The organism is Pseudomonas sp. 58 R 3 (assembly GCF_900006605.1).
In the GTDB taxonomy this organism is placed as follows: Bacteria; Pseudomonadota; Gammaproteobacteria; order Pseudomonadales; family Pseudomonadaceae; genus Aquipseudomonas; species Aquipseudomonas salomonii.
In genome coordinates, this window is the sequence record NZ_CVTT01000040.1 from 1 (window position 1) to 57,671 (window position 57,671).

Genomic DNA, 57,671 nt, shown 5'->3' on the forward strand with positions numbered 1-57,671 from the left:
TGTCCAGTCCTGACATAGGTTTACACCTATTTCAGCCTCAAAACGCCCGATGCACCGCATCGGGCGTTTTGTATTTCAGCGATAGATGTGGCCGCTCACTGTTATAGATATGCACGGATTGATCCACCATTCGCGCGGCTTCAGCCGCATCTTTGGGCCGATGCAAGAGAAACTCGGTTTTCAAAATCCCGTTCACTCGTTCGGCCAAAGCATTTTGGTAGCAGTCGTAACCATCGGTCATAGAACACCGGATACCGTGCTTTACATGCAGCCGCTGATAAAGCTCGGAGCAGTATTGGATGCCTCGATCTGAGTGATGAACAAGGTTTTGCTCTGTTTTTCTGCACTTGAGGGCTTTACTGAATGCCTGAATCACAGACTCCGTGTGCAAGCTTTCGTGAACATGATGCCCCACGATCTTCCGAGAGTAGGCGTCAGTCACCAAGCTCAGATAGGCCACGCCCGTTTGAGTGGGCAAGTAGGTGATATCGGCTACCCAAACTTGTTCTGGCGCCGTAGCAACTACCTGTGATGGCCCTTCTTTGAGCAGGTTGGGGTGCCTGTGAAAGCGATGATGACTGTTTGTCGTTTTGTGATAGGCCCGCTTTCGAGGAACCAACTCTCTGCGATCCCGCAAAATGTCGAAAAGGCAGTCTCGACCAACCTTTACCGGGGCTTCGGGCTCGCTATGCATGAGGTTATGAAGCTTTCGGGTTCCAAGCCTAGGTTGTCTGAGGCGCTTTTCGTGCACGAACCCCATAACCTTCTGAGCCTGGAGGGCTCGAGCATTACATGCTCGAATGCGTTTGTAATATGCCTGGCGGGATATCCCGATGAACTGGCAAGCCCGGCTGATACTCAGGTCTTGGACTTTCCTTTGGGAGAGGGCTTGCCGGATCGCTTTTTTACGACAGAGACACCAAAGTCATTCTTGAGTACATCAACAACGGCTTCGAAAAACTGAGCTTTCTGATTGGCTTGAGCGAGTTGCTCTTCAAGCTCTTTGATTCGCTGTTCGGGCGTCAGCGGCTTGTCGGGCTCATCCATGGAACGGGATCTCTTGGTACGAATGGACGCGCTTTGACTCCAGTTCTGTCGACCATGCCTGCGTAGCCAGTTCAACACCGTAGATTTGCCCTGGATGCCGTAGCGCTCTTGAGCCTCTTTATAACTCAACTCGCCTTTTTCGACCTGATCGACGACTGACAATTTAAAGGTCAGCGAGTAGTCACGCTGACTGCGCCTTTTTCCTGAATTCATTACGCCTTCCTGAGATTGGGTCAGAAGGTGTAAACCTTATTCAGGACGGGACAGCCGCACGAAAAAGGGCGCCCTCAAGGGCGCCCTTTTTTATTGGCGACTCGCAATCAACCCAGCTCGATAATCTCGTAATCATGGGTGATGGCCACACCGGCGGCGCCGAGCATGATCGATGCCGAGCAATACTTCTCGGCCGACAGCTCGATGGCACGCTTGACCTGAGCTTCCTTCAACGCCCGGCCCTTGACCACAAAATGCATGTGGATCCTGGTAAACACCTTGGGGTCTTCAGTGGCGCGCTCGGCTTCCAGGAAGGCTTCGCAGCTTTCGACGGCCTGGCGGGACTTCTTCAAGATGCTGACCACATCGAAATTGCTGCAACCGCCGACACCGAGCAGGAGCATTTCCATCGGGCGTACACCCAGGTTACGGCCACCGGCGTCCGGAGGGCCATCCATAACCACTACATGGCCACTGCCCGACTCACCGAGAAACATGGCCTCGCCCGCCCATTGGATGCGTGCCTTCATCGCCCAGACTCCACTGCTAAAAAAGGGTCGCCAGCTTAGCACAGGGTCTTGAAACCGCAGCGCCCAGCATGAAAACGATCAATGAAAACGTTTGCCCGCTAAATTCCTTAATCGAGGCAGAATGTGTCTGTTAAGCTGGCGCCAATTCAATGGCGTATTGCCATCCTTTTTGCAGCGTGTATCAATGCCATTACCGCTGGATAAAAATAATTCCAACCACACCGTGCAGTCTTTTCGGGATACAACCATGGTTGCTCTTGCTCCCACACCCAAGATCAAGAACCTCGACAAATTGTTGATGCACTGCCAGCGCCGGCGTTACCCGGTTAAGCACAACATCATTTGCGCGGGCGAACGCTCCGAAACACTGTTCTTCATTATCAAGGGTTCGGTCACCATCCTGATCGAAGATGAAGACGGCCGCGAAATGATCATCGCGTACCTCAATACCGGGGATTTCTTCGGTGAGCTGGGGCTGTTTGAACAAGCGGGCAAAGAGCAGGAGCGCAGTGCCTGGGTGCGGGCCAAGGTGGAATGCGAAGTTGCCGAGATCAGCTATGCCAAGTTTCGCGAACTGGCCCAGCATGATCCCGACATCCTCTACGCCTTGAGCGGGCAGATTGCCCAACGCCTGCGCGACACCACGCGCAAAGTGGGTGACCTGGCGTTCTTTGATGTCACCGGCCGCGTGGCCCGCTGCTTGCTGGAACTGTGCAAACAGCCCGACGCCATGACTCACCCGGACGGCATGCAGATCAAGGTCACGCGCCAGGAGATCGGACGCATCGTCGGGTGCTCGCGGGAAATGGTCGGTCGTGTGCTCAAGGACCTGGAAGAACGCAACCTGGTACACGTCAAAGGCAAGACGATGGTGGTGTTCGGTACGCGTTAAGCGGGCAGGAATCCGGCCAGCATCTGACGGTACAACGCGTCCAATCGGGTGATGGCATCCGGTGCGGGAAAGGCTTCGTGTAGCGCGATATGGCTGTCGGCACGCACCCGCTGGTCGAGGCCGCAGGCTCGATTGAAGCGATTGACCGCCGCAATCAATTCCTCACGGTCGTTATCCAGCAACAATGCACCGTGCACCAATCCCACCGGGCGGCCGCCGCTTTGCCGCCAACGCTGGGCAGTACCAACCATCTTTCGGCCGTTAAGGTTGACGTTGTAGCGACCGTCGCAGAAGGCGCCGTCGATTTCGCCAACAGAAGCGTCACCGCCCAACTCAATCAGCAAATCACAGATCGGCTGGCACAAACGCTGATAGCCGGTTTCGATGCGGCCCTGATCGCCCTCGCTACGCGGTGGCGCGTAAACCAGTGCGATATTGACCGTGGCGGCCGACTGCGGCACCGGCTCTCCGCCGGTTTCGCGCAGCAACACCGGCCAACCGGCAGCAGCCGAAACTTGGCTGGCAGCGTCAAAAGCCGGCAAGCGGCTCAAACGGCGCGGCATCACCAAAGCCTGATCATTTGGCTGCCAGAACAGTAGCCCGAATGCCTGTTCACCGGCGCAAACGGCCGCCAGCAAGTCTTGCTCGGCGGCAAGCCCTGCTTCAACTGTCATCGACACCGGCTCAATCATCGAACACCTGTCATCTGAACAAACACCAAACCAGATGTGGGAGCTGGCTTCCACATTTTTACCGTATTTCAAGTCAGTCGAGGGTCGAACCGCTCACCGCCACACCACGCTCCGGGAAGAACAGGCGCTGCAATTCCGCCCCTGGGTTCTCGGCGCGCATAAAGGTCTCACCCACCAGAAATGAAAACACACCGCTGATTTCCATCAGCTCTACGTCGGCGCGGTTGACGATGCCGCTCTCGGTAATCACCAAGCGGTCACGTGGAATACGCGGCAACAGGTCCAGGGTATTTTCCAGGCTGACTTCAAAGGTGTGCAGGTTACGGTTGTTAACCCCCACCAGCGGTGTGTCGAGGGTTTTCAGCGCACGCTCCAGCTCATCACCGTCGTGTACTTCCACCAGTACGTCAAGGCCGACGCTTTTGGCCACGGCCGCCAGTTCGGCCATCTTCACGTCATCCAGCGCGGAGACGATCAGCAGCACGCAATCGGCGCCCAAGGCACGGGCCTCGACGATCTGGTACGGGTCAACCATGAAATCCTTGCGGATCACCGGCAACTTGCACGCCGCGCGGGCTTGTTGCAGGAACAGGTCGGAACCCTGGAAGAAGTCGATATCGGTCAATACGGACAGGCAAGTTGCGCCGCCCTTCTCATAGCTCTTGGCAATGTCTTCAGGAATGAAAACTTCGCGAATCACGCCCTTGCTGGGCGAAGCTTTCTTGATCTCGGCAATGACGGCAGGCTGCTTTTCCTTAGCCTGCTTGATCAGCGCATTGGCAAAGCCGCGCGGCGCGTCGGCAATTTTCGCCTGGGCCTCAAGCTCAGCCAGGCTCACACGGGCGCGGCGCTCGGCGACTTCTTCAGCCTTGCGCGCGAGGATTTTTTCCAGAACGGTCGGGACACTCATCCTTCATTCTCCATTTTGAACACAGCAGTAAAGGCTCCCAGCTCTTCGAGCTTTTCGCGAGCCAGACCGGTGTGCAGCGCATCGTGGGCCAAAGCGACACCTTCCTTAAGGCTATAGGCATGGTCCGCCGCGTAAAGTGCCGCGCCAGCATTCAGAACAATCATTTCTGCGGCTTTTTGACCGTTTTCCGTCTTGCGGCGCCCCAAGGCATCACGGATCAACTCCAGCGAGGCCGCCGGGCTTTCCACCGCCAAGCCATGCAAGCTTTGGCTTTTCATGCCGAGGTCTTCGGGCTCGACCCAATATTCGGTGACCTGGTCATTCTTCAGCTCCGCCACGAAGGTCGGCGCTGCCAGGCTGAATTCGTCCAGGCCATCTTTGGAATGCACCACCAGCACGTGCTTGCTGCCCAGACGCTGCAGCACTTCAGCCAACGGCCGGCACAGCGCCTGGCTGAACACACCAACCACCTGATGTTTCACCCCAGCCGGATTCGTAAGCGGGCCGAGCATGTTGAACAGGGTGCGCAGGCCAAGATCCTTACGCGGGCCGGCGGCGTGTTTCATGGCGCCATGGTGGGACTGGGCAAACATGAAGCCAATGCCCACGCTGTCGATGCACCGCGCCACTTGCACCGGCGTCAGGTTCAGATAAATCCCGGCCGCCTCCAGCAAGTCGGCGCTGCCGCTTTTACCCGACACCGCGCGGTTACCGTGTTTGGCCACCGTGCAACCGGCTGCCGCCACCACAAAGGAGGAAGCCGTCGACACGTTGAAAATATTCGCACCGTCGCCACCGGTACCGACCACATCGACCACGCCGTCGAGGGTCTTGAGCTCAACCTTGTCGGCCAGCTCACGCATCACCGACACCGCGCCGACGATTTCGTCGATGCTCTCGCTCTTCATACGCATCGCCATCATGAACGCGCCGATCTGTGCGTCAGTGCATTGGCCGGTCATGATCTCGCGCATCACATCGCTCATTTCAGCGGTGCTCAGGTCCAGATGGCCGACGATACGGCCCAGGGCAGTCTTGATATCCATGGAAAGTCCTTAGCGCGTGCCGCCGCTCTGCTTGAGAAAGTTAGCGAACAGCTCGTAGCCCTGCTCGGTCAGGATTGATTCGGGGTGAAATTGCACCCCTTCGATATTCAGTGTTTTGTGGCGCAGGCCCATGATCTCGTCGACCGAGCCGTCTTCCAGCTGGGTCCAGGCGGTCAGTTCCAGGCACTCGGGCAGGGTTTCACGCTTGACCACCAACGAGTGGTAGCGGGTGACCGTCACCGGCAGGTTAAGGCCATGGAAAACGCCGAGGTCTTTATGGAACACCGGGCTGGTCTTGCCGTGCATCACCTGGCGTGCACGCACCACGTCGCCCCCAAACGCCTGGCCGATGGACTGGTGACCCAGGCACACGCCCAGGATCGGCAATTTACCGGCGAAATACTGGATGGCTTCCAGCGAGATGCCCGCTTCAGTCGGCGTGCAGGGGCCAGGCGAAACCACGATGCGCTCCGGGTTCAGAGCGGCGATTTCGGCGACCGTCAGCTCGTCGTTGCGCACCACCTTGACCTCGGCACCCAGCTCGCCCAGGTACTGCACAACGTTGTAGGTAAAGGAATCGTAGTTATCAATCATCAGCAACATGTGGGTTCAAACCTCTTGAATTCACTGATTTCGAATGACCGCCTTCCAAGAGCGTGTCCCGCTGCCAGACGCACGTTCCGGTTGCCAGGGTGAGCCGGCAAGGGGCGTCAAACAAAGGGTGAAGAAGGCAAATCGGTACAGGTCCGGCCGGGCCGGCAGAGAAAAATGTCAGGCGCGCCAACGCCAACGGGCGTGTGCCTTGACTACTCGCATCAAGAGTTTGCTGATGATCAACACGGGGAGGGTCTCATTCATACGTTCAGGCACAGTAACGTAGCCTCGCCAGCGGTGCAATATGGCGCAGCGATTCCGGGGGTCACCACCGAGTATTTGTAAGAAAAAACTGTTTTCTTCGAAGAAAACCCTCACTACATTGCTAGTGTTTCGCTTCCGACACAAAAACAACTAAATGGAATTTCGCATGCTCAGACCACCGTTTTTTGCGCCCATTGCCGGCTGCCTCCTGTCACTGGCCTGCGCGCAGGCGTTTGCAGCACCTTCACCTTACTCAACCATGGTCGTGTTCGGCGACAGCCTGGCCGACGCCGGCCAGTTCCCCGATGGCTCGGCCGGCGCCACCTTGCGCTTTACCAACCGCACCGGTCCGACATTCCAGGGCGATTACGGCCTGGTGTCATCCACGCTGTTGGGGGCCAGGCTGGGCGTGGCACCCAACGACCTGAATGCCTCCACCTCGCCGGTACGCGCCGCCCAAGGTTTGCCCGATGGCAATAACTGGGCGGTCGGCGGCTACCGTACCGACAATATCCTGGACTCCATCACTTCGGTCTCCAAGGCGGCGATCCCGCCCGGCAACGCCGGGGGTGGCACCGTACTGCGCAGCCGTCAGGGTTATCTGCCGGCAAACGGCGGGCGGGCCGACCCGAACGCGTTGTATTTTCTGTCTGGCGGCGGCAATGACTTCCTGCAAGGGCGCGTCCTCAGCCCAGGCCAGGCCGTGGCCGCCGGCGGGCGCCTGGCGGACAGCGCCCAGGCCCTGCAACAGGCCGGCGCACGCTACATCATGGTGTGGATGCTGCCCGACCTGGGCCTGACGCCCGCCATCAACGGCACGCCCGCGCAAGGCGCCAGCTCGGCCCTGAGCAGCATTTTCAACCAGGCACTGGTGCAGCGCCTGTCGCAAATCGACGCCCAGGTCATCCCGCTGAACATCCCGTTACTGCTCAATGAATCCTTCGCCAACCCTGGGCGCTTTGGCCTGGCCACCGGGCAAAACCTCACCGGCACCTGCTTCAGCGGCAACGGCTGCACCGCCAACCCGGTTTATGGCATTGGCGGCGCCACCCCGGACCCGACCAAGCTGATCTATAACGACTCGGTTCACCCCACCATCGCCGGGCAACAATTGATCGCCGACTACGCCTACTCGCTGCTCGCCGCGCCGTGGGAAGTGACCTTACTGCCGGAGATGGCCCAAGGCACCTTGCGCGCCCATCAGGATGAGCTGCGCAACCAGTGGCAAGCCGACAATCGCAACTGGCAGGCCGTCGGCCAATGGCGCGCGATTGTCGCCGGTGGAGGTCAGCATTTGGACTTTGATGATCAACGCAGTTCGGCCAGCGGCGACGGCAGCGGCTACAACGTGAACCTCGGCGGCAGCTATCGCCTCGACGAAAACTGGCGCGTCGGCGTGGCCGCCGGCTTGTATCGCCAGACACTCGAAGTCGGCGCCCGCGACTCGGACTACACGCTCAACAGCTACATGGGCACCGCTTTCGCCCAATATCAGCAAAACCACTGGTGGGCCGATGCGGCGTTGACCGGCGGCAAGCTGGACTTCGACAGCCTCAAGCGCAAGTTCGCCCTGGGCGTCAGCGAAGGCTCCGAAAAAGGCGACACCGACGGCTGGCTCTGGGCCTTGAGCGGCCGCCTGGGCTATGACATTGCCGGCGCCGGCAGCGATTGGCATTTGTCACCGTTCATCAGCGCCGACTATTCGCGGGTCGAAGTCGATGGCTATTCGGAAAAGGACAACCGCTCCACCGCGCTGACCTTCGATGACCAGCAACGCGACTCCAAACGCCTGGGCGTCGGCCTGCAGGGCAGCTACCGGATTACGCCGCAAACCCAAGTGTTTGGCGAAGTGGCCCACGAGCATGAGTTCGAAAACGACACCCAGAAGGTAAAGATGTCGCTCAACAGCGTGCCAGGCATCGACTTCAAGCTGGACGGCTATACGCCGCGCAGCAATTCGGACCGATTGAGTCTGGGCGTCAGCCACAAGCTGACTCAGGAGCTGGCGCTACGGGCGGCGTATAACGTGAGGAAGGATGACAGCTTTACCCAGCAAGGGGTCAATGTGGGGGTGAGTCTGGATTTCTAAGCGGATCTGAAACGCCCCACAAAACAACTGTGGGAGCGGGCTTGCTCGTGAATGCGGTCTATCAGTTACACATTCAGTGACTGACACTCCGCATTCGCGAGCAAGCCCGCTCCCACATTTTGATTTACATCTAATCTCAAGCTTGCGGCGTTTGCTCGGCCAACGCCACGGCCCGGAACATCGCGCGGCGTTTGTTCAGGGTTTCTTCCCATTCCAGGGCCGGCACCGAGTCGGCCACAATCCCGCCTCCCGCCTGCACATGCAGCTCGCCGTCCTTGATCACGGCGGTGCGGATCGCGATCGCGGTGTCCATATTGCCGTTCCAGGCGAAATACCCCACGGCGCCGCCATACACACCGCGTTTAACCGGCTCCAGTTCGTCGATGATCTCCATCGCGCGAATCTTCGGCGCGCCCGACAAGGTGCCCGCCGGCAGAATCGCCCGCAGTGCGTCCATCGCGGTTAACCCGGCTTTCAGCTCGCCGGTGACGTTGGACACAATGTGCATCACGTTGGAATATCGCTCGATGACCATCTTCTCGGTGAGCTTCACCGAACCGATTTCCGACACCCGCCCAGTGTCGTTGCGGCCCAGGTCGATCAGCATCAAGTGTTCGGCAATTTCCTTGTCGTCGCTCAGCAGGTCTTCTTCCAGCGCCAGGTCGGCTTCTTCGGTTGCGCCACGCGGGCGCGTGCCGGCGATCGGGCGCACGGTGATCAGGTTGTCTTCGACCCGCACCAGCACTTCCGGCGAACTGCCCACCACGTGGAAGTCGCCGAAGTTGAAGAAGTACATGTACGGCGTCGGGTTGAAGCACCGCAGCGCGCGGTACAGATCGATCGGCGCGGCCTTGAAGTCGATGGACATGCGTTGCGACGGCACCACCTGCATGCAGTCACCGGCAAGGATGTACTCCTTGATGGTGTCGACTGCGCGCTCGTAGTCATCCTGGGTAAAGCTTGAACGAAAGATCGGGTCGGCAGCTGGCGGACGGCTGAGGTCCAGGCCACGACGTGGGTTGATCGGCTGACGCAGTTTTTCCAGCAATGCCTCAAGGCTGGCCTGGCCTTGCTCGAAGGCATCCGCCTGGGCCGGGTCGGCGAGAACTATCGCGTGCATCTTGCCGGCGAGGTTGTCGAACACCACCACCGCGTCGGAGACCATCAGCAGAATGTCCGGCACGCCCAGCGGGTCCGGGTTCGGGCATTTGCCCAGGCGTTTTTCCACGTAGCGCACGCAGTCGTAGCCGAAATACCCCACCAGGCCACCGTTAAAACGCGGCAGGCCGGGAATGGTCGGCACGTTGTAGCGCGCCTTGAAGGTTTCGACGAACGCCAGCGGGTCTTCCACGTCATGGCTTTCGATCTCGACGCCATCATGGGTAATGCTCACATGATGGTCATGCACACGCAGCACGGTGCGGCACGGCAAGCCAATGATCGAGTAACGGCCCCACTTTTCGCCGCCCTGCACCGATTCGAGCAGGTAGGAATTGGGCCTGTCGGCCAGTTTGAGGTAGATCGACAGTGGCGTATCGAAGTCGGCCAGGGTTTCGCAGGCCAAGGGGATACGGTTATAGCCGGCAGCGGCCAAACGCAGGAATTCTTCGCGGATCATGAGGTGCCTCGTGGCTTGAGGGTCAAACGGTCAGGTGTGCAAACGTGCCGCAGCGCGGCCAGGATCAGTCAGGCGCGCCAACGCCAGCGGGCCAGGGCCTTGATGACTTTCATCCAGAGTTTGCGAGTGACCACCACGATGGAATTTCCAGAAGGGGTTGATTCGATGTCGGGCAACGTTATCTCAGCGCCCGCTCCCAAGCAACCGGGGATTAGCAGTCGCAGATCATCAATCACCAGCGCCGGCGATTCCTCGGCGATCGGTCGGCCGTGATTGTAGCCGTAGCTCAGCGCCACACACTGCACGCCAGCAGCTTTGGCGGCCAGCACATCACTGCGCGAATCGCCGACAAACAACGATTGCGAGGCCGGAATATTGGCCATTTTCATCACAAAGAACAGCGCCGCCGGGTCAGGCTTTTTCTGCGGCAAGGTGTCGCCGCCGATGATCCAGCGGAAATACCGGCCGATTTTCATCTGGTCCAACAGCGGCGCGACAAAACGCTCCGGCTTGTTGGTGATCAGTGCCATCTCCACGCCTTGCTTGTGCAGCCACTTGAGCGTGTCACGCACGCCGGGGTAAACCACGGTCAGTTCATGACTGCTTTCATAGGCAACATTGAACAGTTCCAGGGCGTGCTCGGCCTCGACCTCATCCACACCTTGGGCATCGATGTGGTTGGCCAGGGCCCGGCGCACCAGCATCTGCGCGCCATTGCCGACCCACTCACGCACCGACTCGATGCCCGCAGGCTTGCGCCCCAGCTTGAGCAGCATCTCGTCCACCGCCGCCGCCAGGTCTGGCACCGAATCGATCAACGTACCGTCCAGATCGAACATCACCAGCCGTGGCAGTTTGCCGGGGAACAGCTGCTCAAAACCGCTCATGGACGCGCCAGCGCCAGTTCGGCCCGCATCTTGTCGATGACTTCCTGGTAGTTGGGAGCGTTGAAGATCGCCGAGCCGGCCACAAAGGTGTCAGCGCCGGCGGCGGCGATTTCGCGGATATTGTTGACGTTGACCCCACCGTCGATTTCCAGGCGGATATCACGGCCCGACGCATCGATCAGCGCACGGGCTTCGCGCAGCTTGTTCAGCGTACCGGGAATGAACTTCTGCCCGCCGAAGCCTGGGTTGACGCTCATCAGCAAGACCATGTCGACCTTGTCCATCACGTACTCCAGCACGCTCAACGGCGTGGCCGGGTTGAACACCAGGCCGGCCTTGCAACCGCCTTCGCGGATCAGCTGCAGGGTGCGGTCGACGTGCAGCGTGGCTTCCGGGTGGAAGGTGATGTAGGTGGCGCCGGCCTCGATGAAGTCACCGACGATGCGATCCACCGGGCTGACCATCAGGTGCGCATCGATCGGCGCAGTGATGCCGTACTTGCGCAGCGCCGCGCAGACCATCGGGCCGATGGTCAGGTTGGGCACATAGTGGTTGTCCATGACATCGAAGTGCACGAAGTCGGCACCGGCGGCCAATACCTTGTCCACTTCCTCACCCAGGCGGGCGAAGTCGGCGGAGAGAATCGATGGAGCGATAACGAAGGGCTGCATGACGCACCTTTTTGAGCTAAATCACGATGGCGCGCATTGTATACCTCATGCTTTACCCAGCACACCGTGACCTAACTCAATGGTCAGTAAGCCGCCCGGTAGATTTTCTCGATATCCGCCGCGCTGAGCTTGCGCGGGTTGTTGCGCATCAGGCGCTCGATACCCGCCGCTTCCGTCGCCATGGCGGGGATCGCGTCTTCCGGCACACCAAAGCTGCGCAGCCCTGCCGGGATTTCCACGGCGGCACACAGCCGCGTCATCGCCTCGACCGCCTGGTCGGCGGCGTCGCTGAGGCTGAGCCCGGCGGTATTCACGCCCATGGCTTGGGCAATGTCCTGCATGCGCTCCACGCAGGCCAGTTTGTTCCAGTGCATCACGTAAGGCAGCAAGAGCGCATTGCTCACGCCGTGAGCAATATTGAATCGCCCGCCCAGCGGGTACGCCAAGGCATGCACTGCGCCGACGCCGGCATTGCCGAAGGCCATGCCGGCCATCAGGCTGGCGGTGGCCATATCATCGCGCGCCTGCAGGTTGGCCGGGTTGGCGTAGGCCTTGGGCAGCGCATTGGCAATCAGCTTGATCGCGCCGATGGCCAGCGCGTCGGTGATCGGCGAGGCATTCAGCGACAGGTAGGACTCGATGGCATGCACCAGCGCATCCACGCCACTGGCGGCGGTGACACTGCGCGGGCAGGTCAGGGTCATTTGCGGGCTGATCAGCGCAACATCCGGCAATAAGTAATCGCTGACGATGCCTTTTTTCAGTTGTGCGGCCTTGTCGGAGAGAATCGCCACATTGGTCACCTCCGAACCGGTGCCGGCCGTGGTCGGGATCGCTATCAGCGGCGGGCCTTTGCGCGGCACCTGGTCGACGCCGAACAAGTCCGCCAGCGCGCCGTGGTAACCGGCATAGGCCGCAACACTCTTGGCAATGTCGATGGCACTGCCGCCGCCCACGCCGATCAGGCCGTCATGCCCGCCCTCGCGGTACACGCGCATGCAGTCCTCGACGATGGCGATTTCCGGGTCGGGCAGCACGCGATCGAAAATCTCATAAGTGCGCTCACCCAGGTGTGCAAGCGCCAGCGCCACGGTGCCGGACTTGACCAGCGCGGCATCGGTGACGATCAGCGGGTTATCCACATCCAGGCGCGTGAGCTCGGCGGCCAGTTGTTCGATCGCGCCAGCGCCGGTCAGCAGTTTGTGGGCGATCTTGAATGAGGAAGTACTCATGTGCGCGGCCTCTTATTAATGATGGGCTGGCACAAGAATAGCCGGGTATTTCAGGTTGCCCAGCATTCACGCACTGAATGGGCACAGATCCAGTGTGGGAGCGGGCTTGCTCGCTCCCACAGGTTTGATCTCCACTTGGCTTTAGACTTGCGCGGTGCGCAGTTTCTCGCTGCGGCCTCGCAGCCACTCAAGGGTCAGTAACAGCAGCACCGAGAACGCAATCAGCAAGGTTGCCGCTGCAGCAATCGTCGGGCTTAAATTTTCGCGGATGCCGCTGAACATCTGGCGCGGCAAAGTCGCTTGCTCGGGGCCGGCGAGAAACAGCGTCACGACCACTTCATCGAAAGACGTCGAGAAGGCAAACAGCGCCCCGGAGATCACCCCCGGCGCGATCAACGGCAAGGTGACACGGCGAAACGCGGTCAACGGCGAGGCGCCCAGGCTGGCCGCCGCCCGCACCAGGTTGTGGTTGAAGCCCTGCAATGTTGCCGACACGGTGATGATCACAAACGGCACACCCAGCACGGCATGCACCACAATCAGCGAGAGGAAGCTGTTGCCCAACCCTAGTGGCGCAAAGAACAGATAGCTGGCCACGCCAATGATCACCACAGGCACCACCATCGGCGAAATCACCAGGGCCATGACCAACGCCTTGCCGGGGAAGTTGCCGCGCGTCAGGCCAATCGCCGCCAGCGTCCCGAACACCATCGCCAGCACCGTGGCCGCCGGGGCCACAATGATGCTGTTCTTCAATGCACGCATCCACTCGGCGGAGGCGAAGAAGTCTTGATACCAGTGCAACGAGAAGCCTTGCAGCGGGTACACCAGAAAACTGCCGCTGTTGAACGACAGCGGGATAATCACCAGCACCGGCAAGATCAGGAACAGCAGGATCAAGCCACACAGGATCCGCAAGCTGTAGAACCACACGCGCTCCACGGGTGACATATAAGGGCTCAGCATCGCCAACTCTCCTCAGCTCAGGCGCAGGCGACTGGCGCCGACCAGACGGTTGTAGATCAGGTACAGCACGACGGTCGCCAGCAGCAGCAAGCCGCCCAACGCCGTGGCCATCCCCCAATTGATGCTGGTGTTGGTGTAGAACGCGACGAAGTAGCTGACCATCTGGTCGTTCGGGCTGCCGAGCAGCGCCGGGGTGATGTAGTAACCAATCGCCAGGATAAACACCAGCAGGCAACCGGCGCCGACGCCGGCGTAGGTCTGCGGGAAGTACACGCGCCAAAAACTGGCAAACGGGTGGCACCCCAGGGAAATCGCCGCGCGCATATACGTGGGCGAGATGCCTTTCATCACGCTGTAGATCGGCAAAATCATGAACGGCAACAGAATGTGCACCATCGAGATGTAAACGCCGGTGCGGTTAAACACCAGCTCCATGGGTTTATCGATCAGGCCCATGCCCATCAATGCGCTGTTGATCAGCCCACCGGACTGCAGCAATACAATCCATGCCGCCACCCTTACCAGGATTGAGGTCCAGAACGGCAGCAATACCAGAATCATCAACAGGTTACTTTTGCGTGCCGGCAGGTTGGCCAGCAAGTAGGCCAACGGATAGGCCAGCAGCAGGCAGATGAAGGTAATCACCAAGCCCATCCAGAACGTGCGGGCAAAGATGTCCAGGTAGATGGCCTGGTCGGGTGTGGCCGGGGCCACTTCGCCAAGGTCATTGATACGGTGATCGACGGCCGCCAGCAGGTAGTACGGCGTGAGGCTGCTGGTATTACGCCGGATCGCCTGCCAGTACGCCGGGTCGCCCCAGCGTTCATCGAGGCTTTCCAGCGCGTCCTTATAAGAGCCGGGCGCTTCGGCAAACGGCAGCGCCCGCGCGGTTTTGGTCAACAGGCTGCGGTAGCCGGCCAGCTCCATGTTCAAGCGTTTGGACAAGTCGCCCAGGGTCTGGTTTTTACGTGCTTCACCCAGGTCTTCGCTGAGCGCCTGATACACCGGTTCACCCGGCAGGCCGCGACCGTCCCAGGCCTTGACCGCCACCACGGTACGCGGCAAACCGCCCACCACTTCCGGGTTGCCGACGCTTTTGTAGAGCAGCGCAACAATCGGCACCAGAAACACCAGCAGCAAAAACAGCACCAGCGGCGCAATCAAGGCCTGGGCCTTCCAGCGATTGAGCCGCTCGGCACGCGCCAGGCGCTGCTTGAGGGTGGGGCTGGGAATGGCGATAACCATGGCAAACTCCGGAACTTAAAAATGAATGCGCTCTGCCCAACACAACAGGTCCCAAATGGGAGCGGGGTTGTGTGGCAGCGGGCTTGCTCGCGAATGCGGTGTGACAGTCAGCACATGAAGAGACTGATCCACCGTATTCGCGAGCAAGCCCGCTCCCACACTTACCGGTTCGCACAAGGATTTAGCGGTGTGGCTGGTTACTTGGCCGCCCAGGAATTGAAGCGCTGCTCGAGCTGCTCGCCGTTATCCGCCCAGAAGCTCACATCGATTTGCACCTGGTTGGCGATGTTCTCCGGCGTGGTCGGCATGTCTTTCAGCACATCCTTGGCCAACAACGGTACGGCCTGGGTATTGGCCGGGCCGTAGGCGATGTTTTCCGAGTAGATCTTCTGCTGTTGCGGCTGCACCGAGAAAGCGATGAACTTCTTCGCTGCTTCGGCGCGATCCTTGGCCAGGCCTTTAGGGATGGCCCAGGCGTCAAAGTCGTAGATGCCGCCGTTCCACACCACTTTCAGGTTGCTTTCTTTTTGCACGGCAGCAATGCGGCCGTTGTAGGCCGAACTCATGACCACATCACCCGAGGCCAGGTACTGCGGCGGTTGTGCGCCGGCTTCCCACCACTGGATCGACGGTTTGAGTTCGTCGAGTTTCTTGAACGCGCGATCCTGGCCGTCTTTGCCAGCCAGCACTTTGTACACGTCTTTGGGGGCCACGCCGTCCGCCATCAAAGCGAATTCCAGGGTGTACTTGGCGCCTTTGCGCAAGCCGCGCTTGCCTGGGAATTTCTTGGTATCCCAGAAATCCGCCCAACTGGTCGGTGCAGTGGTCAGCTTGTCGGCGTTGTACGCAAGCACAGTGGACCACACAAAGAAGCCCACACCGCAGGGCTGAATCGCGCCTTTGACATAATCGGCGCTGTTGCCGAACAGTTTCGGGTCGAGCGGTTCGAACATGTCTTCGTCACAGCCACGGGACAGTTCCGGCGACTCCACTTCCACCAAGTCCCACGACACGCTCTTGGTATCGACCATGGCTTTGACCTTGGCCATTTCGCCGTTGTACTCACCGGCAACGATCTTGCCATTGCCCGCGCTTTCCCACGGTGCGTAAAAGGCTTTGACCTGAGCCGCCTTGTTCGCGCCGCCGAAGGATACGACCGTCAGGTCCGGGCCTGCCATGACCTGTGTCGCGCCCATCAAGCCGATGGCCAGGGCGGAATATTTAAGGGATCTCAACATTGTTGTTCTCTCCACGTGCAGGGTTGGTGAAGCCATGGGGCGATTAATTCGCCTCTAGAAGTGGGTCGAGTGCGCGAACGTGCTCGACTTGCCAGCCAATCGGTACCACGTCGCCGACCGCAAGCGCTGTGTCCAGCTCAGCGATCGGTTGTTTCACAAAAAAATCGGCCTTGCCGCAGACTTCCAGGCGCACACGCACGTGGTCGCCCAGGTAGATAAATTCCGCCACCCGCCCAGAGAAGCGGTTGACGCAGGATTCACTGGAGCCATTGAGGCTGACGCGCTCCGGGCGTACTGACAGGGTCACCGGGCCGCCGAGCTGGCCGACATTCACTGCCAGTGCCTCAACCTTTTCACCGCGCGCCAACTCCACCACACAGCGCTCGCCGGTGTGGCTGTGCAGGCGGCCATTGAGTCGGTTGTTCTCGCCGATGAAGTTGGCAACGAAGGTGTTTTTTGGCTCTTCGTACAGGGTGCGCGGCGCGGCGATCTGCTGGATCTCGCCCTGATGGAATACCGCCACGCGGTCGGACATGGTCAAGGCTTCGCCCTGGTCGTGGGTCACGTACACCACGGTCACGCCGAGACGCTGGTGCAGGTGCTTGATCTCCATCTGCATGTGTTCGCGCAGTTGTTTATCGAGAGCGCCGAGGGGCTCGTCCATCAACACCAGTTGCGGTTCGAACACCAGCGCCCGGGCCAAGGCCACGCGCTGTTGCTGGCCGCCGGAGAGTTGCGCCGGGTAACGCTGGGCGAAGGCATCCAGCTGGACCATGCTCAGCACGCGTTTGACCCGCTCGCTGATATCGGTCTTGCTCAAGCCGCGCACCGACAAGGGGAATGCCAGGTTCTCTGCCACCGTCATGTGCGGGAACAGCGCGTAGTTCTGGAACACCATGCCGATGTCGCGCTTGTGCGGCGGCACATTGTTGATAGCGCGTCCGGCGAGCAAAATTTCCCCGGCGGTCGGCGTCTCGAAACCGGCGAGCATCATCAGGCTGGTGGTCTTGCCCGAACCGGACGGCCCGAGCAGGGTGAGGAACTCGCCCTTGCGAATCTCCAGGTTGAGGTCTTTGACGATCAGGTTCTCGCCGTCGTAGCTCTTCTGCACGCCACGAAAGCTGACCAGCACATCATTTGAATCCACCTCGCTCATACCCGCACCTTTTGTTTTGGACTGCTGTGGCACAAAGCGTAGTCCAGGCGCGAGCCCCCGGAAATCGGGAGCCAGGAGAGAATCACATCAGCAGGATGGAAGGTTGGGGGTAGGGATTGCCCTACACCGATGGCGGGCAGAGAACAGTGCGGCGGCAATCGTCAGCGTCTGCCGGCAAAGCCTATGTCGTAAACAGATACGCGCACCTGGAGGAGCCCGGCTTGATCGTTCCCTCGCTCCGCGTGGGAATGCAGCCCAGGACGCTCTACGTCCTAAAGCGTGACGCAGAGCGTCACAAGAGGCGTTACCACGCGGAGCGTGGGAACGATCGAGGGGGTTACAAGAGTTTGTGTTCCATGGCGTACTTCACCAATTCAGCCAGTGACGTGATATTGAGCTTTTGCATCAACCGCGCCTTGTGAGTGCTGATGGTCTTGCTGCTCAGCGCCAGTTGCTGGGCGATGTCATTGACGTTGGCGCCCTGGGCCAGGCGCTCGAACACCGAGAACTCGCGCTCCGACAGTAATGAATGCAACGGCCGCGTATCGGTGAGGCCGACCTCAAAGACCATGCGGTCCGCCAGGTCCGGGTCGATGTAACGCCCGCCCGCCGCCACCTTGCGAATCGCCGTCAGTAACAGCGCCGGGTCACTGTCCTTGGTGGCATACCCCGCCGCCCCGACTTTCAGGGCGCGGGCAGCCATTTGCGCTTCATCGTGCATCGACAGCACCAGAATCGCGGGCGGGTTACTCAATGCACGGATGCGCGCAATCGCTTCCAGGCCATTCACGCCCGGCATCGAGATATCCAGCAACACCACCTCGCAGGCGATATGGCGCAAGGTCTCCAGCAACTGCTCGCCATTGCTGGCCTCGCCGACCACCTGCAGGTCTTTGGCCAGGCCAATCAATTGCTTGATGCCTTCACGAACAATGGTGTGGTCTTCGGCTACCAATACGCGAATCACAGGGGCTTGCTCCTATCGTTATGCATCCAACGGCACCGTGACACTCAACGTGGTGCCCTCCCCCAGCTCGCTGTGCAGGCTCAATTGCCCGCCCATCATCAGCACCCGCTCACGCATGCCGACTACGCCAAAGGACACCGGGCGGCCTGGGTTCTCGACGAAACCGACGCCGTCATCACTGATGGTCAGCCGCAAGTCGGCGCTTTCCACCGTCAGGGTCAGTTCGACAGTATGCGCCTGGGCATGACGCATCACATTGGTCAGCGCCTCCTGCAGGATACGGAACAGGCCAATAGCCTTGGCATCGCTGAGGGCCGGCAGGTTATCCGGGACTTGTACCAGGCAGGGAATGTGCGTGCGCGCTTCGAAGCGGCGGGCTTGCCATTCAATCGCCGAGGCGATGCCGGCGTCGAGAATCGGTGGGCGTAGCGCGGTCGCCACATCCCGGACAAGCTGGAACAACTGGGCGATCAGGCGTTTCATGCTGTTCAGGCGCTCGGTCAAGCCCGGGTCCAATTGCGCATAGGCCAGTTCGCACATCGACGTCTCCAGCTTGAGCACCGTGAGCATCTGACCCAACTCGTCATGCACTTCACGGGCGATACGCGCCTTTTCCTCTTCGCGCACGGTTTCCAGGTGGGCAGACAGCTCGCGCAACTGTGTTTCGCTTTGCTGCAAGGCGGCCACGTAACGACGGCGCTCGGTGACGTCGTTGAGATAAACCACCAGGTATTCGCCCTCGGCAAAGCGCAGGAAGCTCAACGACACATCCGCCGGCAGGATGCTGCCGTCAGCGCGCACGCAATCGGCGGCGAAGGTCTGCGGGCCCTCTTCGCTGGCACGCGCACGCTTCCACACGTCAAGCCAGCGGTCCATATTCAAGGTCGGGTCAAAATCGATCAGCGGTCGCTCGATCAGCGCGCCGGCGGCGTAGCCCAGCATGGTCTCGGCGGCGCGGTTGGCGTAACGCACGTGGCTGTCCCAATTGACCCAAAGAATGCCGACCGTACTTTGATCGATGGAGAACTGCGTCAGCTGCAACGCTTCGGCACCGGCCGCACGCGCGGCGCTTTCTTCCCGGGCGGCCAGTAAGCTGTGTTCCAGCACTCGCTGGTGACGGCGCTGCCAAACCACCACGGCGAGGCTGGCGAGCAGGAACATCGTCAAGAGCAGGCTGAGGTTTTGCCACAGGCCCGGCGACTCCGTCAGCCGTGGGTATTGGGGTTGCAGCCAGCGGCTATGCAATTGGTCGAGGTCGCGGGCGGGTATCGCGCGCAAGGCACTTTGCATGATGCTCGCCAGTTCCGGCCACTCACGGCGCGTGGCCACACGCAGCAATTGCGGCAGGCCGATATCGCCGACCACCGCCAGCCCGGCAAACTCCGCCTCGCCGGACAATCGGCTCAATTGCGCCTCATCCACCACGGCATAACGCGCCTGCTGGCTCACCAACAATTGCAGGGCCTGGCGCTCCAGGGGCACGCCTTGCAGGTTGAGGTTGGGGTAATTGCTGCGCAGGTAATCGGCGACAGCGCTGGGCATGCGCACGGCGACGCGGGACAGCTCGTCAAGCTTTTCCAGCTCCACCGCGCCGCCGCCCTCGCGAATGCCGACGATATGCTGAGGCACGCGCATATAAGGGTCGCTGAATAACCACAGACGCAAGCCGGCCGGGGTTTGCTGCAGGCCCGGGGCGATATCCACCTCGCCATCGCGCACGGCAGCTTCCAGTTGCTCCTGGCTGGGGAAATTGCGCCAGGTCAGGTCGATATTCAGTGCTTTGGCCAGCCATTGCATCAATTCGACATTCGCCCCGGACAAGCGCTGCAGGCGCCGGTCGTATTGGGCGTACGGTGCTTGCAATACCACGCCCACGCGCAACTGTGGGTGCTGCGCCAGCCACTCACGCTGCTGAGCATCGAGCTGCGCCTGCGGCGCGACAGGCGCAGGCGCGGCATTCGCCATCAAGGCAAAGCACACACAGCCGATAACCAGCAGACAGCGAAAACCCATGATCCACGTCTCACATCACTGACAAACACTGACCAACCCATTAGGCTGCTGGAATCACTTCCGGCCGGGAATTAACGATGCCCTTTACCCACCGTTCGGCACTGCCAGCATTGTGCCTATCGCTGCTATTTACCAGCGCCTTTTCTGTTCAAGCCGCCGACACGCCTGCGCCCACCGCCGAAAAACCGGCTGAACGCCAACCGCTGCCCGAGCGCAGCCAGGAAGAAGCCAGCGCCCTGGAGCGTCAACTGCCGGCACAGGAACAGCAACAATTGCAGGCCGGCAGCGATTCATTCCTGGCCCTGTGGAAACCGGCCAACAGCGCCGAGCCTGAAGGTGTGGTGATTATTGTGCCGGGCGCCGGAGAAAGCGCCGATTGGCCACAAGCAATCGCGCCGCTGCGCCGCAAGTTACCCGATGCCGACTGGGGCACCCTGAGCCTGTCGTTGCCGGATGTGAACCTCGACACCTTGCCGCCTCGGGTCATGGAGTCGCCCAAAACAGCGGTCGACACCAGCAGCAAAGACGGCAGCACGGCCGCCAAACCGATCGAACAAGCCGCCAGCGCCGAAGCCGAAGGCACTGACCCGGCGGTGGTGCCGGGGGCTGATGAACAGGACAAGACCGACGCCAAGCGCATCTTTGATCGCATCGACGCCGCCGTTGCCTTTGCCCAAACCCAAAGCGCGCGCAGCGTGGTGCTGCTCGGCCACGGCACCGGCGCCTGGTGGGCCGCGCGCTACCTGAGCGAGAAACAGCCGTCCCAAGTGCAGAAGTTGGTGATGGTGGCCGGCAAGACGCCGGCGGCCAGGCAGCCGGACCTGCAAAAACTGGCGCCGGCGCTGAAAGTGCCGACGGCGGATGTGTATTACCAGGACGGCGCCCAAGAGCGCAAAAACGCCCGGGAACGTATGCAGGCCGCCAAGCGGGGGAAGAATGATGGCTATAAACAGGTGTCGCTCAAGACTCTGCCGGGCAACAGTGCAGCTGAGCAAGAGCAGCTGTATCGGCGGGTTCGTGGGTGGCTGAGCCCGGAGCCGGGCTCAAACTGATCCAGCCAGCTCCCACACTGATTGGGTTGTCACTTCCAAAAATTGAGGTGGCTACCTGAAATCCCGCCGTTCGCGAATCAACGCATAAGCATTATGCAGCTCGCGGGTACGTTCGGTGGCCTCACGCACTTGCGCCAGGCTTGCTCCCGTGCCGGCGATCTTGTCCGGGTGATGGCGGCTGAGCAGGCGGCGATAGGCGCGCTTGATCGCCGCCGGTTCGCTGGTGGAGGTCACCCCCAGAATCCGCAGCGCCTCCTGATACGCCCCGCCACGATTGGCCAATGGCTTGCGTTCGGGGGCGTAATCAGACGCCAGCGCCTGCAGTTGTTGCGGCGTCCACCCCAGCCATTTGCCCCACAGGTCAATCAGGTCGCGTTCGGCGTCATCGGCCCTGCCGTCCGCCCACGCCATGCGCCAGCATGCACGCAACACACCTTCTGCCGCATGGGGTTGGGTTTTGAGTACGCGCAGGTAATTGCGCACCCGGTCGGATCCCGACTTGCCACGATTGAACGCGGTAATCGCCCGACGCTGGGCCGGTTCGCTCATGTCCAGTGAGCGCATTTCCTGACGCGCTTGCTGGATATGCCCAGCCATCACCCGGCCATTACTCTTGGCCAGGCGCCCCAACAACACAAACAGCAATTCGTCGTTGCGCAATGCCGGGCGCCCGCCCAGGCGCTCGCGCAATTGCGCCCAACTGTGCAACTGCAGACGGCGATCCAGTGCCTGTCCCAGTAACGCGCCCAACAAGGCCCCCGGAATACTGGCAATGGCAAAGCCAGCCCCGGCACCGATCAGTGTCCCTGGCCACAACATCTTATTGCCCCGCAGTCAGCAAGGTTTCAACCTGCGCCAGACGCTCCAGCGTGCCGACATCAATCCAGCGTCCTGTCATGTGCTCTCCCGTTACCAGACCTTTGGCCATGGCCTCCCGCAACAGCGGCGCCAGTTTGAAGGCACCAGCGCTGCAGCCCGCGAACAACTGCGGGTCGAGCACTGATATGCCACTGAAGGTCAGGTTATCGGCACCGGGCGCGGCATCATGAAGCAGACCGTTGTCCAAATAAAAGTCGCCTCCCGTTGGCGCATGGGCAGGCATGTCGACCATGACCAAGTGGGCAAGCCCTTCCAGCGCCTTGTTGTGCAGACTGGCAAAATCGAAGTCCGTCCAGATATCGCCGTTGACCAACAGGAAAGGCTCGTCGCCCAGCAGCGGCAAAGCCTTGAAAATCCCGCCGCCGGTTTCCAGTGGCTCGCCCTCGGCTGAATACTGAATGCGCAAGCCAAACTGCGCACCATCACCCAGATAGCTTTCAATCTGCTGGCCGAGCCAGGCATGGTTGATCACGATATCGGTGAAGCCGGCCCTGGCCAGCGCCTCCAGGTGATACTCGATCAAACGCTTGCCGCCCGCCTCCACCAGCGGTTTGGGCGTGTGCAACGTGAGCGGACGCATCCGCTCACCTTTGCCGGCGGCCAGGATCATGGCCTTCATACGCGCACCTCGGTCGGTTCACGCAGGCTGGCGAGCAACTCACCCAACTCGTCCAGCTCAGGCCGGTCGGCCAATACCGCTTCTATATAAGCAAAGAAACGCGGCACATCGGCCAGGTAACGTGGCTTGCCGTCGCGATGGCAGATGCGCGCAAAAATGCCGATGACTTTGAGGTGGCGCTGCACACCCATCAGGTCGCTGGCCCGCAGGAACTCCTCGAAATCGGTCTGCACCGGGATGCCCAACGCGCCGGCACGCGCCCAGTAGCCGCGCTGCCACTCGCGCACGCGGGCCTTGGGCCAGCTGAGAAACGCATCCTTGAACAGACACGTGATGTCATAGGTAACCGGGCCGTAGACCGCGTCCTGGAAATCCAGCACGCCGGGGTTCGGCTCGCTGATCATCAGGTTGCGCGGCATATAGTCGCGATGCACCAGCACTTTGGGCTGGGCCAGGGCACTGTCGATCAGGTGATCGCTGACGCGCTGCCATAAGGCCTGCTGCCGGGTGTCGAATTCGATACCCAAATGCCGGCGCACGTACCACTGCGGAAACAATTCCAGCTCACGACGCAACAAGGCGACGTCATAGCTGGGCAGCGGTGCGTCCATCGGCAATTGCTGAAAAGCCAGCAATGCGTCGATGGCATCGGCGAACAATTCGTCGGCGTTTTGTTCGTCAATCACGTCCAGATAGGTTTTTCTGCCCAGGTCATTAAGCAAAAGAAAGCCGCGCGGCAAATCTTCTGCATAAATTTTTGGCACATTTATTCCCGATTTCGCGAGTAAATCAGCGATATCGACGAAAGGTTTGCAGTTTTCCTGGGGCGGTGGAGCGTCCATGACGACGAACGTGCGACCACCGCCCTCCCAGCGGAAATAACGCCTGAAACTCGCGTCGCTGCTGGCCGCGGTCAATGTGGCCGGAGGTACGACACCCCAGTCCTGAGCGTTGAAAAGGATCGGCAACTGCTCATCCAGCCAAACTTTCAGCTGTTGTAAACGTAGATCTTGCTCGGGCATTACAAGGGTCTCCGACGGCGCTAGCCGTCAAGCGGGTCATGCTTTATTATCACGCATCTTTTTCAGACCATCGAGAGGCGTGCGGCCCAAACCGCGGGCAGATGGCACGCAGGAAGCCCGGACTAATAAGATGGCATTGAAATCCCCCGCGTTTCGTAGAAAATTTCCGTTGCTGGTAACCGGCAGTCTGCTGGCCATGCAACCTTTCGCCACCTCATTCGTGGTCGCCGCGGAACAGTATGACTGCTCAGTCTCTGCTTCGGGTGCCTGGGATTGCGCGCCAAAAACCGCCGCAGCCCCATTACCACCGCGCCCGGTGCACGACGGTGCAGCCGTCAGCGCCGCTGGCAGCACGGCGCAAGCCGATGCTGGCGGCAGCGCTGCGGCCGAGCCGAAGACCACCCTGGTCACCGAGTCCAAGGGCCGTGGCCTGCGTTCGCGCAGTGCCGACTACAGCCACCTGGACTGGGTGCCTCGCGACAAGCTGACCGCAGCCCAACTGGCTGAGACCGGCCCGTATTGCTCCGGCGCGTATATCGAGCCGACCCGTCCTGGCATGAACGACAAGACGGACAAAAGCGATTCGCCGACCTTCATCGGTGCCAAGGTGTCTCGTTACGAGCAGGAACAGCAGGTTGCGACCCTGGCCGGTGACGTCGTCATGCGCCAGGGCAGCATGCAGCTGGAGGCTCAGGAAGCCAACCTGTACCAGGCCGAGAACCGTGGCGAGCTGAACGGCGATGTGCGTCTGCGCGACAACGGCGCCCTGATCGTCGGCGACCACGCCGAGGTGCAGCTCGATACCGGTGCGGCCCAGATCGACAACGCCGAATACGTGCTGCACAAGTCGCGCGTTCGCGGTAACGCGCTGTACGCCAAACGTGCCGAAAACGCGATCATCCGTCTCAAGGACGGTACGTACACCACCTGCGAGCCGGACAGCAACGCCTGGCAGCTCAAGGGCAACAACATCACGTTGAACCCGGCCACCGGTTTCGGTACGGCCACCAACGCGACGTTGCGGATCAAGAACATCCCGATCCTCTACACCCCGTACATCTACTTCCCGATCGACGACCGTCGTCAATCCGGCTTCCTGCCGCCAAGCTTCAGCACCGGCAGCGAAACCGGCTTCACACTGGTCACGCCGTACTACTTCAACCTGGCGCCAAACTACGACGCCACGTTGTACCCGCAATACATGACCAAACGCGGCATGATGGTTGAGGGCGAATTCCGCTACCTCACCAAGTCCAGCGAAGGTCAGTTCGGCGGCGCGTACCTGAACGACGACAGCGACGAGCGCAAGAATCAGACTGATTACGAAAAAACCCGTTACATGCTCAACTGGCAGCACAAAGGCGGGCTGGATTCGCGAGTATCGACCCAGGTCGACTACACCAACATCAGCGACCCTTACTTCTTCCAGGACCTGAAGACTTATCAGGAAGGCATCCAGCCTCGAGATTTTGTCAACCAACAGGGTTCCGTGACCTATCGCGGCGACTCCTATCAGGCGCGCCTGAACCTGCAGGCTTACCAGCTCGCGACGATTTCCCAGATCACCCCCTACAACCGGTTGCCGCAGATCACCTTCAACGGGATGCTGCCGTACCATCCAGGTGGTGTGAACTTCACCTATGAAACCGAAGCTGTTCGGTTTGATCGTGACCTGGAAAACGGCAACTTTACCGATGAGAACAACCTGGTTACGCCTCGCCTCGATACTTTTGTTACGGGCCTGACCCGTGCCAACGGTACTCGACTGAACGTCGCGCCGGCTGTTGATTACCCGATGAACTGGACCTACGGTTTTATTACGCCGAAGCTCAAGTATGTGTACACCAAGTACGATCTTGACCTGGACAGCACCGGTAAGAACCAGATCATCGCGCAACAAGCGGCATCGACTGCGGCTAATCCTTATGCTGGTGGCGACTTCAAGAGCTCCCAGGACCGCGCTATTCCAATCGCCAGTATCGACAGCGGCCTGTACTTCGACCGCAATACCAACTGGTTCGGCAAGGACTATCGCCAGACGTTGGAACCGCGCGCGTTCTATCTCTATGTGCCTAACAAGGACCAGAGTGATATCCCGGTATTCGACACCAGTGAATACTCGTTCAGCTACTCCTCGCTGTTCCGCGACAACCGCTTCAGCGGCACCGACCGGATTGGCGATGAGAACAAGCTGTCCCTGGGCGTGACCAGCCGCTGGATTGAAGACAACGGCTTCGAACGTCAGCGTGTGTCCGTAGGTCAGGCGGTGTACTTCAAGGATCGCCAGGTTCAATTGCCGGGCGTCCTTGCTTCCGACCGCTCCGACGCACAGTCCGACGTGTCGCCTGTTGCCCTGGAATACGAATACCGCTACAACCGCGATTGGCGCGCCACAGCCGACTTCAACTGGGACACCGAAGAACATAGCACCCGCTCCGGCAGTGCAATGCTTCACTACCAGCCGGAAGACAACCCGAACAAGATCATCAACGTCGGCTATCGCTATCGCAACGACCAAGTGGTCTACAACCAGCTGACCGGCAAATGGCAGTTCGGTGGTGACTACGGGCAACCAGGCGACGCGAACTTCGTGAAGGATTACTACAAAATCCAGCAACACGACTTCTCGATGATGTGGCCGATCATTCCGCAGTGGAACCTGATCACCCGCTGGCAGTATGACTATGCCCGCAACCGTACGCTGGAAGCCTTCGGTGGTTTCGAGTACGACAACTGCTGCTGGAAACTGCGCGTCATCAACCGTTACTGGGTTTCCAACGACGAATACAGCCAGATCGCCCCGCTTAACGAAAAGGGTGACCACGGGCTCTTCTTCCAGATCGTCCTCAAAGGACTCGGCGGCCTGACCGGCGCCAAGGTAGAGAGCTTCCTCGACAAAGGCATTGAAGGTTATCGTGAACGTGAAGACCAAGCTTTCTGATTGCTTGCGCCCGCTAGTGCTGGGCGCGCTGTTCCTGGGGGCCGCATCGGCGCACGCTGCGGTTCAACAGCTGGACAAGGTAGTGGCCATCGTCGATAACGACGTGATCATGCAGAGCCAACTCGACCAACGGGTCAAGGAAGTTCAGCAAACCATCGCCAAACGTGGCGGCGGCGTACCGCCTACCAGCGTGCTGGACCCACAGGTACTTGAGCGCCTGATCGTCGAAAACCTGCAACTGCAGATCGGCGAGCGCTCCGGCATCCGTATTTCGGACGAAGAACTGAACCAGGCCGTCGGCACCATCGCTCAGCGCAATAACATGAGCATTGACCAGTTCAAGGCTGCCCTGGCCCACGACGGTTTGTCTTATGAAGACGCCCGTGACCAGATCAAGCGTGAAATGATCATCAGCCGTGTGCGTCAGCGCCGTGTAGCGGAGCGGGTTCAGGTGTCTGAGCAGGAAGTGAAGAACTTCCTGGCCTCGGACTTGGGCAAGATGCAGCTCTCCGAAGAACTGCACCTGGCCAATATCCTGGTTCCAACCCCGGACAGCGCCAGCTCCGAGCAGCTCAATGCCGCTGCGGCGAAAACCCAGGCTATTTATGATCGCCTGAAAGCCGGTGCTGACTTTGCCCAGACGGCCATCGCCATGTCCGGCAGCGACAACGCCCTGGACGGCGGTGACATGGGCTGGCGTAAAGCCGCGCAACTGCCACCTCCGTTCGACCGTGAGCTGAGCGCCATGAATGTGGGTGACATCACCCAGCCGGCGCGTACGCCAGGCGGTTTCATCATCCTCAAGTTGCTCGGCAAACGCGGCGGCGAGACCTCGCTGAAAGACGAAGTGCATGTTCGTCATATCCTGGTCAAACCAAGCGAAATCCGCACCGAGGCGCAAACCAAGGAGCTGGCCCAGAAGATCTATGAACGCATCGAAGGCGGTGAAGACTTCGCCACCCTGGCCAAGAGCTTCTCGGAAGACCCGGGTTCCGCCCTCAACGGTGGCGACCTGAACTGGATCGACCCGAAAGCGCTGGTGCCGGAGTTCCAGGAAGTCATGGCCAAGACCCCGCAAGGCGTTCTTTCCAAGCCGTTCAAGACTCAATATGGCTGGCACGTCCTGGAAGTCCTTGGCCGTCGCGCCACCGACAACACCACCCAGGCCCGCGAGCAACAAGCCCTGACCGTGCTGCGTAACCGCAAGTACGACGAAGAGCTGCAAACCTGGTTGCGTCAGATCCGTGACGAAGCCTACGTAGAGAACAAGCTGCCAGGCGCCGAGCAAACAGGCACCGACCAGGCAGCACAGTGAAACCCCAGCGTTTCGCGGTAACACCCGGCGAGCCGGCCGGCATTGGTCCAGACCTGTGCCTGCTGCTCGCCTCGCACCCTCAGCCACACCCCCTGATTGCCATTACCAGCCGCGACCTGCTCCTTGAGCGGGCCGCGCAGCTGGGTGTGGCTGTCACCTTGCTGGACGTGGCGCCGGGCAACTGGCCCGACCTGCCCGCCCCGGCCGGCAGCCTGTATGTGTGGAACACGCCGCTGGCAGCCAAGGTGGTAGCCGGGCAACTGGACAAGGCCAACGCGGCATTTGTACTGCAAACCCTGACGCGTGCCGGCCAAGGCTGCATCGACGGCGACTTCGCCGGCATGATCACCGCCCCGGTGCATAAAGGCGTGATCAACGAATCCGGCATTGCCTTTTCCGGCCATACCGAATTCCTCGCCGAGCTGACCCGTACCGAACAAGTCGTGATGATGCTGGCCACGCGCGGCCTGCGGGTTGCGCTGGTTACCACGCACCTGCCGTTGCGCGATATCGCCGATGCCATCACTGCCGAGCGTGTAGAGCGCGTCACACGCATCCTGCACGCCGACCTGCAACAGAAGTTCGGCATTGCCCAACCGCGCATCCTGGTGTGTGGGCTCAACCCGCATGCCGGTGAAGGCGGTCATTTGGGCCATGAAGAAATCGACATCATTGAACCGACATTAGAGCGCCTGCGCCAAGAAGGCATGGACCTGCGTGGCCCATTGCCTGCAGACACTCTGTTTACCCCCAAATATCTGGAGCACTGCGACGCAGTGCTGGCGATGTACCATGACCAGGGGCTGCCCGTGCTGAAGTACAAAGGCTTCGGCGCCGCAGTCAACGTGACACTGGGCCTGCCGATCATCCGCACCTCTGTCGACCATGGCACCGCCCTGGACCTGGCGGGCAGCGGCAAGATCGATACCGGCAGCCTGCACGTGGCCCTGGAAACCGCCTATCAGATGGCCGAGACCCGTATATGACTGAGCATTACCAACACCGGGCGCGCAAGCGCTTCGGTCAAAACTTCCTGCACGACGCTGGCGTGATCGACCGTATCCTGCGCTCCATCCATGCCAAGCCGGAAGACCGTTTGCTGGAAATCGGCCCGGGCCAGGGCGCCTTGACCCAAGGCCTGCTCAACAGCGGCGGCCAGTTGGACGTGGTTGAACTGGACAAGGACCTGATCCCGATCCTCAACCAGCAATTTGCCGGCATGCCCAACTTCAACCTGCACCAGGGCGACGCGCTGAAGTTCGACTTCAACAGCCTCAACGCCGCGCCCAACAGCCTGCGCGTGGTCGGCAACCTGCCGTACAACATCTCCACGCCGCTGATTTTTCACCTGCTGAACAACGCCGGGATCATCCGCGACATGCACTTCATGCTGCAAAAGGAAGTGGTTGAGCGTTTGGCCGCAGGCCCAGGCGGTGGTGATTGGGGCCGCCTGTCGATCATGGTTCAGTACCATTGCCGCGTAGAGCACCTGTTCAACGTCGGCCCTGGCGCCTTTAACCCGCCGCCGAAGGTCGACTCGGCCATCGTGCGCCTGGTGCCGCACGCGGTGCTGCCGCACCCGGCCAAAGACCACAAGCTGCTGGAGCGCGTGGTACGCGAAGCGTTCAACCAACGCCGCAAGACTCTGCGCAACACCCTCAAGGCGCTGTTGAGCAACGCCGAGATCGAAGCCGCCGGCGTCGACGGCGGCCTGCGCCCCGAGCAGCTGGACCTGGCCGCATTTGTGCGCCTGGCTGATCAGCTTGCGATCCAGCCCGCGCCCGTAGTGGAATAGGCTGTAAGAACTCGATGCAATCCAATGTGGGAGCGGGCTTGCTCGCGAATGCGCAGCGTCAGTCACCGAATGTGTAACTGATGCACCGCCTTCGCGAGCAAGCCCGCTCCCACATTTGCGCTGCGTTATACCGATAACGCTTGCCGGCTGCCCGACACATGTCTGGCCTAGTGCCCCGCTCATGGCCTAGACTGATCCGCATCTGCTGTCCTCCGCTTTTGCTCTTAAGGCCCCTTGCATGTCCGATCCTCGCTACCAGATCGACGTCAGCGTCGTCACCCGCTTCCTGGCGGACCAATCACACCCCGAAGACAACCGTTATGCCTTTGCCTACACCATCACGGTGAAGAACAACGGGCAGGTGCCGGCCAAACTGCTGTCGCGCCACTGGGTAATTACCGATGGCGACGGCCAGGTCGAGGAAGTGCGTGGTGCCGGCGTGGTTGGTCAGCAGCCGTTGATCGACATCGGCGCCAGCCATACCTACAGCAGCGGCACAGTGATGACCTCCAAGGTCGGCACCATGCAGGGCTCGTATCAGATGAAAGCCACCGACGGAAAACTGTTCGACGCCATCATCGCGCCGTTTCGCCTCGCAGTGCCCGGAGCCCTGCACTGATGACGACGTACGCGGTCGGTGACCTGCAAGGCTGCCTGGAACCCCTCAAATGCCTGCTGGAGCGCGTAGCCTTCAACCCGACGAGCGACCGCTTGTGGCTGGTCGGCGACCTGGTCAATCGCGGCCCCGAGTCCCTCGAGACCCTGCGCTTTCTTTATAAGATGCGCGATTCATTGGTGTGCGTGCTGGGCAACCATGACCTGCACCTGCTGGCGGCCGGCAATAACATCGAACGCTTGAAAAAAGGCGACACCCTGCGCGAGATCCTGGAAGCGCCGGACAGAACTGAATTGCTGGACTGGCTGCGCCGCCAAAAGCTCATGCATTACGACGAAGGCCGCAACATGGCCTTGGTGCATGCCGGCATCCCGCCCCAATGGACACTGAAGAAAGCCCTCAAGTGTGCCGCCGAAGTCGAAATTGCCCTGGCCGATGACAACCTGTACACCGCCTACCTCGACGGCATGTACGGCAACGAGCCGGTCAAGTGGGACAATGACCTCACCGGCGTGGCCCGCCTGCGCGTGATCACCAACTACTTCACACGCATGCGCTTCTGCACCGCCGAAGGCAAGCTGGACCTCAAGAGCAAGGAAGGCGCCGACACTGCGCTGCCCGGTTATAAGCCATGGTTTGCCCACAAGGAACGCAAGACCCGTGACACGAAGATCATCTTCGGTCACTGGGCGGCCCTGGAAGGCAAATGCGAAGAACCCGGCGTGTTCGCCCTCGACACCGGTTGCGTGTGGGGCGGCGCCATGACCCTGATGAACATCGACACCGGCGAGCGCCTGAGCTGCCAGTGCGAACCTCCCCCTTCTGTCACACTGCCGGGCGCCAAGCCCTAGGAGCCCGCCATGAGCGAATTAAAACGTATCCCTCCCGAACAAGCCCAGGCCCTGCGCGAGCAAGGCGCCGTGGTGGTCGACATTCGCGACCAGCCGACCTATGCAGCAGGCCACATCAGTGGCGCGCAGCACCTGGATAACCACAACATCCAAGACTTCATCCGCGCGGCCGACCTCGACGCGCCAGTGATCGTGGCCTGCTACCACGGCAATTCCAGCCAGAGCGCAGCGGCCTATCTGATCAGCCAGGGCTTCTCCGACGTCTATAGCCTGGACGGCGGCTTTGAGCTGTGGCGCACGATCTATCCTGCAGAAATTGCCTCTGGCGATTCGCAATAATTTTTTTCACACCCCGCTACCCCGCGTGACGCTTGGGCTTGCGCCGTTTCTGACGAACGGCGCAGCCAAACTAATTGCGCATCGCGCCTTGACCTCCCGGATTCCGAACTATCCTTAAGCGCAGGCCATCCGAATCAGGGGAGAGCCGGTACACCGGCGTGCGGGTCATCGGTAGCGTTTCAGGGTGTTCTGGGGGGAAAACAGCCAGTGGCGATTGCCAAGGGCTGCCAGCATCGACTGATTGATCCGGCGTCGGCTCCACGTATCGAGCGAGGTGACGACGTCATGAGTATCTTTAGCCACTTCCAACAACGCTTTGAGTCCACCCAGCAGGAAGAACTTACCCTGCAGGAGTATCTCGAGCTGTGCAAAAAGGACCGCAGCACCTACGCATCTGCCGCCGAACGCCTGCTGTTGGCGATTGGTGAGCCGGAGCTGGTAGACACCTCGAACAATTCGCGCCTGTCGCGAATATTCTCCAACAAGGTGATCCGCCGCTACCCGGCCTTTGAAGACTTCCACGGCATGGAAGAATGCATCGACCAGATCGTCTCCTACTTCCGGCATGCCGCCCAAGGCCTGGAAGAGAAGAAACAGATCCTCTACCTGCTCGGCCCGGTCGGCGGCGGCAAGTCGTCCCTGGCGGAAAAGCTCAAACAACTGATCGAGAAGGTGCCCTTCTACGCGATCAAGGGCTCGCCGGTGTTCGAGTCGCCTCTGGGGCTGTTCAACGCCACGGAAGATGGCGCGATCCTCGAAGAAGACTTCGGCATCCCACGCCGCTACCTCAACACCATCATGTCGCCATGGGCCACCAAGCGCCTGTCGGAGTTTGGCGGCGACATCAGCCAGTTCCGCGTGGTGAAACTCTACCCGTCGATCCTCAACCAGATCGGCGTGGCCAAGACCGAGCCAGGCGACGAGAACAACCAGGACATCTCGGCGCTGGTAGGCAAGGTCGATATCCGCAAACTGGAAGAATTCCCACAGAACGACGCCGACGCCTACAGCTACTCGGGCGCACTGTGCCGGGCCAACCAGGGCCTGATGGAATTCGTGGAGATGTTCAAGGCGCCGATCAAGGTGCTGCACCCACTGCTCACCGCCACCCAAGAGGGTAACTACAACAGTACCGAAGGCTTGGGCGCGATTCCGTTTACCGGGATCCTGCTGGCCCACTCCAACGAATCGGAATGGCACACCTTCCGCAACAACAAGAACAACGAAGCCTTCATCGACCGGATCTACATCGTCAAGGTGCCGTACTGCCTGCGGGTCAGCGATGAGATCAAGATCTACGACAAGCTGCTCTTCAACAGTTCCCTCGCCAAGGCGCATTGCGCGCCGGACACCCTGAAGATGCTCGCCCAGTTCACCGTGCTCTCGCGCCTCAAGGAGCCGGAAAACTCCAACATCTACTCCAAAATGCGCGTCTATGACGGCGAAAACCTCAAGGACACCGATCCGAAAGCCAAGTCGATCCAGGAGTACCGCGATACGGCGGGCGTGGACGAGGGCATGAACGGCCTGTCGACACGCTTTGCATTCAAGATCCTCTCCAAAGTCTTCAACTTCGACCCGCACGAGATCGCCGCCAACCCGGTGCACCTGCTCTATGTGCTGGAACAGCAGATCGAACAGGAACAATTCCAGGCTGAAACCCGCGAACGCTACCTGCGCTTCCTCAAGGAATACCTGGCGCCGCGCTACATCGAGTTCATCGGCAAGGAAATCCAGACTGCGTACCTGGAGTCCTACAGCGAGTACGGCCAGAACATCTTCGACCGCTACGTGCTGTACGCCGACTTCTGGATTCAGGACCAGGAGTACCGCGACCCGGAAACCGGCGAGATCCTCAACCGCGTGGCCCTCAACGAGGAACTGGAGAAGATCGAAAAACCGGCCGGCATCAGCAATCCGAAGGATTTCCGCAACGAAATCGTCAACTTCGTGCTGCGCGCCCGCGCCAACAACAACGGCAAGAACCCTACCTGGCTCAGCTACGAGAAACTGCGGGTGGTCATCGAGAAGAAAATGTTCTCCAACACCGAGGACCTGCTGCCGGTTATCAGCTTCAACGCCAAGGCCAGCAAGGAGGACCAGCAAAAACACAACGACTTTGTTACACGCATGGTCGAACGCGGCTACACCGACAAACAGGTACGGCTGCTCTCCGAGTGGTATCTGCGGGTGCGCAAATCGCAGTAAGGCAGCGACAGGCGCGTGCTGCCAGGCTTATGGCCTGGCGGCCGACCGCTTGTCTCTAAGCTTCCAGCTCGCGGCTTGAAGCTTGTAACGTGAAGCTGCCCGGAGGGCTCCCCATGAGCTATGTGATCGACCGACGCCTCAATGGCAAGAACAAGAGCACGGTAAACCGTCAGCGTTTCCTGCGGCGTTACCGTGACCACATCAAAAAGGCCGTCGAAGAGGCCGTCAGCCGCCGCTCCATTACCGACATGGAGCATGGCGAGCAAATCAGCATTCCCGGACGCGACATCGACGAACCGGTGCTGCACCACGGTCGGGGCGGCAAACAGACCGTCGTGCACCCCGGCAACAAAGAGTTCACCACCGGCGAGCACATCCAGCGTCCCCAAGGTGGCGGCGGCGGTAAAGGCCCAGGCAAAGCGGGTAATTCCGGCGAAGGCATGGACGAGTTCGTGTTTCAGATCACCCAGGAAGAGTTCCTGGAGTTCATGTTTGAAGACCTGGAACTGCCGAACCTGGTCAAACGCAACCTGACCGGCACCGACACCTTCAAGACCGTGCGCGCGGGGATCAGCAACGAGGGCAACCCGTCCCGCATCAACATCATTCGCACGCTGCGCTCGGCCCATGCACGGCGTATCGCATTGTCCGGTAGCAGCCGCGCCAAACTGAAGGAAGCCAAGGAAGAACTGGTGCGTTTAAAGCGTGAAGAGCCGGATAACTTCGGCGATATCCAGCAAATCGAGGCGGAAATCGAGAAACTCAGCGCGCGCATTCACCGCGTGCCGTTCCTCGACACCTTCGACCTGAAATACAACTTGCTGGTCAAGCAACCCAACCCCAGCTCCAAGGCGGTGATGTTCTGCCTGATGGACGTGTCCGGCTCCATGACCCAGGCCACCAAGGACATTGCCAAGCGCTTCTTTATTCTGCTGTACCTGTTCCTTAAGCGGAACTACGACAAGATCGACGTGGTGTTCATCCGCCATCACACCAGCGCCCGGGAAGTGGACGAAGAAGAGTTTTTCTATTCGCGGGAAACCGGCGGCACCATTGTGTCCAGCGCCTTGAAGCTGATGCAGGAAATCATGGCCGAGCGCTACCCTGCCAATGAGTGGAACATCTACGCCGCGCAAGCTTCCGACGGCGACAACTGGAACGATGACTCGCCGATCTGCCGCGACATCCTGATCAACCAGATCATGCCGTTTGTGCAGTACTACACCTACGTCGAAATCACCCCTCGTGAGCACCAGGCGCTGTGGTTCGAATACGAGCGCATCGGCGAAGCCTTCGCCGATACGTTCGCCCAGCAGCAACTGGTCTCGGCCGGCGATATTTACCCGGTCTTCCGTGAACTCTTCCAGCGCAGGTTAGTGACATGACCGCCAAAAAAGAGCATAAGCGCCAACCCATTTCCACCGGCTCCGAGTGGACCTTTGAACTGATCCAGGCCTATGACCGGGAAATCAGCCGCATCGCGGCGGGTTATGCCCTGGACACCTACCCCAACCAGATCGAAGTGATCACCGCCGAACAGATGATGGATGCCTACGCCTCGGTCGGCATGCCCTTGGGCTACCATCACTGGTCATACGGCAAACACTTCCTCAGTACCGAGAAGTCCTACACCCGTGGCCAGATGGGCCTGGCCTACGAGATCGTGATCAACTCCGACCCGTGCATCGCTTACCTGATGGAAGAAAACACCATCTGCATGCAGGCGCTGGTGGTGGCCCACGCGTGCTACGGGCATAACAGCTTCTTCAAGGGCAACTACCTGTTCCGCACCTGGACCGATGCCAGTTCAATCATCGATTACCTGGTGTTCGCCAAGCAGTACATCATGCAATGCGAGGAACGCCATGGCATCGATGCGGTAGAGGACTTGCTCGACTCCTGCCACGCGCTGATGAATTACGGCGTCGACCGCTACAAACGCCCGTATCCGATTTCTGCCGAGGAAGAACGGCTGCGCCAGAAGGAGCGTGAGGAGCACCTGCAAAAGCAGATCAACGACCTGTGGCGCACAATTCCTAAAAAGGCCGGCAAAAACAGCGACAAGGACAATGCACGCTTCCCCGCCGAACCTCAGGAAAACATCCTGTATTTCCTGGAAAAACACGCACCGCTGCTGGAGCCATGGCAACGGGAAATCGTGCGGATTGTGCGCAAGATCGCCCAGTACTTTTATCCACAGCGCCAGACCCAGGTGATGAACGAAGGCTGGGCGACGTTCTGGCACTACACCTTGATGAACGACCTGTACGACGAAGGCCTGGTCACCGACGGCTTCATGATGGAGTTCCTTACCTCCCATACCAGCGTGGTGTTCCAGCCAGGTTTCGACAGCCCGTATTACAGCGGCATCAACCCGTACGCGCTGGGCTTTGCCATGTATCGGGACATCCGGCGCATGTGTGAACACCCCACCGAAGAAGACCGCCGCTGGTTCCCGGAAATCGCCGGGAGTGATTGGTTGTCGACCATCAAGTTCGCCATGAGCAGCTTCAAGGATGAAAGTTTTATCCTGCAGTACCTGTCACCCCAGGTGATTCGCGACCTCAAGCTGTTCAGCATTCTCGATGACGACCTCAAGGATGATCTGGTGGTGCCTGCCATCCACGATGAACCCGGCTACCGCACCATCCGTGAAACCCTGGCGGCGCAGTACAACCTGGGCAACCGTGAGCCCAACGTGCAGATCTACAGCATCGACGTACGCGGCGACCGCTCGCTGACCTTGCGTCACCAGCAGCACGACCGCAAACCCTTGGGCGAATCCACCGAAGAAGTGCTCAAACACCTGCACCGGCTGTGGGGCTTCGACATTCACCTGGAAACCCTGCAGGGCGATCAGGTGATGAAAACCCACCATGTGCCACCACGCACCGACCACAACGATAACGACTACGGCCGCCTGGACCTGGCCGTCGTACACCTCTGAAACAGCAAAGCCTCCATTGGTCCGGCACAGGCGGTATCCTGTGCCGCTAATGGAGGCTTTTTCATGAAAATCTACACAGTCGGCGGTGCGGTGCGTGATCGCCTGCTCGGCCTCAAGGTCACCGATATTGACCGCGTTGTGGTGGGGGCGACCACTGAAGAAATGCTCGCCAAAGGCTACAAGCCGGTCGGCGCTGACTTTCCGGTATTTCTGGACCCCAGGAACGGCGACGAATACGCCCTGGCCCGCACCGAACGCAAGAGCGGTCGGGGTTATGGCGGCTTTGTGTTTCACGCCAGCCCCGAGGTGACGCTGGAAGAAGACCTGATTCGCCGCGACCTGACCATCAACGCCATGGCCGAGGATGATGACGGCAACCTGACCGATCCTTATGGCGGTCAGAGCGACCTTGAAGCGCGGATTCTGCGCCACGTTTCCCCTGCGTTCGCCGAAGATCCCTTGCGAGTGCTGCGTGTTGCGCGCTTCGCTGCGCGTTATGCCCACCTGGGTTTTACCGTGGCCCCGCAAACCCTGGAACTGATGCGCCAACTCAGCGAGTCCGGCGAACTGCAAGCCTTGACTCCGGAGCGCAGCTGGAAAGAAATTTCCAGGGCGCTGATGGAGGATCAGCCTCAAGTGTTTATTCAGGTACTGCGCGACTGCGACGCGCTGAAAACCCTGATGCCCGAAGTGAATGCGCTATTTGGCGTGCCACAACCTGCCGCCCATCACCCGGAAATAGACACCGGCATCCATACCTTGAGCGTGCTCGAACAGGCCGCCTTGCATCACCAGCCGCTGACCGTGCGCTGGGCCTGCCTGCTGCACGACTTGGGTAAAGGCCTGACGCCTGTGGATAAATTGCCGCAGCATATTGCCCACGAACACACGGGTTTGAAGCTGATCAAGGCAGTCAACGAACGCTTCAAGGTGCCGAAGGATTGCCAGGAACTGGCGCTGCTGGTCGGCCAATATCACACCCATGGCCACCGCGCGCTGGAGCTCAAAGCCTCGACAATGCTGGAGTTGCTGCAGAGTTTTGACGTGTATCGCCGGCCGCAGCGCTTTGAAGAGTTTGTGGTGAGTTGTGAAATGGACGCCCGGGGCCGCAAGGGCCTGGAGCAGAGAAGTTATCCACAGGCGGATTATTTACGCGGCGCAGCCAAGGCGGCTCGCGAAGTACCGGTGGCGCCCTTGCTGGAGAAAGGTTTCAAAGGCCCGGAGCTGGGCGAGGCGCTCAAGCGTGAGCGGCTTAGGGTACTCAAGGCCTACAAAGAACACCACAACCTGTAGTCGTTACTCTGTGTGGCAGACGGGCTTACATCAATGCCATTCAGTTAAGCGCAAAACGTGTGGGAGCGGCCTTGCCCGCGAAGACGTCGGCACAGTAAACATTGATGCTGACTGACCCACCGCTTTCGCGGGCAAGCCCGCTCCCACAGTTGAATCCGGTCAAGCCAGGCGCATCGGCGGCTACAGCAGACCCGCCGGGGTCAACTGCTGGCCCTGCCATTCAAACCCGACAGGCGCCAGCACCTGGTCGATCTGGGCATCGCGCCATAACTCGGCCATTGTCTTATCGACTTCAGGGTGTACACGATCCGGCGCCATCAACGACAACGGCCACAGCACAAAAGCATTCTTCAGGATCTCTGCGCGTGGCAGGATCAAACCGTCGAAATTCCCCACCAGGTCACCGTACAGCAGCACATCGATATCCAACGGTAACCCTTTGCGGTCCGGGGCATAACGACCATTGTCGGCCTCGATGAATTTCAACCGGCGATCGAGCTCCATCAGCGGCAGGTCGGTATAGGCCGACACGACAAGGTTGAAGAATGGCCCGCTCTTGATGCCCACCGGCTGGCTTTCAAATACCGCGGAGCAGCGTACATCGGTCAAGAAGCCCGCCAACGCGTCCAGGCCGGCACGCAGGTGCGGCTCGCGCTCGATATTACTGCCAAGGCCAAGGTAAACCTGAGTTAGCGACATCCGCGCTCGATCTCCACGCCCACGCCTTTGGCGGCCGGTACGGCGCCGGGCTTGGTCAACTTGAGGTGCAGCCAGGGAATCTGGAATTCGTTCATCAGCACTTCGGCCAACCGCTCGGCAAAGGTTTCCACCAACTGGTACTGGGATTGCTCGGCAAAGGCCTGGATACGCGTGGACACACTGGCGTAATCCAGCGCCAGGGTCAGGTCGTCACCGGCAGCCGCCGGGCGATTGTCCCAGGCGAAGCTAAGGTCCAGGCGCAGGCATTGCTTGATGCCGCGCTCCCAGTCGTAGGCCCCGATTACGGTGTCGACTTCCAGGCCTTCGATAAACACTCTGTCCAAGCTCTTCTCCGCAGCACGACAAGGGCGCATTGCCCCGTTAGAATCAGGGCGTCCTCGCCCGGAATAGTTAGCATGTTTTGGTTACTGGCGATTCTCGCCTACCTGCTCGGCTCGCTGTCCTTCGCCATTTTGCTCAGCCGCCTGACGGGAAATCCCGACCCGCGAATGAGTGGCTCAGGCAATGCCGGCGCCACCAATATGTTGCGCCTGGCCGGCAAGAAACTCGCCGTACTGACGCTGTTGGGCGACCTCTGCAAGGGTTTGTTGCCCGTACTGATCGCCAGCTTCGCCGGTCTTACCTTGCAACAGCAGGCCTGGGTGGGCGTGTGCGCCGTCCTGGGCCATCTGTTTCCGCTGTACTTCCGTTTTCGCGGCGGCAAAGGCGTCGCGACCGCAGCCGGTATGCTGCTGGGGGTTTACCCTCCGGCAGCGCTGCTGGCCGTGCTGGCCTGGCTGCTGACGTTCTACCTGACCCGCACCAGCTCGCTGGCTGCCCTGATCGCCACGCCACTCACCCTGCCGTTGCTGGCCTGGCAGGCACCGGCGGCGTTGCTGCCGATGAGCGTACTGACACTGCTGATCGTGTGGCGCCACCGCGGCAATTTACGCGACCTGTTTGCCGGGCGCGAACGGCATTTTTAAATACCGTTGATGAGCCCGGCTCAGATCAAACCGCCTAAAGCGGTGAAAGCTGCTCCATCGGCCAGCGTGCCTGCACGCTGATCGCCAGGCTTTCGTGCTGCCCGGCCTGCAGGCGCTGGCAACCGGCGTAGGCAATCATCGCGCCATTGTCGGTGCAGAACTCAGGGCGCGCATAGAACACATCGCCCTTCATGTCGCCGAGCATTTTTTCCAGCGAGGCGCGCAACGCCTTGTTGGCACTGACACCGCCTGCGATCACCAGGCGCTGCATGCCTGCCTGTTTCAGGGCGCGCTTGCACTTGATGGTCAAAGTCTCTACCACGGCCTGCTGGAACGCCAGCGCGATGTCGCAACGGGCTTGTTCACTGTCGTCCCCGGCGCTGACACTTTGCTGCCACGTGTTCAGCGCGGAGGTTTTCAAGCCGCTGAAGCTGAACATCAGGCCTGGGCGATCGCACATCGGGCGCGGGAAGGTGTAGCGCCCCGGCACGCCTTTTTCGGCCAGCCGCGCGATTTCCGGGCCACCGGGATAATTGAGGCCCATCATCTTCGCGGTTTTGTCGAAAGCTTCGCCGGCGGCGTCATCCAGCGACTCCCCCAAAAGCGTGTATTGGCCGATGCCATCCACCTGAACCAACTGCGTATGACCACCGGAAACCAACAAAGCGACGAACGGAAACTGCGGCGGTGTTTTTTCCAGCATCGGTGCCAGTAAATGGCCTTCCATATGGTGCACACCGAGGGCTGGAATACCCCAGGCAAAGGCCAGCGCCTGGGCGCAAGAGGCCCCAACCAGAAGGGCTCCAACCAATCCGGGGCCTGCGGTGTAGGCAATTGCGTCGATCTCGGTCGGCACGCAGCCGGCCTCGTCCAACACCTGGCGAATCAAGGGCAGCATGCGCTTGACGTGATCGCGGCTGGCCAGCTCCGGCACCACCCCGCCATAGGCGCGGTGCAAGTCGATCTGACTGAACAGTGCATCGGCCAAAAGCCCGCGTTCACTGTCGTAAAGTGCGACACCGGTTTCGTCGCAGGAGGTTTCAAGTCCCAGTACTAGCATGGGTTTGCGCCTTGTAGAGGCTGAATTCGAAGGCGCGCATAATAGTCGCCACTCCCCCTCCCGACTAGCGGTTTTCGATCAGAGGCTTTGCATTCCGGTCAATGAGGGGTTAACATCCGCAACCCTTAAAAACCGACGACCTCAGCCGCGAATTTTTTGCGACGAGAACGTTGATTCCCGGTAATGAAAGAAGGTAGCTCTGGATGCCAGCCGTCAAAGTAAAAGAGAACGAACCCTTCGACGTAGCTCTGCGTCGTTTCAAGCGCTCCTGCGAAAAAGCCGGTGTTCTGGCTGAAGTTCGTAGCCGCGAATTTTATGAGAAGCCAACTTCTGAGCGTAAGCGTAAAGCAGCAGCCGCTGTTAAGCGTCACGCCAAGAAAGTTCAGCGCGAACAGCGCCGCGCCGTTCGTCTGTACTAATACACAGACTTACGTAGCAAGCTTCTGCCAAGCCCGGCCCTCAGCCGGGCTGTTGGCATTTGCGGATATCGCTTGATGCTTCACCGTCGACGCCGCACACGCGACCGAGACACTGCTTCACACGTCAGGACTGGCGCTTCTGCCAGCGGTGCGCGTCTCTTCTGACGAGCCTAACAAGGCTACTGACGAGCACACTTAATTTTACAAACAGACGATCAACTGTGTCGGCTGTGCCCATCAAGGCGTTTCCGAGGCCACTACTGGCCAACACCGGACGCCAGGGCAACATTTCAAAGCCGAAGACTGATAGAAACTAACGTCAGTGAATGCTCGGCAGATACACTCCCCATGCAGACGACAGATGTTCAAGCACTCGATACGTGCGCTTGAACGCTTCACGGGCCCTCATTTACACGCAGTGATGACGAGAACGCCATGGCCGGGCTGATTCCCCAGAGTTTTATTGACGACCTTCTTAACCGCACCGACATCGTCGATGTTGTCAGCTCACGCGTGCAAATGAAGAAGGCCGGCAAGAACTACACTGCCTGCTGCCCGTTCCACAAAGAAAAAACCCCGTCATTCAGCGTCAGCCCAGACAAGCAGTTCTACTACTGCTTCGGCTGCGGCGCAGGCGGCAATGCCCTCGGTTTTATCATGGACCACGACAACCTGGACTTCCCCCAGGCCGTCGAGGAACTGGCCAAAGCCGCCGGCATGGAAATCCCCCGCGAAGAAAGTGGCCGCGCGCACAAACCGCGACAACCCACCGATTCGCCGCTGTACCCGCTGCTGACCGCCGCTGCCGACTTCTATCGCCAGGCGCTTAAAAGCCATCCGCAGCGCAAGACCGCCGTCGAGTACCTCAAGGGCCGCGGCCTGACCGGTGAGATCGCCCGGGATTTTGGCCTGGGTTTCGCCCCGCCGGGCTGGGACAACCTGTACAAGCATCTGAGCAGCGATACGCTGCAGCAAAAGGCCATGATCGATGCCGGCCTGCTGGTGGAAAACGCCGAGACCGGCAAGCGCTATGACCGCTTCCGCGATCGCGTGATGTTTCCGATCCGCGACAGCCGTGGCCGTATCATCGCTTTTGGTGGCCGGGTACTCGGGGATGACAAGCCTAAATACCTGAACTCCCCGGAAACCCCGGTATTTCACAAGGGCCAGGAACTTTACGGCCTGTTTGAAGCGCGCAAAAACAATCGCAACCTCGATGAAATCATCGTGGTGGAAGGCTATATGGACGTGATCGCGCTGGCCCAGCAGGGCCTGCGCAATGCCGTCGCCACCCTGGGCACCGCCACCAGCGAAGAACACATGAAGCGCCTGTTTCGCGTGGTGCCCAGCGTGCTGTTCTGTTTCGACGGCGACCAGGCCGGCCGTAACGCCGCCTGGCGTGCGCTCGAAGCCACGTTGTCGAGCCTGCAGGACGGGCGCCGCGCGCGCTTTCTGTTTCTGCCCGAAGGCGAAGACCCGGACACCCTGGTGCGCTCCGAAGGCACCGACGCCTTCCGCGCCCGCATCAATCAACACGCGCAGCCGCTGGCGGACTATTTCTTCCAGCAACTGACCGAAGAAGCCGACCCGCGCTCCCTCGAAGGCAAGGCCCACATGGCCACCCTCGCAGCGCCGCTGATCGACAAAGTGCCGGGCGCCAACCTGAAATCACTGATGCGCATGCGCCTGCTGGAAATCACCGGCCTGAGTGGCGAGGCCGTCAGCCAGCTGGTGCACAGCGCACCGCAGGAAGCGCCACCGGCCTACGACCCAGGCATGGACTACGACGCCATGCCGGACTATTCCGACTTCCATCAACCGCAGGAGGCCTACGCGCCCCAGCAGGAGTGGACACCGAAGAAGCCCGGCGCCGGCGGTAAAAAATGGGACAAGAAACCCTGGAACAAGAACGGCAAACGCGGTGACCGCGACGAGGCATACGCGCCGCGAACTCCTGTCGCCGTCGAAGCTCCAACGCTCATTGCACTGAGAACACTTATTCACCACCCGCAATTGGCAAAAAAAGTTGAGAGCGCCGATCACTTTGCCAACGAGAGCAACACTTACGCTCAGGTACTGATCGCCTTGATCGAGGCGGTGCAGAAAAATCCTAAGCTAAACTCAATTCAATTGATGGCTCGTTGGCACGGCACCGAACAGGGACGCTTGCTTAAAGCACTGGCGGAAAAGGAGTGGCTAATTGACGGCGACAACCTTGAACAACAGTTTTTAGACACCATTACTAGGTTATCCGCAGGTCAGCACACGCAGACCCTGGATGAGCTGATCAAGCGTGCAAGGCAGCCGGGTTTATCGGCTGAAGAGCAAATTCAGATAGCAAAACAGATGCGCGACCTCTTAAAACAGAATGTTTGTACATCTAACCCGACCTCAGCTGGCGTGTGAGGTCATAGCTCGGGTATAATCCTCGGCTTGTTTTTTGCCCGCCAAGACCTTCAGTGGATAGGGTGTTATGTCCGGAAAAGCGCAACAACAGTCTCGTATCAAAGAGTTGATCACCCTTGGTCGTGAGCAGAAGTATCTGACTTACGCAGAGGTCAACGATCACCTGCCTGAGGATATTTCAGATCCAGAGCAGGTGGAAGACATCATCCGCATGATTAATGACATGGGGATCCCCGTACACGAGAGTGCTCCGGATGCGGACGCCCTTATGTTGGCCGACTCCGATACCGACGAGGCAGCTGCTGAAGAAGCGGCGGCCGCGCTGGCAGCGGTGGAGACCGACATCGGTCGCACGACTGACCCTGTGCGCATGTATATGCGTGAAATGGGTACCGTCGAGCTGCTGACACGTGAAGGCGAAATCGAAATCGCCAAACGTATTGAAGAGGGTATCCGTGAAGTGATGGGCGCAATCGCGCACTTCCCTGGCACGGTTGACCACATTCTCTCCGAGTACACTCGCGTCACCACCGAAGGTGGCCGCCTGTCTGACGTTCTGAGCGGTTACATCGACCCGGACGACGGCATTGCGCCGCCTGCCGCCGAAGTGCCGCCGCCTGTCGATGCGAAAGCCGCGAAAGCCGACGACGACACCGAAGACGACGATGCTGAAGCCAGCAGCGACGACGAAGATGAAGTTGAAAGCGGCCCGGACCCGATCATCGCAGCCCAGCGTTTCGGTGCGGTTTCCGATCAAATGGAAATCACCCGCAAGGCCCTGAAAAAGCACGGTCGCTCCAACAAGCTGGCGATTGCCGAGCTGGTGGCCCTGGCTGAGCTGTTCATGCCGATCAAGCTGGTACCGAAGCAATTCGAAGGCCTGGTTGAGCGTGTTCGCAGTGCCCTTGAACGTCTGCGTGCGCAAGAACGCGCAATCATGCAGCTGTGTGTACGTGATGCACGTATGCCGCGTGCCGACTTCCTGCGCCAGTTCCCGGGCAACGAAGTCGACGAAAGCTGGACCGACGCGCTGGCCAAAGGCAAGGCGAAATACGCCGAAGCCATTGGTCGCCTGCAGCCGGACATCATCCGTTGCCAGCAGAAGCTGACCGCGCTTGAGACCGAAACCGGTCTGACGATTGCTGAAATCAAAGACATCAACCGTCGCATGTCGATCGGTGAGGCCAAGGCCCGCCGCGCGAAGAAAGAGATGGTTGAAGCGAACTTGCGTCTGGTGATCTCGATCGCCAAGAAGTACACCAACCGTGGCCTGCAATTCCTCGATCTGATCCAGGAAGGCAACATCGGCTTGATGAAGGCGGTGGACAAGTTCGAATACCGTCGCGGCTACAAGTTCTCGACTTATGCCACCTGGTGGATCCGTCAGGCGATCACTCGCTCGATCGCCGACCAGGCCCGCACCATCCGTATTCCGGTGCACATGATCGAGACGATCAACAAGCTCAACCGTATTTCCCGGCAGATGTTGCAGGAAATGGGTCGTGAACCGACCCCGGAAGAGCTGGGCGAACGCATGGAAATGCCTGAGGATAAAATCCGCAAGGTATTGAAGATCGCGAAAGAGCCGATCTCCATGGAAACGCCGATTGGTGATGACGAAGACTCCCATCTGGGGGACTTCATCGAAGACTCGACCATGCAGTCGCCAATCGATGTCGCCACTGTTGAGAGCCTTAAAGAAGCGACCCGCGACGTACTGTCCGGCCTCACTGCCCGTGAAGCCAAGGTACTGCGCATGCGTTTCGGCATCGACATGAATACCGACCACACCCTTGAGGAAGTCGGTAAGCAGTTTGACGTGACCCGCGAGCGGATCCGTCAGATCGAAGCCAAGGCGCTGCGCAAGTTGCGCCACCCGACGCGAAGCGAGCATCTACGCTCCTTCCTCGACGAGTGATACCAGAACCCCCGGCCCAGGCCGGGGGTTTTGTTTTCTATAGATTAATTTCTACAGATTAACTTCCCCCGCAGCCCCCCTCCCCCTAAATGCCCGTCTACACTCGACAGATTCCCCGTGCCATAACGAGACCGTTATGCCCAGACTGCCGACCGTGATGCTGCTGTCGCTGCTCGCCTGGACCGCAACGGCTGGCGCGTTGACTCTTACTGATGATGAGCGTGGCTGGCTGGCGGACCATCAGGAGCTGCGCCTGGGGGTGGACGCTTCTTGGCCGCCCTTCGAATACCGTGATGAAAATGGCCGTTATCAAGGCCTCGCTGCCGACTATGTACGCCTGATCCAGGACCGCCTGGGCGTGCGAATCAAGCTGATCGAACCGGCAAACTGGACCGCTGTGCTCGAACAGGCGAAAAACAACCAGCTCGACCTGCTCCCCGGCATCATGTCGACGCCCGAGCGCCAGAATTACGTGGCCTTTACGCGCCCGTACCTGGACTTCCCGATCGTCATCCTTGCCCATGAGGGTGGCGCAAAACCGCGCAACCTCAAAGACCTGTACGGCCTGAAGATCGCGGTGGTGGAAAACTACGCGCCGCACGAATTACTGCGCACTCACCACCCCGACCTCAACCTGGTGGCCATGCCGAACGTCAGTTCAACGCTGCAAGCCCTGGCCACCGATGAAGTGGATGCGGTTGTCAGCGACCTCGCTTCCAGCGTCTGGAGCCTGCGCCAACTCAAGCTGGACGGTTTATACGTCAGCGGCGAAACGCCCTACCGCTATCAATTGGCGATGGGCGTGCCACGCGATCAGAAAATACTGGTGGGCATTCTGGACAAAGTCCTCGCCGACCTCAGCTCCGACGAAACCGATGCGATCCAGCAACACTGGGTCGGCAGTTTCACCGATCACCGCACCTTCTGGGCCGACTTGCTGATGTACGGCCTGCCGGCTGTGCTGCTGTTGAGCACTGTGTTGGCCATCGTGATTCGCATCAACCGCCGGCTCAGCTCGGAAATTGCCCGGCGGGTCGCCCTTGAGCAAGAGTTGCGCAGCAGCGAATACCACTATCGCGGCCTGGTAGAGAGCCTGTCCGCGATTGCCTGGGAAGCCAGCATCACCGACTTCACCTACAGCTACGTGTCGCCCCACGCCGAAGACCTGCTGGGCTATCCCCGCGCCCATTGGTTGATTCCAGGTTTCTGGCGCAACATCATCCACCCCGCCGACCTGACCCGTGCCGAGGCATTCTGCTACCAGGAAACCCGCGCCAACCGCGATCACAGCCTCGATTATCGGGTGATTACCGCCGACGGCCGCTGCTTGTGGGTGCGTGACATCGTCAGCCTGATCAAGCACGGCCATGAGCCGGTGTTACGCGGTTTGATGATCGATATCAGCGAAGCCAAACGCACTGAAGAGGCGTTGCAGCTTTCCGAAGAGAAGTTTGCCTCGGTGTTTCAGCAATGCCCGGACATCCTGGTCATCGCCCGCCTCTCTGATGGCTGCCTGCTGGAGGTGAACAAGGCATTCGAGGACCAGATTGGGTTAAGCGCCGAACAAGTCGTGGGTAAAACCGCCACCGAGCTGAATATCTGGGGCGTTCAAGGCGTCGGCCCCGACCTGTTGCGACGTGTGCAGACCACCAGCATCCGCAACCTGGAAATGCCGTTTCTGCGCAGCAATGGCCAGGCGTTTACCGGGCTGATCTCCGCCGAACCGTTCCAGCTCGACACCACCGAAGCCTTGGTGGTGGCGGTGCGTGACATCACCCAACTCAAGGAAACCCAACAACTGCTGCAAACCTCCGAAGAGAAATTCGCCAAGGCCTTCCACGCCTCACCCGACGGTCTGCTGCTCAGCCGCCAGCGCGATGGGCTGTTGATTGAAGTGAACGAAGGCTTCACCCGCCTGACGGGCTTTACCAGTGCGAACTCACTCGACCAGTCGACCCTGGACCTGGGCATCTGGGTTGACCTCAACGAACGCAAACACCTGCTGGAATTGATGCAACGCGACGGTTTTGTGCGTGACTTCGTCTGCCGTATCCGCCGCGCCGACGGCTTGATTCGCCTGTGCGAAGTGTCCAGCCGCCCGCTGCCCATCGGCGAAGAAGACTGCATGTTGACCATCGCCCGCGACATCACCGAGCGCCAAGTGATGCAGGAAAAACTGCAACAGGCCGCCACCGTGTTCGAGAGCACCGCCGAAGGCGTATTAATCACCGACACCCGGCAGAACATCAGCGCCGTCAACCGCGCTTTCAGCGAGATCACCGGCTACAGCGAAGCCGAAGCCCTTGGCAGCACGCCGCGCCTGCTCGCCTCCGGCCTGCATGACAGCGCGTTCTATGCGGCGATGTGGCATCAATTGACGGCCCACGGCCACTGGCAGGGCGAGATTTCCAACCGTCGCAAAAACGGCGAGCTGTACCCCAGTTGGCTGACCATCAGCGCCGTGCGCAACCGCGACCAGTTGATCACGCACTTTGTTGCCGTGTTTGCCGATATCTCCAGTCTCAAGCACGCCCAGGCTCGCCTCGACTACCAGGCGCACCACGATCCCCTGACCGGTCTGCCCAACCGCACCCTGTTTGAAAGCCGGCTGCAAGCCGCCCTCATTAGCCAGGAAGAAACCGGTAGCCAGGGCGCCGTGCTGTTCCTCGACCTGGACCGGTTCAAGCATATCAACGACAGCCTCGGCCACCCCGTCGGCGACCTGCTGCTCAAGGACATCGCCGTGCGCCTCAAGGAGCAACTGCGCGACATCGACACCGTGGCACGCCTGGGCGGCGACGAATTCATCATCTTACTGCCCGGCCTGCAACAAGCCAGCGATGCCGAACACCTGGCCAATAAACTGCTCGCCTGCTTCACCCCGCCGTTCCAGGCCGGCGAGCATGAGTTCTTTATCAGCGCCAGCATCGGCACCAGCCTTTACCCACAGGACGGTACCGACGTCGCCACCCTGGTCAAAAACGCCGATGCCGCGATGTACCGCTCCAAGGCCAAAGGCCGCAACCGTGTCGAGAGCTACACCCGCGACCTCACCGCCCAGGCCAACGAACGCGTGGCCCTCGAGCACGAACTGCGTCGCGCCATCGAACGTGAAGAGCTGTTTTTGTACTACCAACCCAAGCGCAGCCTGGCCACCCAGGAACTGATCGGCGCCGAAGCCTTGATTCGCTGGCACCACCCGACGTTTGGCGACGTGCCGCCGGAACACTTCATCGCCCTGGCCGAAGAGAACGGCACAATCCTGCAGATTGGCGACTGGGTACTGGAACAGGCCTGCCGTCAGATGCACACCTGGAAACACGCCTTCAACGACTTCGGTCCACTGTCAGTCAACCTCGCCGGCGCGCAACTGCGTCACCCCACCCTGCTCGCGCGCATCGAACAACTGCTGCACGACTACGACCTGGAGCCCGGTTGCCTGCAACTGGAGATCACCGAAAACTTCATCATGAGCCAGGCCGAAGAAGCCCTCGAAGTGCTGCACCAACTCAAGCACCTGGGCGTGCAACTGGCCATCGATGACTTTGGCACCGGCTACTCATCCCTAAGCTACCTCAAGCGCCTGCCACTGGATTTCCTCAAGATCGACCAGTCCTTCGTGCGCGGCCTGCCCGACGACCCCCACGACGCCGCCATCGTGCGCGCCATCATCGCCCTGGGCCACAGCATGCAATTCACCATCATCGCCGAAGGCGTGGAAAACCCCGCACAACAAGCCTTCCTGGCCGCCGAAGGCTGCGAACAGATGCAAGGCTACATCGTCAGCCTGCCACTGCCGCCGGAGCTTTTTGCCGAGACCTTTCTTCATATGCGGGTTTCAGACTTTTCGGATGGCACAGCACGGAAACCGTCGTTATAATCCGCGTCCTACTGAGGGCCTATAGCTCAGTTGGTTAGAGCAGGGGACTCATAATCCCTTGGTCGTAGGTTCGAGTCCTACTGGGCCCACCAAACAAGAAAGCCGCGCACTGCGCGGCTTTTTCGTGTCTGGAAGTCTGTAACATACCTCCCCACTGCCCATCGCACCGGAGCCCCACCCTTGCCCGCCCTCGACGAAATCGATCGCCAACTGATCGCCGCCTTGCAGATCAACGCCCGCGAAAGCGTGGCCATGCTTGCCCGGCAGTTGGGCATTGCGCGCACCACGGTGACGTCGCGCCTGGCGCGTCTGGAGAAAACCCAGGTGATCACCGGTTATGGCGTGCGCCTCGGGCAGCGTGTGGTTGATGGGGGGTTGCAGGCGTATGTTGGCATTACCGTTCAGGCGCGCTCGGGCAAGGAAGTGCTGCGCAGGCTGAGCGCCATGGCGCAGGTGCAGCAGTTGTGTGCGGTGAGTGGCGAGTTTGATTACGTGGCCTGGCTGCGCACTGATTCGCCGGAACAGTTGGACCAGTTGCTGGACCAGATCGGCAGCGTCGAGGGCGTAGAAAAAACCACCACGTCGATCATCCTCAGTAACAAATTGGACCGTGGCCAGCCAGTTTGACCAGCCACTTCGTCATTTTGACTAAAAACAATTCAATCCGACGACACATTGCGTCTTAATAACGACCGCTACGCTCCCTAAACTGGCTGCCATCTTTTCCTATACTCAACGGGCCGAATCCCGCCGAGTCGTCAGTAAGGTCAGCCATGAGCATTCCGTCCAGCACCATCAGCAAGACCAATCGCCATCCCGCCGACGGTAAAAAACCTATCACCATCTTTGGCCCGGATTTTCCGTTTGCCTTTGATGACTGGATCGAACACCCGGCCGGCCTGGGCAGTATTCCCGCCGCCAACCATGGCGCGGAAGTGGCGATTGTGGGGGCCGGGATCGCGGGGCTGGTAGCAGCCTACGAGCTGATGAAGCTGGGCCTCAAGCCGGTGGTGTATGAGGCCTCGAAGATGGGCGGGCGTTTGCGCTCCCAGGCCTTTGAAGGCGCCGAAGGCATCATCGCCGAGCTGGGCGGCATGCGTTTTCCGGTGTCGTCCACCGCGTTCTACCACTATGTGGACAAGCTGGGTCTTGAGACCAAACCTTTTCCCAACCCGCTGACACCGGCTTCCGGCAGCACAGTGGTCGACCTCGAAGGCCAGACCCACTACGCGCAGAAGCTCTCGGACTTGCCCGTGCTGTTCCAGGAAGTGGCCGATGCCTGGGCGGATGCGCTGGAGGCCGGCTCGCAGTTCGGTGATATCCAGCAAGCCATTCGCGATCGCGACGTGCCGCGCCTCAAAGCGCTGTGGAACAAGCTGGTACCGCTGTGGGACGACCGCACCTTCTATGACTTCGTCGCCACGTCCAAGGCGTTCGCCAAGCTGTCGTTCGCGCACCGCGAAGTGTTTGGCCAGGTGGGTTTCGGCACGGGTGGTTGGGATTCGGATTTCCCCAACTCGATGCTGGAAATCTTCCGCGTGGTGATGACCAACTGCGACGATCACCAACACCTGGTGGTTGGCGGCGTAGCGCAAGTGCCCATGGGTATCTGGCGCCATGTGCCGGAGCGTTGCGCCCACTGGCCTGCTGGCACCAGCCTCAGCTCGCTGCATCGCGGTGCGCCACGGGCGGGGGTAAAACGCATTGCCCACGCTGCCGATGGCCGCTTTGCGGTCACCGACAACTACGGCGACACCCGTGAATACGCCGCCGTGCTGACCACCTGCCAAAGCTGGTTGCTGACCACCCAGATCGAATGCGACGAAACCCTGTTTTCGCAAAAAATGTGGATGGCCCTGGACCGCACGCGCTACATGCAATCGTCCAAGACCTTCGTGATGGTCGACCGCCCGTTCTGGAAAGACAAAGACCCGGAGACCGGCCGCGACCTGATGAGCATGACCCTCACCGACCGCCTCACCCGTGGCACCTATCTGTTCGACAACGGTGACGACAAGCCAGGCGTGATTTGCCTGTCGTACTCGTGGATGAGCGACGCGCTGAAAATGCTCCCGCAGCCTATCGACAAGCGCGTGAAACTGGCCCTCGACGCGCTGAAAAAGATCTACCCGAAAGTCGATATCAAGGCACGCATCATCGGCGACCCGATCACCGTATCCTGGGAAGCCGACCCGCATTTCCTCGGCGCCTTCAAAGGCGCGTTGCCCGGCCACTATCGCTACAACCAGCGCATGTATGCGCACTTCATGCAGAAGGACATGCCCGCCGAACAGCGTGGGATTTTTATCGCCGGTGACGACGTATCCTGGACGCCTGCGTGGGTCGAGGGCGCGGTGCAAACCTCGCTGAATGCGGTGTGGGGCATCATGACCCACTTCGGCGGCAGCACTCACCCCGAAAATCCGGGCCCAGGGGATGTCTTTGACGAAATCGGCCCGATCGCCCTGGCCGATTAAGGAGTTAAGCATGCGTGTCGCCCTGTACCAATGCCCACCGCTGCCGCTGGATGTGGCCGGCAACCTCAAGCGCCTGCATCAATTGGCGCATGAAGCGAGCGGTGCCGACGTGCTGGTGCTGCCGGAGATGTTCCTCAGCGGCTACAACATTGGCGCGGAAGCGGTGGGCGCACTCGCCGAAGCCCAGGATGGGCCGTCGGCACAGGCGATTGCCGAACTGGCCAAAAGCGCCGGCCTGGCCATTCTCTACGGGTACCCGGAGCGGGCTGAGGACGGGCAGATCTACAACGCCGTGCAATTGATCGATGCCCACGGCCAGCGCCTGTGCAACTACCGCAAGACTCACCTGTTTGGCGACCTGGACCACTCGATGTTCAGCGCCGGGGAAGATGATTTCCCGCTGGTGGAGCTTAACGGCTGGAGGCTGGGTTTTCTGATCTGCTACGACCTGGAGTTCCCGGAAAACACGCGACGCCTGGCCCTGGCCGGTGCCGAGGTGATCCTGGTGCCGACGGCCAATATGGTGCCGTTCGACTTTGTTGCCGACGTGACCGTACGGGCGCGGGCCTTTGAAAACCAGTGCTATGTGGTCTACGCCAACTACTGCGGGCACGAAGGCGAGATTCAGTACTGCGGGCAAAGCAGTATTGCTGCGCCCAATGGCCAGCGAATCGCCCAGGCGGGGCTGGATGAAGCGTTGATCGTCGGTACACTGGATCGCCAATCGATCCTGGACGCCCGCGTGGCCAATCACTACCTGCAAGACCGTCGCCCAGAGCTGTACGGCGCGCTGCACAAGCCCTGAGCCAGACGGTTTGTTAGCATAGGCACATTCTACGTTTCGGAAGTGCCCATGCCTGCGCCGGCCCACCCTCATCACCTTGACTTGACCCTGGCCAACGGCCTGCGGGTTTCCTTGCGTCACGCGCCGCGCCTGAAGCGTTGCGCTGCCATGTTGCGCGTAGCCGCCGGCAGCCATGACGTGCCACTCGCGTGGCCGGGCTTGGCGCATTTTCTTGAGCATTTGCTGTTTCTCGGCACCGCGCGTTTTCCCACAGGCGAAGGCTTGATGGCCTACGTGCAGCGCCAGGGTGGGCAGGTCAACGCCAGCACCCGCGAGCGCACCACGGACTTCTTCTTTGAATTGCCGGTGCCGACCTTTGCCGGTGGGCTCGAGCGGCTGGCGGATATGTTGACCCATCCGCGCCTGACGATTGAAGACCAACTGCGTGAGCGCGAAGTGCTGCAAGCGGAGTTTGTGGCCTGGTCCCAGGATGCCAAGGCACAGCAGCAGGTTGCGCTGTTGGAGGGCTTGGCGGCTGATCATCCGTTGCGCGGCTTTCATGCCGGTAATCGGGATAGCCTCCCGGTGGAACGTGAGGCATTTCAGCAGGCATTGAAGGAATTCCATACCAGGTTCTATCAGAGCGGGCAGATGACATTAAACCTTGCCGGCCCGCAACCATTGGAAGAACTGCAAGCGTTGGCCCAGCGTTTCAGCGACGAATTGGCCACTGGCCCTCAGCACCCACAGGCTGCGCCGCCTGCGCTGATGCTCGGCCACGCCCAGGGCTTTCAACACATCGCCGATAACCACCTGCACCACGTCATCACCTGTGACGCGCCTCGCCAAGCCCTGGCGTTTCTCTGCACCTGGCTCAATGCTACGGCGCCGGGTGGTTTACTGGCTGAGCTGAAAGCGCGAAAACTGGCCAATGCCATGCAGACGACCGTGCTTTATGCGTTTGCCGGGCAAGCCGTATTGGATATCGACTTTACCCTCGAGACTCAAGACGATTCGGCTACGCAAATCGAAGCGTTGTTGCACGACTGGCTGAGCTTTTTCGCACACAGCGATTGGACACCTTTGCGCGAAGAGTACGCCTTGCAGAACGCCCGTCAGCAACAGATCCAAAGCGCACTGGCAGTGGTGCGAAATGAACGTGAAGACCTGTCGGAACAGGGCGCTGCCGCACTGAAAGCGCTGCTTGATTCGCTGCACCTTGAACCGTCCCAACACCCTTGGCAGTTGCCGCCCAGCAACCCGTTCCTGCGTCCAGCTGCCAACGAACAACGCGCCGGGCTGATCCGTGGCCAGACCAGCGCCCACCGCGGTTTGCGCACCTTCGCCCAGGACCGCTCCCGAGGCCGTCGGGAGGTGTCGGCGCTGACATTCAGCCAGGCATTGGCGGATGACACCGAAGAAGGTGCGCTGTATCTGCAATGGCGGTTTGATAACGCCGCGCCCGTGGGGTTGGAAAATACATTACAGCCATTGCGCGAGAATGCCCGTCAGGCCGGCGTTGAGTTGTCTTTCGAAACGATCGGCAACGATTTCCTGGTGAAAATGGTCGGTCTTCACCAGCCCATGCCGGCTGTTCTGGACGTATTGGCGCAAAGCTTAAGCCAGCCACCAGAAGCCGCACCCGCCGCAACACCCATGATCGCCATCCGAGCGTTGCTCAAGGCGCTGCCGACTTGTTGCAGCGGCACTCACTCCGGGCCAGTGTCATGGGCGACAGCTCGATGGCATGGGCTCGGCGTTGGGTTACCGGCCGCTTGTGAAGCCGCGATCAAAATCGCCGCAGCGCGGCTGCCTGGGCAGGCAGCAAGTATTGAGCACACACCCCCAACCCTCGACGGCCAGAAGCTCTGGCACAGGGTGAAAACAGACGCCAACGACGCGGCTTTGCTGCTGTTTTGCCCAGCGCCGACGCTAACCGTGGCCGATGAAGCCGCCTGGCGACTGCTTGGGCATCTGCTGCACGGGCCGTTTTACCAGCGTCTGCGGGTCGAGCTACAAATAGGCTACGCAGTATTCAGCGGCATCCGACAGATCAACGGACAAACCGGATTGCTGTTTGGCGTGCAGTCTCCCAGCGTTTCACTGAGCGGGATCGTCGATCACCTGCAGACCTTTCTGAAGCAGCTACCGACGTTAATCGACAGCAGCCCAGACCTGGGCAACCAGCCCCTGGCGCAGCAATTCAGTGCCCAGCAACTGCCCCTTAGCCAAGCCGCCGAGCTGCTGTGGCAGGCGCAGTTGGCGGGCCACTCGATGGGTTACCTGGACCAGCTACAACACTTGATACAAAACCGCACACGCGAGGATCTGCAGCGCGCCGCACAGCAACTCAACGATGCCTCAGGCGGCTGGCGCTGTGTGGCCAACGGCCCGCGAATCAACGATTCCTGGCAACCGGCAGGCTGATCGTTGCCAACCCTGCAACAGGCTTTTTCCGTCAAGACAGCGCTAACTTGAAAATAATTGCGTAATATTCATACGCAATATCTGAACATCTCCGATAGGAGGTGGACTATATGTATTACTTGGTAGTGAACGTCCCATCCCTTGGTAGGAGTATGAATATGACCTGGTCCAAACCCGCTTACACTGATCTGCGTATCGGTTTCGAAGTCACCATGTACTTCGCCAGCCGTTGATTGGCTGAGTAATACAACGCCTCGGTTCGCCCGGGGCGTTTTTGTTTTGAGCTTTGCGTGATGGAGCAATCATGTTTGTCCAGATTCTAGGTTCCGCCGCCGGCGGTGGCTTCCCGCAGTGGAACTGCAACTGCGTGAACTGCGCAGGCTTTCGCGACGGCAGCCTGCGCGCCCAGGCGCGTACCCAATCGTCCATCGCGATTTCCGACGATGGCGTGAACTGGGTGCTGTGCAATGCTTCGCCGGATATCCGTGCGCAACTGCAAGGCTTTGCGCCCATGCAACCCGGCCGCGCCCTGCGCGATACCGGCATCAGCGCAATCATCCTGATGGACAGCCAGATCGATCACACCACCGGCCTGTTGAGCTTGCGCGAAGGTTGCCCGCATCAGGTGTGGTGCACCGACATGGTCCATGAAGACCTCAGCACCGGTTTCCCGCTGTTCAGCATGTTGACCCACTGGAACGGCGGCCTGGCCTGGAACCGTATCGAGCTGGACGCCAGCTTCACCATCCCGGCCTGCCCGAACCTGCGCTTCACCCCACTGCCTTTGCGCAGCGCCGCGCCGCCCTACTCGCCGCACCGCTTTGACCCGCACCCAGGCGATAACATCGGCCTGATCGTCGAAGACCTGCGCACCGGCGGCAAGCTGTTCTATGCGCCGGGCCTGGGCAAAGTCGACGCGCCGCTGCTGGAAATCATGGCAGGCAGCGACTGCCTGCTGGTGGACGGCACGATGTGGGACGACGATGAAATGCAGCGCCGTGGCGTCGGCACCCGCACCGGCCGCGAGATGGGCCACCTGGCACAGAACGGCCCCGGCGGCATGCTCGAAGTACTGGAGCAGCTACCCGAGCAGCGCAAGGTGCTGATCCACATCAACAACACCAACCCGATCCTCGACGAAGACTCCCCCGAGCGCGCCGAGCTGGTGCGGCGCAATGTCGAAGTGGCTTACGACGGCATGAGCATTGAATTGTAGGAGCAGACGAAGTGACTGACACACCGTTGACCACCGCCGAGTTCGAAGCCGCCCTGCGGGCCAAGGGCGCCTTCTACCATATCCATCACCCGTATCACGTGGCGATGTACGAAGGCCGCGCCACCCGCGAGCAGATCCAGGGCTGGGTCGCCAACCGCTTCTACTATCAGGTGAACATCCCGCTCAAAGACGCCGCGATCCTGGCCAACTGCCCGGACCGCGAGATCCGCCGCGAGTGGATCCAGCGCCTGCTCGACCACGACGGCGCGCCCGGTGAAGACGGCGGTATTGAAGCCTGGTTGCGCCTGGGCCAGGCCGTCGGCCTCGACCCCGACCAATTGCGCTCCCAGGAGCTGGTGCTGCCCGGCGTACGGTTTGCGGTGGATGCCTATGTCAACTTTGCCCGCCGCGCCAGCTGGCAGGAAGCCGCCAGCAGCTCGCTGACCGAACTGTTCGCACCGCAGATCCACCAGTCGCGCCTCGACAGCTGGCCGCAGCATTACCCGTGGATCGACCCGGCCGGTTATGAGTATTTCCGTACGCGTTTGGGCCAGGCGCGCCGTGATGTGGAACATGGTTTGGCGATCACACTGCAGCACTACACCACCCGCGAAGGCCAGGAACGCATGCTGGAAATTCTGCAGTTCAAACTCGACATTCTGTGGAGCATGCTGGATGCCATGAGCATGGCCTACGAACTTAAACGCCCGCCGTATCACAGCGTGACCGAACAGCGGGTCTGGCATAAAGGGATCACCCTATGAGCTTTGATCGCAGCAAAACACCGAGCTGGCGCCAGGGCTATCGCTACCAGTACGAACCGGCGCAAAAAGGCCACGTACTGCTCTACCCCGAAGGCATGATCAAGCTCAACGACAGCGCCGCCTTGATCGGCGGGCTGATCGACGGCGAGCGCGACGTGGCCGCCATCATCGCCGAGCTGGATAGACAATTCCCCGGTGTGCCTGAACTCGGTCAAGACATCGAGGATTTCATGGAGGTCGCCCGTGCTGAGCACTGGATCGAACTTGCCTGAAAAGCCACCGATCGGCCTGCCACTGTGGTTGCTTGCCGAGCTGACTTACCGTTGCCCGTTGCAGTGCCCGTATTGCTCCAACCCGCTGGATTTTGCCGAACAGGGTAAAGAGCTGAGCACCGAGCAGTGGATCAAGGTGTTTCGCGAAGCGCGGGAAATGGGCGCTGCGCAGCTGGGGTTTTCCGGCGGTGAACCGCTGGTGCGCCAGGACCTTGC

The 57,671-nt window shown here is 60.2% G+C and carries 50 protein-coding genes and 1 tRNA gene (1 of these 51 running past the window's edge); 29 read left to right on the top strand and 22 right to left on the bottom strand.

The genetic code is table 11. From position 1 onward, the window contains the following. Positions 1–37 precede the first annotated feature (37 nt). Both BFP92_RS10000 and BFP92_RS10010 read right to left on the bottom strand, forming a co-directional pair. Positions 38–1,260, bottom strand: a protein-coding gene (locus BFP92_RS10000) for an IS3 family transposase (RefSeq protein ID WP_122527355.1) whose coding sequence is annotated in 2 segments (ribosomal slippage) — positions 38–909 and positions 909–1,260 — 1,224 coding nt in all. Because the reading frame shifts where the segments join, the coding sequence is not laid out codon by codon here. Between the two features lie 107 nt (positions 1,261–1,367). Beyond that, positions 1,368–1,790 (bottom strand): OsmC family protein, encoded by a 423-nt coding sequence (locus BFP92_RS10010; protein WP_056857866.1) that lies wholly within the window; start codon positions 1,788–1,790, stop codon positions 1,368–1,370. A 247-nt stretch (positions 1,791–2,037) separates the two neighbouring features. Between BFP92_RS10010 and crp the strand changes: the two genes are divergently transcribed. Then, entirely contained in the window at positions 2,038–2,682 is a 645-nt protein-coding gene (gene crp / locus BFP92_RS10015; RefSeq protein ID WP_056857865.1) for a cAMP-activated global transcriptional regulator CRP, read from the top strand. Here the strand turns inward: crp and BFP92_RS10020 are convergent. The 4 genes from BFP92_RS10020 to BFP92_RS10035 all read right to left on the bottom strand — a co-directional run bounded on the left by BFP92_RS10020 (position 2,679) and on the right by BFP92_RS10035 (position 5,933). Further along, entirely contained in the window at positions 2,679–3,374 is a 696-nt protein-coding gene (locus BFP92_RS10020; protein ID WP_065929369.1) for a lipoate--protein ligase family protein, read from the bottom strand. The two genes, crp and BFP92_RS10020, sit on opposite strands and share 4 nt — an antisense overlap. Positions 3,375–3,447: 73 nt before the next feature. Further along, the gene (gene trpC / locus BFP92_RS10025) at positions 3,448–4,284 is read right to left on the bottom strand and encodes an indole-3-glycerol phosphate synthase TrpC (RefSeq protein WP_065929370.1); all 837 of its coding nucleotides are present in this window, start codon (positions 4,282–4,284) and stop codon (positions 3,448–3,450) included. Beyond that, a complete protein-coding gene (gene trpD, locus BFP92_RS10030) occupies positions 4,281–5,330 on the bottom strand; it encodes an anthranilate phosphoribosyltransferase (protein ID WP_065929371.1) in 1,050 nt (349 codons plus the stop codon). Before trpD ends, trpC begins: the two co-directional genes overlap by 4 nt. Before the next feature lie 9 nt (positions 5,331–5,339). Beyond that, positions 5,340–5,933, bottom strand: coding sequence for an aminodeoxychorismate/anthranilate synthase component II (locus tag BFP92_RS10035; protein ID WP_053258301.1), 594 nt, complete (start codon positions 5,931–5,933; stop codon positions 5,340–5,342). A 421-nt stretch (positions 5,934–6,354) separates the two neighbouring features. Here BFP92_RS10035 and estP point away from each other — a divergent pair, with 421 nt between their 5' ends. Then, positions 6,355–8,277, top strand: coding sequence for an esterase EstP (estP, locus tag BFP92_RS10040; RefSeq protein ID WP_065929372.1), 1,923 nt, complete (start codon positions 6,355–6,357; stop codon positions 8,275–8,277). 136 nt (positions 8,278–8,413) lie between these two features. Here the strand turns inward: estP and trpE are convergent, their stop codons facing one another. From trpE to BFP92_RS10090, 10 genes are all read right to left on the bottom strand, one after another. Next, a complete protein-coding gene (gene trpE, locus BFP92_RS10045; protein ID WP_065929373.1) occupies positions 8,414–9,895 on the bottom strand; it encodes an anthranilate synthase component I in 1,482 nt (493 codons plus the stop codon). Between the two features lie 68 nt (positions 9,896–9,963). Then, positions 9,964–10,782, bottom strand: a complete 819-nt coding sequence (locus BFP92_RS10050) for a phosphoglycolate phosphatase (RefSeq protein ID WP_058420485.1) — start codon at positions 10,780–10,782, stop codon at positions 9,964–9,966. After that, a complete protein-coding gene (gene rpe, locus BFP92_RS10055; RefSeq protein WP_017138077.1) occupies positions 10,779–11,453 on the bottom strand; it encodes a ribulose-phosphate 3-epimerase in 675 nt (224 codons plus the stop codon). The genes BFP92_RS10050 and rpe overlap by 4 nt, the downstream gene beginning before the upstream one ends. Positions 11,454–11,536: 83 nt before the next feature. Then, a complete protein-coding gene (locus BFP92_RS10060) occupies positions 11,537–12,685 on the bottom strand; it encodes an iron-containing alcohol dehydrogenase (RefSeq protein ID WP_065929374.1) in 1,149 nt (382 codons plus the stop codon). Positions 12,686–12,826: 141 nt separating this feature from the next. Continuing rightward, positions 12,827–13,651 (bottom strand): ABC transporter permease, encoded by an 825-nt coding sequence (locus BFP92_RS10065; protein ID WP_017138075.1) that lies wholly within the window; start codon positions 13,649–13,651, stop codon positions 12,827–12,829. Between the two features lie 12 nt (positions 13,652–13,663). Continuing rightward, complete coding sequence (locus tag BFP92_RS10070) at positions 13,664–14,896, bottom strand: ABC transporter permease (protein WP_065929375.1); 1,233 nt, start codon at positions 14,894–14,896, stop codon at positions 13,664–13,666. Positions 14,897–15,093: 197 nt separating this feature from the next. Beyond that, positions 15,094–16,134, bottom strand: a complete 1,041-nt coding sequence (locus BFP92_RS10075; RefSeq protein WP_065929376.1) for an ABC transporter substrate-binding protein — start codon at positions 16,132–16,134, stop codon at positions 15,094–15,096. Between the two features lie 43 nt (positions 16,135–16,177). After that, positions 16,178–17,290: an ABC transporter ATP-binding protein gene (locus tag BFP92_RS10080; RefSeq protein WP_065929377.1), complete on the bottom strand. Its 1,113-nt coding sequence runs from the start codon at positions 17,288–17,290 to the stop codon at positions 16,178–16,180. Between the two features lie 337 nt (positions 17,291–17,627). Then, positions 17,628–18,257: a response regulator gene (locus BFP92_RS10085; RefSeq protein WP_065929378.1), complete on the bottom strand. Its 630-nt coding sequence runs from the start codon at positions 18,255–18,257 to the stop codon at positions 17,628–17,630. Positions 18,258–18,275: 18 nt separating this feature from the next. Further along, complete coding sequence (locus BFP92_RS10090; RefSeq protein WP_065929379.1) at positions 18,276–20,270, bottom strand: PAS domain-containing sensor histidine kinase; 1,995 nt, start codon at positions 20,268–20,270, stop codon at positions 18,276–18,278. Positions 20,271–20,347: 77 nt separating this feature from the next. On the opposite strand from BFP92_RS10090, the gene BFP92_RS10095 reads away from it, so the two are divergent. After that, positions 20,348–21,322: an alpha/beta hydrolase family protein gene (locus tag BFP92_RS10095; protein WP_065929380.1), complete on the top strand. Its 975-nt coding sequence runs from the start codon at positions 20,348–20,350 to the stop codon at positions 21,320–21,322. A gap of 51 nt (positions 21,323–21,373) precedes the next feature. Here the strand turns inward: BFP92_RS10095 and BFP92_RS10100 are convergent, their stop codons facing one another. From BFP92_RS10100 to BFP92_RS10110, 3 genes are read right to left on the bottom strand one after another with little or no spacing between them, the layout of a single operon-like run. After that, positions 21,374–22,141 (bottom strand): TerB family tellurite resistance protein, encoded by a 768-nt coding sequence (locus tag BFP92_RS10100; protein ID WP_065929381.1) that lies wholly within the window; start codon positions 22,139–22,141, stop codon positions 21,374–21,376. A 1-nt stretch (position 22,142) separates the two neighbouring features. Beyond that, on the bottom strand, positions 22,143–22,820 hold the full coding sequence (murU, locus tag BFP92_RS10105) for an N-acetylmuramate alpha-1-phosphate uridylyltransferase MurU (RefSeq protein WP_065929382.1): 678 nt from the start codon (positions 22,818–22,820) through the stop codon (positions 22,143–22,145). Continuing rightward, positions 22,817–23,842 (bottom strand): aminoglycoside phosphotransferase family protein, encoded by a 1,026-nt coding sequence (locus BFP92_RS10110; RefSeq protein ID WP_065929383.1) that lies wholly within the window; start codon positions 23,840–23,842, stop codon positions 22,817–22,819. Before BFP92_RS10110 ends, murU begins: the two co-directional genes overlap by 4 nt. Before the next feature lie 130 nt (positions 23,843–23,972). On the opposite strand from BFP92_RS10110, the gene BFP92_RS10115 reads away from it, so the two are divergent. The 11 genes from BFP92_RS10115 (at position 23,973) to BFP92_RS10165 (ending at position 38,147) form a co-directional block, all read left to right on the top strand. After that, positions 23,973–26,783 (top strand): LPS-assembly protein LptD, encoded by a 2,811-nt coding sequence (locus BFP92_RS10115; RefSeq protein WP_065929384.1) that lies wholly within the window; start codon positions 23,973–23,975, stop codon positions 26,781–26,783. Next, positions 26,764–28,098, top strand: coding sequence for a peptidylprolyl isomerase (locus tag BFP92_RS10120; RefSeq protein WP_065929486.1), 1,335 nt, complete (start codon positions 26,764–26,766; stop codon positions 28,096–28,098). The genes BFP92_RS10115 and BFP92_RS10120 overlap by 20 nt, the downstream gene beginning before the upstream one ends. Beyond that, positions 28,095–29,084, top strand: coding sequence for a 4-hydroxythreonine-4-phosphate dehydrogenase PdxA (gene pdxA / locus BFP92_RS10125; protein ID WP_065929385.1), 990 nt, complete (start codon positions 28,095–28,097; stop codon positions 29,082–29,084). The genes BFP92_RS10120 and pdxA overlap by 4 nt, the downstream gene beginning before the upstream one ends. Then, positions 29,081–29,893 carry a 16S rRNA (adenine(1518)-N(6)/adenine(1519)-N(6))-dimethyltransferase RsmA gene (gene rsmA / locus BFP92_RS10130; RefSeq protein WP_065929386.1) on the top strand — a complete coding sequence of 271 codons (813 nt, stop codon included), beginning with the start codon at positions 29,081–29,083 and terminating at the stop codon, positions 29,891–29,893. Before pdxA ends, rsmA begins: the two co-directional genes overlap by 4 nt. A 238-nt stretch (positions 29,894–30,131) precedes the next feature. Beyond that, the gene (gene apaG, locus BFP92_RS10135) at positions 30,132–30,512 is read left to right on the top strand and encodes a Co2+/Mg2+ efflux protein ApaG (RefSeq protein WP_065929387.1); all 381 of its coding nucleotides are present in this window, start codon (positions 30,132–30,134) and stop codon (positions 30,510–30,512) included. Further along, positions 30,512–31,360, top strand: coding sequence for a symmetrical bis(5'-nucleosyl)-tetraphosphatase (locus tag BFP92_RS10140; protein WP_065929388.1), 849 nt, complete (start codon positions 30,512–30,514; stop codon positions 31,358–31,360). Before apaG ends, BFP92_RS10140 begins: the two co-directional genes overlap by 1 nt. Positions 31,361–31,369: 9 nt before the next feature. Then, positions 31,370–31,699: a thiosulfate sulfurtransferase GlpE gene (gene glpE, locus BFP92_RS10145; RefSeq protein WP_065929389.1), complete on the top strand. Its 330-nt coding sequence runs from the start codon at positions 31,370–31,372 to the stop codon at positions 31,697–31,699. Positions 31,700–31,984: 285 nt separating this feature from the next. Further along, a complete protein-coding gene (locus tag BFP92_RS10150; RefSeq protein ID WP_026013778.1) occupies positions 31,985–33,907 on the top strand; it encodes a PrkA family serine protein kinase in 1,923 nt (640 codons plus the stop codon). A 113-nt stretch (positions 33,908–34,020) separates the two neighbouring features. Beyond that, complete coding sequence (locus BFP92_RS10155; protein ID WP_065929390.1) at positions 34,021–35,292, top strand: YeaH/YhbH family protein; 1,272 nt, start codon at positions 34,021–34,023, stop codon at positions 35,290–35,292. Further along, positions 35,289–36,854, top strand: a complete 1,566-nt coding sequence (locus BFP92_RS10160; protein WP_017138056.1) for a SpoVR family protein — start codon at positions 35,289–35,291, stop codon at positions 36,852–36,854. Before BFP92_RS10155 ends, BFP92_RS10160 begins: the two co-directional genes overlap by 4 nt. Positions 36,855–36,917: 63 nt before the next feature. Continuing rightward, on the top strand, positions 36,918–38,147 hold the full coding sequence (locus BFP92_RS10165) for a multifunctional CCA addition/repair protein (RefSeq protein ID WP_065929391.1): 1,230 nt from the start codon (positions 36,918–36,920) through the stop codon (positions 38,145–38,147). A 180-nt stretch (positions 38,148–38,327) separates the two neighbouring features. On the opposite strand, the gene folK is transcribed toward BFP92_RS10165, so the two are convergent. Further along, positions 38,328–38,846 carry a 2-amino-4-hydroxy-6-hydroxymethyldihydropteridine diphosphokinase gene (folK, locus tag BFP92_RS10170; protein WP_065929392.1) on the bottom strand — a complete coding sequence of 173 codons (519 nt, stop codon included), beginning with the start codon at positions 38,844–38,846 and terminating at the stop codon, positions 38,328–38,330. Next, positions 38,837–39,190 carry a dihydroneopterin aldolase gene (folB, locus tag BFP92_RS10175; protein WP_017138053.1) on the bottom strand — a complete coding sequence of 118 codons (354 nt, stop codon included), beginning with the start codon at positions 39,188–39,190 and terminating at the stop codon, positions 38,837–38,839. The genes folK and folB overlap by 10 nt, the downstream gene beginning before the upstream one ends. 72 nt (positions 39,191–39,262) lie before the next feature. Between folB and plsY the strand changes: the two genes are divergently transcribed. Beyond that, complete coding sequence (plsY, locus tag BFP92_RS10180) at positions 39,263–39,832, top strand: glycerol-3-phosphate 1-O-acyltransferase PlsY (RefSeq protein WP_056857845.1); 570 nt, start codon at positions 39,263–39,265, stop codon at positions 39,830–39,832. 34 nt (positions 39,833–39,866) lie between these two features. Here the strand turns inward: plsY and tsaD are convergent, their stop codons facing one another. Further along, positions 39,867–40,892 carry a tRNA (adenosine(37)-N6)-threonylcarbamoyltransferase complex transferase subunit TsaD gene (gene tsaD / locus BFP92_RS10185; protein ID WP_056857844.1) on the bottom strand — a complete coding sequence of 342 codons (1,026 nt, stop codon included), beginning with the start codon at positions 40,890–40,892 and terminating at the stop codon, positions 39,867–39,869. Positions 40,893–41,095: 203 nt separating this feature from the next. Here tsaD and rpsU point away from each other — a divergent pair, with 203 nt between their 5' ends. The 14 genes from rpsU to pqqE all read left to right on the top strand — a co-directional run. Further along, positions 41,096–41,311, top strand: coding sequence for a 30S ribosomal protein S21 (rpsU, locus tag BFP92_RS30345; RefSeq protein WP_002551877.1), 216 nt, complete (start codon positions 41,096–41,098; stop codon positions 41,309–41,311). A gap of 435 nt (positions 41,312–41,746) precedes the next feature. Continuing rightward, positions 41,747–43,717 (top strand): DNA primase, encoded by a 1,971-nt coding sequence (dnaG, locus tag BFP92_RS10190; RefSeq protein ID WP_065929393.1) that lies wholly within the window; start codon positions 41,747–41,749, stop codon positions 43,715–43,717. Positions 43,718–43,784: 67 nt separating this feature from the next. Next, a complete protein-coding gene (rpoD, locus tag BFP92_RS10195; protein ID WP_017138049.1) occupies positions 43,785–45,635 on the top strand; it encodes an RNA polymerase sigma factor RpoD in 1,851 nt (616 codons plus the stop codon). A gap of 136 nt (positions 45,636–45,771) precedes the next feature. Then, positions 45,772–49,515 (top strand): EAL domain-containing protein, encoded by a 3,744-nt coding sequence (locus tag BFP92_RS10200; RefSeq protein ID WP_065929394.1) that lies wholly within the window; start codon positions 45,772–45,774, stop codon positions 49,513–49,515. Between the two features lie 15 nt (positions 49,516–49,530). Next, positions 49,531–49,607 (top strand) — tRNA-Ile (locus BFP92_RS10205). Between the two features lie 88 nt (positions 49,608–49,695). Next, positions 49,696–50,142: an Lrp/AsnC family transcriptional regulator gene (locus BFP92_RS10210; RefSeq protein ID WP_058420501.1), complete on the top strand. Its 447-nt coding sequence runs from the start codon at positions 49,696–49,698 to the stop codon at positions 50,140–50,142. Between the two features lie 167 nt (positions 50,143–50,309). Continuing rightward, positions 50,310–51,992 (top strand): flavin monoamine oxidase family protein, encoded by a 1,683-nt coding sequence (locus BFP92_RS10215; protein ID WP_065929487.1) that lies wholly within the window; start codon positions 50,310–50,312, stop codon positions 51,990–51,992. Between the two features lie 10 nt (positions 51,993–52,002). Then, positions 52,003–52,797 (top strand): carbon-nitrogen hydrolase family protein, encoded by a 795-nt coding sequence (locus tag BFP92_RS10220; protein WP_065929395.1) that lies wholly within the window; start codon positions 52,003–52,005, stop codon positions 52,795–52,797. Between the two features lie 48 nt (positions 52,798–52,845). Further along, the gene (gene pqqF, locus BFP92_RS10225) at positions 52,846–55,203 is read left to right on the top strand and encodes a pyrroloquinoline quinone biosynthesis protein PqqF (RefSeq protein ID WP_065929396.1); all 2,358 of its coding nucleotides are present in this window, start codon (positions 52,846–52,848) and stop codon (positions 55,201–55,203) included. Positions 55,204–55,361: 158 nt separating this feature from the next. Beyond that, entirely contained in the window at positions 55,362–55,436 is a 75-nt protein-coding gene (gene pqqA, locus BFP92_RS10230; RefSeq protein WP_003194766.1) for a pyrroloquinoline quinone precursor peptide PqqA, read from the top strand. A 71-nt stretch (positions 55,437–55,507) separates the two neighbouring features. Next, on the top strand, positions 55,508–56,419 hold the full coding sequence (pqqB, locus tag BFP92_RS10235) for a pyrroloquinoline quinone biosynthesis protein PqqB (RefSeq protein ID WP_058424746.1): 912 nt from the start codon (positions 55,508–55,510) through the stop codon (positions 56,417–56,419). 11 nt (positions 56,420–56,430) lie between these two features. Further along, positions 56,431–57,183: a pyrroloquinoline-quinone synthase PqqC gene (gene pqqC / locus BFP92_RS10240; RefSeq protein ID WP_017138042.1), complete on the top strand. Its 753-nt coding sequence runs from the start codon at positions 56,431–56,433 to the stop codon at positions 57,181–57,183. Further along, positions 57,180–57,455: a pyrroloquinoline quinone biosynthesis peptide chaperone PqqD gene (pqqD, locus tag BFP92_RS10245; RefSeq protein ID WP_065929397.1), complete on the top strand. Its 276-nt coding sequence runs from the start codon at positions 57,180–57,182 to the stop codon at positions 57,453–57,455. Before pqqC ends, pqqD begins: the two co-directional genes overlap by 4 nt. After that, a protein-coding gene (gene pqqE, locus BFP92_RS10250; RefSeq protein ID WP_065929398.1) for a pyrroloquinoline quinone biosynthesis protein PqqE crosses the window boundary here: on the top strand, positions 57,427–57,671 show its 5' end (the start). The gene runs 907 nt beyond the window's last position; the window shows 245 of its 1,152 coding nt (coding positions 1–245); its start codon is at positions 57,427–57,429; its stop codon lies off the right edge, out of view. The genes pqqD and pqqE overlap by 29 nt, the downstream gene beginning before the upstream one ends.

Coding starts and splice junctions, on each gene's coding strand:
- BFP92_RS10010 (WP_056857866.1), bottom strand. CDS start 1,790: ATGAAGGCACGCATCCAATGGGCGGGCGAGGCCATGTTTCTCGGTGAG.
- crp (WP_056857865.1), top strand. CDS start 2,038: ATGGTTGCTCTTGCTCCCACACCCAAGATCAAGAACCTCGACAAATTG.
- BFP92_RS10020 (WP_065929369.1), bottom strand. CDS start 3,374: ATGATTGAGCCGGTGTCGATGACAGTTGAAGCAGGGCTTGCCGCCGAG.
- trpC (WP_065929370.1), bottom strand. CDS start 4,284: ATGAGTGTCCCGACCGTTCTGGAAAAAATCCTCGCGCGCAAGGCTGAA.
- trpD (WP_065929371.1), bottom strand. CDS start 5,330: ATGGATATCAAGACTGCCCTGGGCCGTATCGTCGGCCATCTGGACCTG.
- BFP92_RS10035 (WP_053258301.1), bottom strand. CDS start 5,933: ATGTTGCTGATGATTGATAACTACGATTCCTTTACCTACAACGTTGTG.
- estP (WP_065929372.1), top strand. CDS start 6,355: ATGCTCAGACCACCGTTTTTTGCGCCCATTGCCGGCTGCCTCCTGTCA.
- trpE (WP_065929373.1), bottom strand. CDS start 9,895: ATGATCCGCGAAGAATTCCTGCGTTTGGCCGCTGCCGGCTATAACCGT.
- BFP92_RS10050 (WP_058420485.1), bottom strand. CDS start 10,782: ATGAGCGGTTTTGAGCAGCTGTTCCCCGGCAAACTGCCACGGCTGGTG.
- rpe (WP_017138077.1), bottom strand. CDS start 11,453: ATGCAGCCCTTCGTTATCGCTCCATCGATTCTCTCCGCCGACTTCGCC.
- BFP92_RS10060 (WP_065929374.1), bottom strand. CDS start 12,685: ATGAGTACTTCCTCATTCAAGATCGCCCACAAACTGCTGACCGGCGCT.
- BFP92_RS10065 (WP_017138075.1), bottom strand. CDS start 13,651: ATGCTGAGCCCTTATATGTCACCCGTGGAGCGCGTGTGGTTCTACAGC.
- BFP92_RS10070 (WP_065929375.1), bottom strand. CDS start 14,896: ATGGTTATCGCCATTCCCAGCCCCACCCTCAAGCAGCGCCTGGCGCGT.
- BFP92_RS10075 (WP_065929376.1), bottom strand. CDS start 16,134: ATGTTGAGATCCCTTAAATATTCCGCCCTGGCCATCGGCTTGATGGGC.
- BFP92_RS10080 (WP_065929377.1), bottom strand. CDS start 17,290: ATGAGCGAGGTGGATTCAAATGATGTGCTGGTCAGCTTTCGTGGCGTG.
- BFP92_RS10090 (WP_065929379.1), bottom strand. CDS start 20,270: ATGGGTTTTCGCTGTCTGCTGGTTATCGGCTGTGTGTGCTTTGCCTTG.
- BFP92_RS10095 (WP_065929380.1), top strand. CDS start 20,348: ATGCCCTTTACCCACCGTTCGGCACTGCCAGCATTGTGCCTATCGCTG.
- BFP92_RS10100 (WP_065929381.1), bottom strand. CDS start 22,141: ATGTTGTGGCCAGGGACACTGATCGGTGCCGGGGCTGGCTTTGCCATT.
- murU (WP_065929382.1), bottom strand. CDS start 22,820: ATGAAGGCCATGATCCTGGCCGCCGGCAAAGGTGAGCGGATGCGTCCG.
- BFP92_RS10110 (WP_065929383.1), bottom strand. CDS start 23,842: ATGCCCGAGCAAGATCTACGTTTACAACAGCTGAAAGTTTGGCTGGAT.
- BFP92_RS10115 (WP_065929384.1), top strand. CDS start 23,973: ATGGCATTGAAATCCCCCGCGTTTCGTAGAAAATTTCCGTTGCTGGTA.
- rsmA (WP_065929386.1), top strand. CDS start 29,081: ATGACTGAGCATTACCAACACCGGGCGCGCAAGCGCTTCGGTCAAAAC.
- apaG (WP_065929387.1), top strand. CDS start 30,132: ATGTCCGATCCTCGCTACCAGATCGACGTCAGCGTCGTCACCCGCTTC.
- BFP92_RS10140 (WP_065929388.1), top strand. CDS start 30,512: ATGACGACGTACGCGGTCGGTGACCTGCAAGGCTGCCTGGAACCCCTC.
- glpE (WP_065929389.1), top strand. CDS start 31,370: ATGAGCGAATTAAAACGTATCCCTCCCGAACAAGCCCAGGCCCTGCGC.
- BFP92_RS10150 (WP_026013778.1), top strand. CDS start 31,985: ATGAGTATCTTTAGCCACTTCCAACAACGCTTTGAGTCCACCCAGCAG.
- BFP92_RS10155 (WP_065929390.1), top strand. CDS start 34,021: ATGAGCTATGTGATCGACCGACGCCTCAATGGCAAGAACAAGAGCACG.
- BFP92_RS10160 (WP_017138056.1), top strand. CDS start 35,289: ATGACCGCCAAAAAAGAGCATAAGCGCCAACCCATTTCCACCGGCTCC.
- BFP92_RS10165 (WP_065929391.1), top strand. CDS start 36,918: ATGAAAATCTACACAGTCGGCGGTGCGGTGCGTGATCGCCTGCTCGGC.
- folK (WP_065929392.1), bottom strand. CDS start 38,846: ATGTCGCTAACTCAGGTTTACCTTGGCCTTGGCAGTAATATCGAGCGC.
- plsY (WP_056857845.1), top strand. CDS start 39,263: ATGTTTTGGTTACTGGCGATTCTCGCCTACCTGCTCGGCTCGCTGTCC.
- tsaD (WP_056857844.1), bottom strand. CDS start 40,892: ATGCTAGTACTGGGACTTGAAACCTCCTGCGACGAAACCGGTGTCGCA.
- rpsU (WP_002551877.1), top strand. CDS start 41,096: ATGCCAGCCGTCAAAGTAAAAGAGAACGAACCCTTCGACGTAGCTCTG.
- dnaG (WP_065929393.1), top strand. CDS start 41,747: ATGGCCGGGCTGATTCCCCAGAGTTTTATTGACGACCTTCTTAACCGC.
- rpoD (WP_017138049.1), top strand. CDS start 43,785: ATGTCCGGAAAAGCGCAACAACAGTCTCGTATCAAAGAGTTGATCACC.
- BFP92_RS10200 (WP_065929394.1), top strand. CDS start 45,772: ATGCCCAGACTGCCGACCGTGATGCTGCTGTCGCTGCTCGCCTGGACC.
- BFP92_RS10220 (WP_065929395.1), top strand. CDS start 52,003: ATGCGTGTCGCCCTGTACCAATGCCCACCGCTGCCGCTGGATGTGGCC.
- pqqF (WP_065929396.1), top strand. CDS start 52,846: ATGCCTGCGCCGGCCCACCCTCATCACCTTGACTTGACCCTGGCCAAC.
- pqqB (WP_058424746.1), top strand. CDS start 55,508: ATGTTTGTCCAGATTCTAGGTTCCGCCGCCGGCGGTGGCTTCCCGCAG.
- pqqD (WP_065929397.1), top strand. CDS start 57,180: ATGAGCTTTGATCGCAGCAAAACACCGAGCTGGCGCCAGGGCTATCGC.